The organism is Streptomyces sp. NPDC031497 (assembly GCF_055580905.1).
On the sequence record NZ_JBVIKO010000020.1, the window covers coordinates 117295 to 174236 of the forward strand.

Genomic DNA, 56942 nt, shown 5'->3' on the forward strand with positions numbered 1-56942 from the left:
ACGGTGGTGTGTCCCGGCGGCGTCAGGAAGTCGGGAAAGTAGGAGCTGATCGGCACGATTGCCGCCAGCAGCCGGACGTCCTGCTCAAGCCTGGCGGTGGCCAGGGCCTGGCAGGCGACGCGCTTCCACGGGCCGAAGAACGGGTCTGGGCTCACGAGCTGATGCAGGCTAAGGACCGTCTCCCACATGACGTCCGGCTGCGGGGCCAGACGTAATCGTCCGAGATCGGCGCTGCCAAAGTGAATACGAAGCACGGTTCCCCCACCGGTCGTATACGGCTGAGCATGATCGGGTGTGCCGGGAACGTTTGCAGCCCCCGCCGCCCGGTGTCACCGGCGCGCTGTTGCCTGAGCGCGCGGGCGCAGTCGCGATCGTGTTCTGTACGACGCCTGACCGCGCCCGAAGGTTGGAGCGACTCGCGGCCAATTTGTCTCAGGCGTCGGGGCGTCCGGGGAAAGAGACGGGTCGTCCGGGGCCGCGGCCTCCACCACGGCCAGGCCCGGCTCCACCGCGTATGCGTCGATGATCGTGCGGCACCGGCTTTCCCGCGACGAACGACTCCGGCTGATCCTCAGTGGTCGGGCGCTCCGCTGCGAGCCCGTGCGGACGCGCCGCCCCCCCCGGCCGCTGGCAAATCCGTTCCCGACAACGGCCGTACGGTCTGCCGCTCCCGTTCCGTGTCATCTGTTCCTGCACCGACGTGGCAGGTCGAGGACGTCGCATGCCCCGAGTGCGGTGCAGGACCTGGAACTCGCCGTACGACGTCCCGCCGGCACCCTGCCATGGCGCGCGTGACGCAGTTCAGGCTCCGATTCGGGTCTGACTGGTCGAGAGGACCGTCCATGCCCCTGTCCGAGTCCTGCGCTGAGTTGCTCTGCCTCTGTTCCTTACGCCGTCCCAGGCCGACGTGCCCGGTGCCCTGCCGGCGAGACCCGCCGCAGGCCCGGCCCGGGGATCTGGTCAACGACCGCAAATGGAACCAGACCTTCCCGCCAGCAACGGTCTCAATACGTGAACCCTGCTTCGCCGTGCCACGCCGGCCGCCCCGCGTCCGCATTCAGTAGGCAGCCATATGGTCACGATTAGTGAACCTCAGGGGTGCACATGCGGTGCGCGCCCGCCGGTGCGTGCTGGGCGTGTGGCGGGTGGTGGACCTGGTGTGATGCAGAACACGATGGAGATGCGAAGACCTGTTCGGGGCATCCCCCGTGCGAGTTAGGCCTGATCAGGAGGCTACCGAGGGTGACTAGCAGTGCTTGTTGAAGATTGCAGGATGCTGCGGGGTGGGACGCTCGTTGATTTTTTCCGCGTGTGCATGAGTGATCGGACGCGTGAATCACTTAGGTAGGTCTCAGGCCCAACGGGCCGTCGGCGCGCACGAGTTGGCGCCGGTCCCAGCCGACCCCGATGGAGAGGGAGAGCCTGCCCATGTGCCGTGCCGCCGGGAGGCCCGCGTGAGTCATGACGACGTCCCAGAAGACACCCCAGCCCCAGACCAGGGCATGAGTCTGTCGCAGGACATGTACCAGCCGCTGGACCTGCCGATCGACTTCGAGGCGTTCTACCTCGGACACCAGGAGCCGTTCCACGCCTACGCGGAAGTCCACTTCGGGACCCGCGAGCTGGCCGAAGAGGTCATCCACGAGGTGTTCCTCCAGATCCACGCCGGCTGGACGCAGCTGCTCAGCTCGGGCTCCCTGGAACAGGGCGCCTGGGCGATCATGCGGCGCGCCGTCCACGACCGCCTCGACCGCGAAGGCCGCGCACCCGCGTTCGTCATCAACGGGCCCATCACCCAGGCGCTGGCCCCGGCGCTCGCCACGGCCCGGGACAAGCTGCACAAGATGGAGTCGACCAGCGGCCTGTACGAGGCGATCGCGGAACTGCCCAACCGTCAGTTCGAGGTGATCGTGCTGCGCTACATCCTCGGCTATTCCACCGCCAGGGTCGCCTGGTACGTCGGCATCGACGAACGCACCGTCGGCCACCACCTGCGCCGTGGCAAGGACCGCCTGCGCCTCAAGCTCGGCCTGCCCGACGAACGCAAGAAGCCCCACCAGAAAGGGGAACGGTCGTGACCACTACTCTCGACGCCCTGCTGAACGAGGTCCGGCTGCCCGTCACGACACCGAGCCGGTTCGACGTCGCCGCAGGCCTGCGCAGGCTCGCCGCCGACGCCCGCCGCCGCACCCCGACCACGGACATCGCCCGTGCCGCACAGGCCGGCCAGCGGTTAGGGGTCGTGTGCCGGTGGGTGCTCAACGAGCCGGCCGTCGCCGACCACGTCGCCAAAATCGCCGAAGGCCCCGCCCGCGGACCGCTGACGGAGGAACAACTGGACGTCGACGGCGCCCTCGCCTTCGCCTGCCTGCTCTACCTCACCCGCCACCCCGAGTCCGCCCAGTTCTGGTGGCAGCTCGCCGCGGGCGCCGGCAGCCGCGCAGCCGCCTACTGCCTGCACCTGCACCACCTGGCCCTCGGCGAATCCAAGCGGGCCCGGCACTGGTTCCACCAGCTCACCCACTCCATGGCCGACACCGCACCACCCGACGCCGCATTCCTCGAAGGCCTCGAACTCTTCGCCCGCTACGTCCGCACCAACGGTTCCACCGCCCTGGCCCCCACCGGCCGCCTGGAGCACGAGATCGACCGGCTCGCCGCCCGCGCACCCGGCCGCTCCGTCATCGTCGCCCGGCCCGACCGGCAACTGGTCGACCAGCTGCAGCAGTTCGCCGCCGGCCGCTGACCCGGCCCCGAGCACCAGGAAGAGAAAAGAAGGAAGAGGAAAGAAGGAGGGGAGTCCCGTTCCGGCCACCGGTTCCGACGCCACCGGCCGGGCGGACTCCCCACCACGACGCCATACGAAAGGGACGCCTTCCATGCACCCTAGCCCTCGACCACCCCTGCCGGGCAAGAACCAGCGGGTCGCCCCGGCTCGCATCCTGCGCGGCACCCGCCGCACCGAATCCGACATCGTCGGGCTGGTGGTCTTCCTGCCCTGCCCCAACCCCTGCTGCGATCCGCGCCGGGAGATCACGCCGACGCATGTGTCTGCGCTCTCTGTTCGAGGGGCGAGCGATGCGGACGCGCTCCGACAGGCCGCCCGGCCGAGCAGCGTCAAGGCGATGCGGCTTCCTCGACCGTGACTCGTGGACGTGGCCGCGGGAACCTTCCGGCGGTCACGTCCACGGGCAGGCCCAGGCTGCGGCAAGCACCGGGTACCGGAGCCCGTTGCCGCCGAGCCGCGCCAGGCCGGGAGCGCCTGGTTCCGCGCATTCCACTTCCGCCCGCCTGGCAGGCGCCGGCCTGTCCGGTTGCCGGGCCGGTTCACCAGCGGTCACCCCCACGTGGCCTCGAACAACGGATGGGCCCGGTCCGCGTCCACACCCAACCCCAGGGCCTCGCACCGGCGTTCGCTCGTGATCACGGACCGAAGTGGCGCCTGTGCCCGGCATCCGGCGTATCGCACCGTGCCGCATGTCCGACACCCCACCCCGCTGCCGGCCGCCCCGTCCTTGGACGGCCGGCTCCGCCTCTGATCACCCCTTGGCGGCGGCGAGGGCGGCCAGCTCGCGGTTGACGGCGACTTGGTGTGCCTCAGCGTCCATACGCGCCTTCTTCGGGCTCCAACGACCTGCCATCACGAAGACGAAGGGCAGGAAGAGCACCTGGCCGCCGACGCAGATCCACCACCAGGTGCGCCATTCGCCGGGTCCGTCCTTCGACGCCTTCTGGACCGTGGCGCCGTACTCCTGCAGCAGCTTCAGCTGCGGCGCCGCCTTCTGGACGACGGCGAGGTTCTCCGCACCGACCTCCTTGGCGGCGCGGGCGCCCAACGCGGGCGGCACGGTGGCCGGGGTGTACTTGTTCAACTCGGCGAAGAGTTCCGGGTGCGCGTTGACGATGGCCAGCGCGGGCGCCGCCTGCGCCGAGGCGACCTTGACCTCGGCACCGTGCTCCACGAGCGGGGTCACGGAGGTGACCAGTACCGGGATGAAGGCCGCGGACACGGCGACCACGATGCGCACCGTCCAGCCCCACACCGCCAGGCCCGCCGCGGTCGCCGCCGGGTTGTGCTTCTCCACCGTCTCGGTGAAGCTCGCCATCCAGGGCGCGTAGGCGATGCCGCTGAAGACGCCGATGCCGACGAACAGCCAGGCGAAGGTGTAGTAGTCGGTCGTCAGGTGGGTGGCGCGGGTGGCGAAGATCGCGGTCACCACGACGGAGCCGACCGCGCCGACGATCATGAAGGGCTTGCGCACCTTCAGCCGGTCCGAGAGCAGGCCGACCAGGACCAGGGCGATGGCGTTCGCCCCCCAGTACCAGTTGGCCAGCGCGTTGGTGCGCTGCTCGCTGTAGCCGAAGACGGTCGAGAAGTAGACGACGAAGTTGCCGACCGCCGCGTAGTACAGCAGCAGGAACACGGCGATGGCGAAGGCCGAGCCCAGCACGTCCAGGCGCATCATCTGCCGCCACTCGCCGCGCCGTAGCGCCTCGGTGTCCAGTCCCTTGGCGCGCGCCTCGACCAGTGCCCGGTCCCGCAGTGTCACCATGATCTGGTCGCGCAGCGCCGGTGACAGCTCGCGCAGCGCGAAGACCGCGACGACGAAGACGACGAACCCGGCGATCGCCGAATAGCGAAGTTCGTCCTGCCAGGTGGCGCTGTCGAGGGTGTTGCTGGTGACGGTGGTGACGACCAGGGAGCCGATGACCGGGCCCATCGTCCAGTACCCCATCGCGGTGGCCCGGCCGAGCTGCGGGGAGAAGTCCCTGATCAGCGCGGGGGTGGCGACCAGCACGATGCCCTCGATGAAGCTGACGAGCGCGAAGAGCACCAGATAGGTGGACTTGTTCGCCGCGTTCGGCAACCCGAAGAAGACCAGCAGCGCGGCGATCAGCAGCCCGTAGACCACCAGATTCGCCCGGCCCCAGCGGTCCGCCAGACCGGCCACGAGCGAGGCGAAGGCCCCGATCGCGTTGCCGATCACCGAGACCCAGATGAAGTAGCGGTACGTCATACCGAAGTGCGTGATGATCGACGTCGCTACCGCGTACTGGATGTACAGCATGTAGTACAGGACGACAGTGGTGACGACCACGATCGCGAGGTAGGCCATACGGCGGCCGGTGGGCGGGTAGTCCGTCAGTTCGCGGCGGTACAGCGAGGCCAGTGGGCCGCGGTCGTCCGCGGAGGGTACATCGGGCGCGGGTCTGTCGGCGTCGGACGGTGTCGTAGCGGCGGACATACGGCTCCTCCCAGGGATACCCGGAACCAGGTGCCCGCGTCGGTGCGACGAGGGTGAGCGGCGGCCCGGCTCCGAGAGCGTGGCCAGAGGCTAGTACCGACTAGTCGGTACGCCTAGGGGTCTGCACAAGGTCATGCACCGGGTTCATCCCGGACCGCCGACGGTGCGAGTGCTGAGCCGCCGCCTCGTGAGTGTGGTGCGGTCGTGCGCCGCGGCCTTCAGTGCCCGCCCGCTCGGCCGGCGGTGGCGACCACGGTCGGCCCCGCGAGGTGCCGTTGCCGCTGCTCGGTGCTCGACTTCGACGAATGCGCGGTCTGTGCCGCGTGCAACTCCGGTGCCTTGAGCGCATGGGACGCCGACCGCGGCCCTGTCGGGACAGTCGAGGGCCGCATTCTGGAGTGCTCTGTGCGGCGGTGAGTGCGGTGCACTCCACGGAACGAGATCGTATGCAAGTAATCGACAATCACTTGCAGGATCTGAACTGATGGATGGAAAGAAGTGTCCGACGTCTTGTCCGGCCGTCCTGCCGCCCCCTAATGTCCCGGTACGCAGCGGCACGGCCCGTTCCCGCCGTGCTGCCGTGCGCCGAGCTGCCCTCGGTGACCTCCGCTCCCAGAGAAACGAGAATCCGATGGCGCGGTACACCAATCGCATGGCTGCGGAGCGGCTGAGGGACCGTGCGCGAAGACCGGCTCGGACCCTCGTGGCCCTGACCGCGGCCGCCGCCGGACTCGTGCTCGGGCTGGGCGCTCCGGCCCCGGCGGCGTCGGGGCACGGCGGCCGTGAGGGCACCCCGGTGGTGACCCGGGCCGGGCTCGATCCGGCCCTCGTCGCGGGGCGGGGCGCCACGGTGGACTTCGTCGAACAGGAGGCGGAGAACGCCGCGACGAACGGCACCGTCATCGGCCCCGACCGCACCGCCTACACGCTGCCCTCGGAGGCATCCGGCCGCACGGCGGTGCGCCTGAAGCCGGGCCAGTACGTCGAGTTCACCCTGCCGAGCGCGGCCAACGCGCTCACCGTGCGGTACAGCATCCCCGACGCGCCGGAAGGCGGCGGCATCACCGCGCCCCTCGATGTCTCCGTGGGCGGCGGCCGCCACACCACGATGACCCTCACCTCGCAGTACTCCTGGCTCTACAACCAGTACCCGTTCAGCAACGACCCCCAAGGCGACCTGCTGCACCCCGACTGGTGGATCACCGAATGCGGTTGCGTTCCCGCCGCCACCAGCCCGACGCCCACCATCGACAAGCCGTTCAGGCCAAGCCACTTCTACGACGAACAGAGACTGCTGCTCGGCAAGCGGTACGCGGCCGGCGACACCGTCCGCCTCACCGCACCCAAGAACAGCACCGCGGCCTGGACCGTGATCGACCTGCTCGACACGCAACTCGTGGGCGCGCCGCATGTCGAGAAGCACGCCGCGAACGTCATCGCGTTCGGGGCCGACCCCACCGGCCGGCGTGACGCGGGCGACGCCTTCGACCGGGCCATCGCCTCCGCCAGGAAACACCACCTCAAGGTGTACGTGCCGCCGGGTACGTACCAGGTGAACCGTCACATCACCGTGGACGACGTGACGATCGTCGGGGCGGGCAGCTGGTACACGATCGTCAAGGGGCATCAGGTCACCCTCGACACTCCCGCCCCCGACGGCTCGGTGCACACCGGTGTGGGCTTCTACGGCAAGGACGCCGCGGACGGCGGCAGCCACGACGTCCACCTGTCAGGCTTCGCCGTCGAGGGTGACGTACGCGAACGCATCGACACCGACCAGGTCAACGCCCTTGGCGGGGCGCTCAGCGATTCGACGATCGACGGCCTCTACCTCCACCACACCAAGGTCGGCATGTGGTTCGACGGCCCGATGACCCGTCTGCGTGTCACCCGCACCGTGATCGCCGACCAGATCGCCGACGGCCTCAACTTCCATACCGGCGTCACCGATTCGAGTGTCTCCGACACCTTCGTCCGCAACACCGGCGACGACGGTCTGGCCATGTGGTCGGAGAAGACGGGCGACGCGCGCAACGTCTTCGCCCACAACACCGTGCAGACCCCGGTCCTCGCCAACGGCATCGCCCTGTACGGCGGCACCGACAACACGGTCACCGGCAACCTCATAGCCGACCCCATCAGAGAGGGCAGCGCCATCCAGGTCGGCTCCCGGTTCGGCGCGCAGCCGTTCACCGGACAACTGAAGATCACGGACAACACCACGGTCCGTTCAGGGCCGTTCGAGCTCAACTGGAAGATCGGCCTGGGAGCCATCTGGTTCTACGCCCTGGAGCGGGACATCGACGCCGACATCCAGGTCACCGGTGACCATTTCCTCGACAACACCTACAACGCGATCATGCTGGTCTCCGACTTCCCGGTGAAGGACAAGTACGCGATCCGAGGCGTCCGTTTCCAGGACATCCGCGTGGACGGCACCGGTACCTCCGTACTCAGCGCCCGCTCCGCCGGATCTGCGTCCTTCGAGAACGTGGACGCCCGTAACGTCGGCGCGGTCGGCATCAACAACTGCGGATCCTTCAACTTTCCTCCCTCCGGCTCCGAGTTCACGGTGAACGACCTCGGCGGCAACGACGGAGGCGGCACGACCGGACCCTGGCTGGCGTCCTGGGAACTGCCGAACACCATCACCTGCGACGACCGACCCCCGGTGACCCCGCCACCGGCCCCGGCACCTTGGTGAGGCACGCCGGGCGAAGTGGTGGTCACGCCACCGCAGGGAGACGAACTGGCGGGAGGCCGACGGCGGCGCCGGGGGTCCTGGGAGACGACCCGGAGCAGGCCGCTGTGGAAGCCCGTAGCCGGGCCCGCTGCCGACGCGCGGTGAGTGGAAGTACGCGGTAGCTCCGGGCGGACAAGACGCGCGAAACCCTCGGGGCCGGTACCGGCCCCGAGGATCACGCCGCCGCGTACGGTTGGGCCGAGGAGCGCACTCTCCCCCTCGACGCTGCCGTGCGAGGGCGGTCAGTTCCGTCCGGCGCGTGGCAGGACCTGGACCGTGTCGCCGACGGCACGCTCGCCGGTGGCGTCGGACGTGACGTTGACGAGGCTGCCGTCGACGGCCATGGCGGTGGAGCCGCCGCCGTCCAGGTTGAGTGCCTGTACCGCGCCGAGTGAGCGCATGAACCGGGCGGCCTCGGCGAGCGTGAAGCCCTCGCTGACACCGGGCTGCCGGCCGTCGACGGTCACGAGGAGCAGCCGCCCGCGGCCGTCGATGCCGGCCAGGGTGCGCGGCTGGCGCACGTTGGACCAGGCGAACCCGAAGGAGAGGTCGAGCGGGTCGAGTGTGCCCTCGGTGGCCGCGTCGATGTGGATCCGGCCGTCCTCGACGAGTGTCGGGGCCGCGCTGACGACGCTGCCGTCGGGACCGAGCCGAACCTGCCTGCCCGAGGCGTCCCGGACCGTCTCCCGCAGCTCCAGCCGGCTGCCCGTTCCGGCGTGCTCGGCGAGCCAGGCGGCCGTGGCCCCGGTGCCCTGGAGGACCGAGCCGCCCGCGGGCACGGAGCCGCCCCGGTCACCACGGGAGACGACGACACCATGCCGGTCGAGGACCACCTGGACGCCGGCGCCGGTCGGCAGTGGTGCCCCGAACTCGGGGGTGAACTTCACCAGGTCGTCCGCGAGCGAGCAGGTGAGGTCCTGGCGGGGGAGTGCGGTGGGCACGGCGCTGGGGCGGCCGCAGTTGCGCACCTTGCCCGGGACCCGGTTGATGCCCTCCAGCGCGTGGACGGCGGAGCCGGAACGGACGGTCACGGTGGTGGACAGGTCCGCGACCCGGACATGCCGTCCACCGTCGGCGAGGATCAGCGCGGCACGGGAACCGGCCGCCATGGACTGCAACTCGCCGCGCACCGCGGACAGCCCGGCCGAGGTGCCCTGGACGCCGTCCGCGTCGGAGGTGACGAAGAATCCGCCGTTGACGCCGACCAGGGAGCCCAGACGGGCGGCCACCGTGGAGGTCTTCTCGCGGTCGGCGGCGTCGCCGCCGTCGCTCACCTCGATCGTGCCGTGCAGCCGGGCCGGGTCGACGACGGCGACGTGGATGCGTTCCGCGTCGGCGCGCCTGCGTCCGTCGTAGCCCGTCCACTCGACGGAGGTACGGAAACCGGCTGCCGAAACCGCCGAGGCCTGGGTCCCCGCCTCGGCCTGCGTGGCGTACCGGCCGACCCTGACCTGCCACCCCATCGTGCCGTGCGGCGTGTCTGTGTACTGGTCCCACGTCACCCGCTCGACGCGCGGCGCGAGCCCGGCGGCCCGCAACCGCTCGGCGGTGGTGTCGGCCCAACCGCGGTCACCCAGCGGGGCCCAGGTGGCGGCGCCCGTGAGGCGGTTGACGGCTGGAGCCTGGACGGTGACCGTCCACTCGCCGGTGGCCCGTGGGTCACTGAGCACCCCGGTACGGACCTCGACCCCGGGCGCCACGTACCGAGTGGTCCACGCGACGGCATCCGCGGCGGGGCCCCCGGCCCGCGTGCTCGCGCCGGCCGAGGGAACGAACGCGACCAGGGCCAGCACGGTCCCCAGCACGAAACCCCGTCCCGCCTTCCGGCGCACACCCCGTACCACACACTCGAACGTCCCGGCTCTGACAGACATGCCTCTCCTGACGTACGACTCGACTGGTGCGGCGCCACCGGTCATACCCGGCCCGCCCCGCCATCCCAGACCGACGCGAAGACCCCTGCGTGAAGCGGGGGACACCTGGTGGAAAAGCCTGTCTGACATCCGACACACCCTCATGTCCCGCCCTGTGAGCGCGCATCCGCCCCCGCGGCCTCCCCGTACCGTGCACGGCTGACTCGAAGTGGCGCCGCTCGCCGTGCGTACGTGGTGCCCGGGAAGACCCTGCCCCCAGATATGGACGGCGCGTTCATTTCGTGGTTATATGAACGAGTCGTTCATTTAGAAGCACCTGAAAGGGAGACCCTCATGACCACCCCCACCACCGACCGTGTCGCACTGGTCACCGGAGGCTCGGGCGGCATCGGCCGCATCGTGGCCGAGCGGCTCGCCGAGGACGGTTTCGCGGTCGCCGTGCAGTACGCGGGAAACAGGGCCAGGGCCGAGGACACCGTGGCCGCGATCACCGCCGCCGGCGGCAGGGCCCTGGCAGTGGGAGGCGATGTCGCCGACGAGAGTGCGATGAGCGCGGCCTTCGGCGCGGCCGAGTCGGCATTCGGCGGCATCGACGTGGTCGTGAACACCGCCGGCATCATGATCCTGGCACCGATCGCGACGTTCGACCTCGCCGACCTGGACCGGATGCACCGCACGAACATCCGCGGCACCTTCGTCGTCTCCCAGCAGGCGGCACGCAGGGTCCGTCCGGGTGGCGCGATCGTCAACATCTCGACCTCGGTGGTCCGCACCCAGCTACCGGGCTACGGCGCCTACGTCGCCAGCAAGGCAGCGGTCGAGGGCCTGACCCTCATCCTGGCCCGTGAGCTGCGCGGCCGGGACATCACCGTCAACGCCGTCGCGCCCGGCCCCACCGCCACACCGCTGTTCCTGGACGGCAAGGACGACGCCACCATCGCGAACTTCGCCAAGGCGACCCCGCTCGAACGGCTGGGCCGGCCCGAGGACATCGCCGACGTCGTCTCGTTCCTCGCCGGCCCCGCGCGCTGGGTCAACGGACAGGTCCTCTACGCCAACGGCGGACTCGCCTGACCCCTGCCGCACCCGCACCACCCGCCCCTCCACCGTCACCGCGGAAAGGAACTACGTCCATGTCCACCACCGGCAACGTCGTCGTCATCACCGGCGCCTCCAGCGGTTTCGGAGCACTCACCGCCCGTGCGCTGGCGGACGCCGGCCACACCGTCTACGCCGGCATGCGCCAGACCACCGGCCGCAACGCGCCCCAGGTCCAGGCCGCCGCCCTCTACGCCGACGAGCACCACGTCGACCTGCGGTCCATCGAGCTCGACGTGAATTCCCAGCTCTCGGTCGACACCGCCGTCGCACGGATCGAAGCCGAGCACGGCCACATCGACGTGCTGATCCACAACGCCGGCCACATGGTCACCGGGCCGGCCGAGGCTTTCACCCCCGACCAGCTCGCCGAGCTCTACGACGTGAACGTCCTGTCCACCCAGCGCGTCAACCGCGCCGTGCTGCCAGGCATGCGCCGACGCCGGCAAGGGCTGGTGCTCTGGGTGTCCAGCACCAGCGTCAAGGGCGGCACCCCGCCCTACCTCGCCCCCTACTTCGCGGCCAAGGCCGCCATGGATTCCCTCGCGGTGTCCTACGCCGGTGAACTCGCCCGCTGGGGCGTGGAGACCTCGATCGTCGTCCCCGGCTCGTTCACCAGCGGCACCAACCACTTCGCTCACTCCGGCCACCCCGACGACACCACCGTCGAGGCCGAGTACGAGAGCCGCTACCCCGGCCTGATGGACCAGGTGGCGAAAAGGCTCGCCGCCCTCGCCCCCGAGGACGCGCCCGCGTCGCTCGTCTCCGACGAGATCGTCCGCATCGTCGCCCTGCCCGCCGGACGGCGCCCCTACCGGGTGCACATCGACCCCGCCGACGACGGATCCGAGGAGGTCTCCGAGACCGCCGACCGTATCCGCCGCGACTTCCTCACCCGCATCGGCCTTGCCGACCTGCTCACCGTTCAGAGCTGAAAACCCCTGGCCCGGGACGGCGGGAGGGACGTCAGGCCCAGCGTCCCCGACCCACTCACGGAGGAGGCACCTACCATGAGCACCATCGAGATCCCCGCCGCCATCCAGACCTTCGTCGAGGCGACCGACCAAGGCGACGCCGAGGCGTTCGCCGCCGCCTTCACCCACGACGCCGAGCTCAACGACTGGGGTCGCGAGTACCACGGCCGCGACGGCGTGCGCGCCTGGGACCGGACTGACAACATCGGCGTACAGGCACACTTCGCGCTGGACGCGATCGAGCCCGGCACGTCATCCGACACCTATGTCGCCACCCTGACCGTGACCGGCAACGGCTACAACGGCACCGGCCCCATGACCTTCCGCCTGCGCGACGGGCTGATCGCGAGCCTGCGGATCGCTCCGTGACACCGCGCGCGACATGACACACGCGGACTCGACGCGGGCAGCGCCCATCCCACCTGGAAACCCACACGACACGACCCCCGGCAACCGAGCAGGAGCACACATGGCGAACGACGCGAACCGACCCGCTGCCGGGGAGGGCAACGCTCGTGGACGGGGGCGCCGGCCCGCGGACGAGGTCCGGGCAGACGTGCTGCGCACCGTCGGGGACCTGCTGCTCAGCGAAGGCGTCGGCGACCTCACCTTCGAACGTGTCGCCCGGGCATCGGGCGTCAGCAAGACCACCCTCTACAAATGGTGGCCCTCCAGAGGCGCCCTGTCCCTGGACGGCTACTTCCACGCCGTCGAGGACACGCTCGCCTTTCCCGACACCGGGGACATCCGCGCCGACCTGCTCGCCCAGCTCCGCGCCTTCGCCCAGGTCATGACCAAGACGCCGGGCGGTCGCATACTGGCCGAGCTCATCGGCGAGTCACAGACGGACCAGGACCTGGCCACCGCGTACCGGAAGCTGTACTCGTCGCAGCGGCGCCGGCTGGCGGGAGAACGCCTCCACCGAGCCCAGGAACTCGGCCAGATCCGCACCGACGTCGACGTGCAGATCCTCGTCGACCAGCTCTGGGGCGCCGTCTACCACCGGCTGCTCATCCCCGACGAACCCGTCACCGACGACTTCGTCACCGGGCTCGTGAACAACCTGCTGGACGGAGTCCGCCCGAAGTAGTCCGGTGATGAACCCGGTGACAGCAGCGGGAATGCGGTCCGCCGTCGTTCGTACGGCGGCGGACCGCACCCCTTTCATGGATGGCGGGGGACCGCACCCTTTTCACGGCCGGCGCAGGACACCCGGCGCGGCGCGGGGAGGCGTTCGCCGGTTCCGGGCGGGTGTCAGGCGCACCCGGCCGGGGTGGCCCGCGAGGCGTCGGAGATCAGCGCCTGTTGGGCCGTCCTGAGCCGCTGGACGTCGGGCTTGACGACCCTGCGGTCATACGTCAGCAGGCCGTTGAGCTCACCCTCGACGTCCGAGATCTGGGTGTACACCGCGCCGTTGCCCCCCTTGCAGGCCAGCGCGTGGACCTCGGCGAGCTTGGCCAGGTAGTCATCGGTGTAGGCCGCCGGGTCGACGTCGACGTACGACTGCTGCACGGACCAGGCGTGTCCCGGTACGGCCAGGCCGAGTCCGCCGTACTCGCCGCTGACCAGGGCACGTCGGCCGTCGGGATGGGGCGGCAGGGCCGGACTGGGATAGCCGTGCTCGTCCATGATGTCGCCGGTGCCGCCGTCCTCACCGAGGTTGAGCCCGGACATGGAGTTGACCAGCCGGGTCGGGTCCCAGGACTTGGCCTGGTCGGCGATGCGGGCCATGTCGTACTGTCCCCAGCCCTCGTTGAAGGTGACCCACATGACGACCGACGGGCTGCTGTAGTGCTCGTCGATCATCTGCTTCATCTCGCGCTCGTACTCGGCGCGCGCCTGCGCGGACGGGTTCACCCCGGCCGTCATCGCGGGCATGTCCTGCCACACCATCAGGCCGAGCCGGTCGGCCCAGTAGAACCAGCGGTCGGGCTCGACCTTGATGTGCTTGCGCACCGCGTTGAAGCCCATGCTCTTGTGCATCTTCAGGTCGTAGGCGAGCGCCTCGTCCGTCGGGGCGGTGTACAGGCCGTCCGGCCAGAAGCCCTGGTCGAGGGTCGCCATCATGAAGACCGGCTTGCCGTTGAGGAGGGTGCGCGGGACACCGTTGACCTTCTCGACCTTGACCGACCGCATCCCGAAGTAGCTGCCGACACGATCGGCTCCGACGCTCACCTTCAGGTCGTAGAGGAACGGGTCGTCGGGCGACCACAGACGCGGGTTCCGGATGCGCAGGGTCAGAGGTGTGCCGCTGCGTCCGGAGACGGTGCCCACCTTGCGCTTGCCCTGGTAGGCGGTTGCCGTGACCGGCAGGCCGTCGCGGACGCCCTGCGGCTCGACGGTGAGTGTGCCGGCGTCGACGTCCGGGGTGAGCTTGAGCTGGTCGACGTGGTCGGCGGCCACCGGTTCCATCCACACCGTCTGCCAGATACCGGAGGTCGGCGTGTACCAGATGCCGCTCGGGTCCAGGCGCTGCTTGCCGACCGGCGGGTTCTCACCGTCGGCCGCGTCGGTGGGGTCGTAGACGCCGACGATCAGCTCCTGGGTGCGGCCGGGCTTCAGCGCGTCGGTGACGTCGGCGCTGAACTTGTCGTATCCGCCCTGGTGTTCGGCGACCTTGGTGCCGTTGACATACACTTCCGCCCGCCAGTCGACCGCGCCGAAGTTCAGCTGCAGCCTCTTGCCGGAGCCGATCTTCCAGCCGGCCGGGACGGTGAAGGTACGCCGGTACCACATGCGGTCCTCGTGCCGTTCCAGCCCGGACAGCTGCGACTCGACGGGGTACGGGACGAGGATCTTCTCGCCGAGCCGCTTGCCCACCGGCGGCTGTTCTCCCGCCGTGGCCGCCGCGAACTGCCAGGTGCCGTTGAGGTTCTGCCAGGCCTTGCGCGTGAGTTGCGGCCTCGGGTACTCCGGATGGGCGTTGCCCGGCCCGACCTTGTCGGCCCACTTGGTGCGCAACTCGTACGTCGACCCGTTGGCACCGCTGCTCCAGAAAGAGCTGACAACGTTGCCATCCGTGCCGGTCAGGCCGCCTTGACCGTCGTAGCGCACGTCGGCGAGACCCGACGCGGTGCCGGTCTTGTTGCCGACGACGGGCTCCTTCAGCGTGATCAGCAGCTTCCGGGGGTCGGCGGAGTCCAGCCGGGCATCGCCCAGGGGCCAGGCGGCGCCCCCGATCACGGCGTCGAGGTGCTCGCCGAGACCGGCCGGCGGTGCGCTGAGCGGCTGTGCGAACTCGAGGGCGAGGGTACGGCCGCTCGCCAGGACGGCGGTGGAGACGGCTCCGTCGTAGTCGTAGCCGTCGGGCAGGCGGAACGCGGACTGCGGTACGGCGGTCTTGGTGCCGCCGGGCGGGGTCCAGCGCAGGTGGAGGTTGGAGCCGCCGTAGTGCTCGAAGTACTCGACCTTGATGTCGTAGGCCTTGCCCGCCGTCAACTCGACCGGCTGGCCCGTCTGTTCGCGGTCCCAGTCGTCGACCCAGTGGTCGATGACCAGTTGCCCGTCGACCCACAGCCGGAAGCCGTTGTCGCCGATGATCGAGAAGGTGGTGGGGCCGGTCTTCTCCGGGACGATCTTGCCGGTCCAGCGGACGCTGACGTCGTCCGACTGGCCGGTGGCGAAGTCCAGACGCGGCTCCAGGGTGTCGAAGTCGAGGTTCGGGTCGAACCCGGTGGCTTTGAGCTCGTGGAAGTCGAAGGCGCCGGGGGCGGACTGCGTGTAGTACTCGCCCTTGAGGCCGTGGACTTCGACGGGATCGTCGGCCGCGGTGGCAGCGGGTGCCGCGGTGAGGCAGGCAAGGCCCAGTGCAGCGGCGAGCAGCAGGGCGAGGCGTTGTCCTAGAGGTCTGATGCGCACGAATCCTCCTTGGGTGAGGAAGGGTGGCGGCTCGTTGCTTCAGTCTGTACAACGTTGGAAGGAACGGCAGTTGGCATGAGAGCACGGCTCTCGGCCTCTGTCCAGGGGCATGACAGTCCCCGGGATACGGGGCACGTATCGACGCTGAGGAGATCCCTTGCGGGTCAGCCTGAGGGACGTGGCGGAACGCGCGGGCGTTTCGATCAAGACCGTGTCCAACGTTGTGAACAACTATCCGCACGTCACCCCGGCCATGCGTACCAGGGTGCAGGCGGCGATCGACGAGCTGGGCTACCGGCCCAATCTGACCGCGCGACATCTGCGCAAGGGCCGGACGGGGATCATCGCGCTCGCCGTTCCCGAGCTCGGCAACCCGTACTTCGCGGAGCTGGCCGGCGCCGTGATCGACGCGGCCGCGGAGCACGAGTTCACCGTCCTGCTCGACCACACGCGGGGCGAGCGCGAACAGGAGATCCTGGTGAGCCGAGGCTTCCGGGGCGGTGTGATCGACGGGCTCATCCTCAGCCCACTGACCCTGGAGGCCGAGGATCTGCGGGGCCGGTCCGCAGACGTACCGCTGGTGCTGCTCGGCGAGCGCGAGTACGGCCTGCCCTTCGACCACATCGCGATCGACAACGTGGCGGCGGCCCGGTGCGCGGTGCGTCATCTGCTGGGCCGCGGCCGGACCCGGATCGCCTACCTCGGCGTGCGCACCGACTCCGTGAACCAGCCCGCCCACCTGCGACTGGACGGCTGGCGCGCGGAGTTGGCGGCGGCCGGGGTGCCCGCGCCGGACAGCCTGGTGGTGCCGGTCGGCGGCTGGGACCGGGACGACGGGGCGCGTGCGATGGCCGAGTTGCTGGACTCCGGCGTGCGTCCGGACGCCGTCTTCGCCTTCAACGACCTGATCGCGATCGGGGCGATGCGGGTGCTGCACGAGCGGGGTCTGCGGGTGCCCTGGGACGTGGCGGTGGTGGGTTTCGACGACATCGCGGAGGGTCGTTTCGGTGCTGTCACCCTGACGACGGTGTCGCCGGACAAGCAGGCCATCGCGAGGATGGCCGTGGCCTCGCTGCTGCGCAGCCTGTCGGGCCGCGAGGAGCCCGGCGGGCGCGAACTGACCGCGAAGTTCGAGCTGGTGGAGCGGGAGAGCACCTTGGGCCGACGGTGACGAGATTTCGGACGGAAGGCTTTACACGCCTCTTCCAACGATGTAAAAACCTCCCCTGAACGACGAGCACGCCGAGTTGACGCAAGAGCAAGCCTCCCCGAGAGCGCTCTCAGCTCCGGGGCCGTGCCGTTTGGGGACACTCATGAAGCCCACCGCACTTGCCCGTCGCACCTCCGCTCGAACACTTCTCGCCGCCGGCCTTGTCACGAGCCTCGCGCTCGCGACCGGATGCACCAAGTCCGAGGACGACTCGGGCACGAAGCCCTCCACCTCGAAGCAGGACGACGCCGGCCAGGTGGTCGCCTCGCCCGGCACCGCCACCGGCCCGACCTGCACCATCGACGCCTACGGCGGACAGAAACTCGACCTGAAGAACGCCACAGTCGGCTTCTCCCAGTCCGAGAAGGAGGCCAACCCCTTCCGGATCGCGGAGACCGCCTCCATCAAGGCCGAAGCCCGGGCCCAGGGCGTCAAACTGCTCACCGCCAACGCCCAGTCGCAGTTCTCCAAGCAGATCAGCGATGTCCAGGACCTCATCGCCAAAGGCGCGAACCTGCTGGTCATCGCCCCGCTCAACTCCGACGGCTGGGAGCCGGTGCTGCGCGCCGCGGCCGCCAGGCACATCCCGATCGTGACCATCGACCGCAAGATCAACGCGGCGGCCTGCAAGGACTATGTCAGCTTCATCGGCTCAGACTTCGTCGAGCAGGGCAAACGGGCCGCGGACCAGATGATCCAGGCGACCGGCGGCAAGGGCGAGATCGCCATCCTCCTCGGCGCGGCCGGAAACAACGTGACCACCGAGCGCACCGCGGGCTTCGAGGACCGCATCAAGGAGAAGGCACCCGGCCTGAAGGTCGTGTTCCGCCAGACCGGCGAATTCGCCCGCGAGAAGGGCCAGTCGGTCACCGAGAACCTCATCCAGTCCAAGCCCGGCATCACCGGGATCTACGCCGAGAACGACGAGATGGGTCTCGGCGCCGTCAACGCCCTCAAGGGCGCGGGCAAGAAGGCCGGCGATGTCAAGATCGTGACCATCGACGGAACCCGCAACGCCGTACAGAGCATCGTGGACGGCTGGATCTACGCGGTGATCGAGTCCAACCCGCGCTTCGGGCCGCTCGCCTTCCAGACCCTCGACACCTTCACCAAGGGCGAGAAGGTCGGGCAGGACATCGTTATCAAGGACAGCGCCTACGACAAGAGCAACGCGCATTCGGACCTCGGCAAGGCCTACTGACGTGCTCTCGGTGACCCAGCTGTCCAAGACCTTCCCCGGCGTGCGCGCGCTGTCCGACGTGGATTTCACCGCGCGCGCCGGACAGGTGCACGCGCTCGTCGGCGAGAACGGCGCGGGCAAGTCGACGCTCATCAAGGTGCTCACCGGGGTCTACCGGCCCGACCACGGAGAGGTGACGTACGACGGAGAACCCGTCCGCTTCACCACACCGCTCCAGGCCCAGCAGGCCGGCATCTCCACCATCTACCAGGAGGTCAACCTCGTCCCGCTGATGAGCGTGGCCCGCAACCTGTTCCTCGGCCGCGAACCACTGGGCCGGCTGGGCCTGATCGACTTCCGGCGCATGCACCGCGAGGCCGACGAGGCACTGCGCGGACTCGGCATCCGGGTCGACGTGCACCGGCCGCTGCGCGAACTCGGCGTCGGCGCCCAGCAGATGGTCGCACTCGCCCGCGCCGTCGCCGTGGACGCCCGCGTCGTCATCATGGACGAGCCGACCTCCTCCCTCGAACCACGCGAGGTGCGGACCCTGTTCGAGGTGATCCGCATGCTGCGCGAGCGCGGCGTCGCGGTGATCTACGTCAGCCACCGCCTGGACGAACTGTACGAACTCTGCGACACGATCACCGTCCTGCGCGACGGACGCGCCGTGCACACCGGCCCGCTCGTCGAGCTCGACCGGCTGCGGCTGGTGGCCATGATGCTCGGCCGGGAGATCGGCGAGGTGCGCGCGGAGGGCATGACCAAATTCTCCGGCTCGCACGACACCGAAACCGAACCCGTGCTCACCGCCACCGAGTTGACGGTACGTCACAGTCTGCGGAACGTGTCGCTGGCGGTACGGCCCGGCGAGGTCGTGGGCCTGGGCGGGCTGCTCGGCTCCGGCCGCAGTGAGACCGCGAAGGCCATCGCCGGGGCCCTGCCCACCGACACCGGCCGGGTCGCCGTCGCCGGCGTCCCGGTACGGGCGGGCTCGACCGCCGCCGCGATCCGCGCCGGCATCAGCCTGCTGCCGGAGGACCGCAAGAGCGAGGGCATCCTGCCGGGCCTGTCGGTCCGCGAGAACATCGCGCTCGCCGCACTGCCCGGGCTGTCCCGCTTCGGCCTCGTCGACGACGCCCGCGTCGACCGGATCGTGGACACGTTCATGAAACGGCTCCGGATCAAAGCCGCGGGAGCGCACCAGAAGGTCGGCGAACTCTCCGGCGGCAACCAGCAGAAGGTTCTGCTGGCCCGCTGGCTGGCCCTGCACCCCAAGGTCCTGCTCCTGGACGAGCCGACCCGCGGCATCGACGTCGGCGCCAAGGCCGAGGTACAGGCACTCATCGACGAACTCGCCGACGACGGCCTCGCCGTACTGCTGATCTCCTCCGACACCGAGGAACTGATCGAGGGCAGCGACCGCGTGGTGGTCCTCAAGGACGGCGTCGTGGTCCGCGAGCTGACCGGTGACGCCGTCACCGAGGGCGAGCTGATGCGCGCCATCGCCGCCGTACCCGCTGGAGAAAGCGATGACTGAACTCACCCTCGCGCGCGGCACGCTGGACCGTACCCGGCTGCTGCGCCTGCTCCAGGACTACGGCGTGTACACCGGCGTCCTGGTACTCCTGCTGTTCAACTTCGCCTTCACCCCCCACTTCGCCTCCGCGGAGAACTTCCGCACCCAGGCCGTCCAGCTCGCCCCCGTCCTGATCGTCGCCCTGGGCATGGCGCTGGCGATCGGCACCGAGGGCGTCGATCTGTCGGTGGGCTCGGTGATGGCCCTGGCCACCTCCCTGCTCTCGCTCTACCTCGGCTACGGACCCTGGATCGCCACGCTGATCGCGGTGATCGCGGGCGCCGTGGTCGGCGTCGCGAACGGCGCGCTGATCGCGTTCGTCGGCGTCCAGCCCATCGTCGCCACCCTCGCCCTGATGGTCGCCGGACGCGGACTGGCCCTGGTCCTGCTGCCCCAGCTCAAGGACGTACGCGACCCGGGGCTTGCGGCACTCGGCTCCGGCGACGTGCTCGGCGTGCCCTACCTGGTCCTCATCGCCGCGGCGCTCGCGGTGCTGGTCGCGTTCGTGATGCGCCGCACCACCTTCGGACGGCAGGTCCTGGCCATCGGCGACAGCCGCCCGGCGGCCCGGCTCGCAGGACTCCCGGTACGCCGGGTCCTGGTCGTGGTCTACGTCTGCTCCGGCGCCCTCGCCGCGATCGCGGGCGTGCTGGCCACCGCCCGCCTCGCCGCCAGCGACCCCACCTCCCTCGGCACCCTGATGGAACTGTCCGCCATCACCGCCGTGGTCGTCGGCGGCACCCCGCTCAGCGGCGGACGGGTCCGCATCGGCGGCACCGTCGCGGGTGCCGCGCTCATCCAGCTGCTCACCACCACCCTCATCAAGCACGATCTGCCGCCGTCGTGGACCCAGATCGCCCAGGCCGTGGTGATCGTCCTCGCCGTCTACGCGGCCCGGGAACGAGGCAGGCGATGACCACGCAGACCGAAGAGGCCGGAATGCCGACCGACACCGTGAGCCGCAAGGGCGCCGGCACCGGGTACACGAGCCGCTCCGAGCGGCTGAGCGGGCTCGCGCAGCAACACGGCGCCCTGGTCACCCTCGTGATCGCCATGGTCGTGGCGTCGCTGAGCTTCGACACCTTCCTGACGGGCGACAACCTGGAGAACATGGCGCTGTCCTCGGCGTTCCTCGCCGTGGTCGCCCTCGGCATGACGTTCGTGATCGTCACCGGCGGCATCGACCTGTCGGTGGGCTCGCTGTTCGCCCTCGGCGGCGTCCTCGCCGCCTGGGGCTCTCGGTACGGCACGGCGGTGGCCCTGCTGCTGCCGCTCGCCGTCTGCGGACTGATCGGTCTGGTCAACGGAGTGCTGATCGCACGGGTCCGGCTCGCGCCGTTCATCGTCACCCTGGCGGCGATGCTGGGCGCCCGGGGCATCCTGCTGGCCATCACCGACGAGGGCTCGAAGACGTATCTCGTCGACAAGGACTCCTTCTTCGCCACCCTCGGACAGGGCTCCCTGGGCGGCATCGGAGTGCCCGTGTGGATCACCGCGGTGCTGTTCGTGCTCGGCGCGGTCGTGCTGCGCCGGACCAGATTCGGGCAGTACGTCTACGCGGTCGGCGGCAACGAGGACGCGGGAGCCCTGATGGGCGCGCCGGTGGCCCGTACGAAGATCTCCGTCTACACGCTCTCGGGCCTGTGCGCCGGGCTCGCCGGCGCGCTCAACGCGGCCTGGCTGCTGTCCGGCGTGACCATTCTCGGCAGCGGCATGGAGCTGGAGGCCATCTCCGCCGTGGTCATCGGCGGCACCCTGCTCAGCGGCGGTTTCGGCTTCATCAGCGGCTCCCTCGTCGGGGTGCTGTTGCTGAAGGTCATCCAGAACGTGATCAACCAGATCGGCTCGCTCGACTCCGCCTACCAGCAGGTGGTCAGCGGGGCGTTCCTGGCCGTGGTGGTGGTCGCCCAGACATGGCTTGGCCGCAGACGGAGAGTGCTGTGAGCCCCTCCTTGCCGAGATCCCGCCGCAGACCGCACCGCCCCGTCGTCGTCGGACGGTGGCCATCGCGGCGCGGGGCTCTGCCTGGTCACCCTGGGCGTGGGGGCGGCGGACACCGGGAGCGGGCCGGCCCACTCCTCCGCAGTGACGGTGCAGGACGCCCGCTTCGAGGTCCTGTCACCGACATCGGTTCAAGGGCGGACGACCCTCTCGAAGAGCAGCCGTGACGGTGGCAGGCAGGCTCAGCGCAGCACGACGTCGAACACCATGTGGAAGAACGCGTCGACGGGGGCGGAGGACTTGTCGGCGCGGGCCGCGATCAGGGCACCTTCCCAGGCGCTGAGGACGAAGAGCGCGGTCGCCGACACGTCGAGCGAGGCACTGACTTCGCCCGATTCCTGGGCCTCGGCAAGCACGCGCTCGATGTGCGAGGCCCACTGCTGGAAGCCGCGCTGGACCGCCGAGCGGATCTCCTCCGAGTGGTCGGCCACCTCGGCGCCGAAATTGCCGACCAGGCATCCGCGGACGAAGCCGCTGTCCACCGTGTCCGAGCCCATGAACTCGAAGTGCGTCCGGAGCCGTTCCAGCGGAGGACGCCCGGCCGTGTCGAGCATGTCGAAGCGCAGACCGGCGGCATAGCGGTTGAGCGCCTCCAGGGCGCAGTCCTCCTTGCTGGCGAAGTGGTTGTAGAAAGAGCCCTTGGGGGCGCCGGCGGCCGAGGTGATGTCGCTGATGCCGGTGGCGTTGAAGCCCCGAGTGCGGAACTGCTCCAGGGCCGCCTGCGCGATCTCCTCACGCTTCGATGCGCGTGCCAATCTGATCACCTCTCCTTCAATATGTCCGGTCGTCTTGGCCACTGTCAAGCCCGGATCGCGGGGCCGCGCACCTTGTCCGGACGGGCTTGACGCCGGTTAAGACGACTGGTCATATTGAAGGGAACGCCGTCACACTGAGCCCGCCGGCCCGTGCCGGCCGGGCGGTACCAAGGAGCCTCACTATGTCCACCACCTACCGAGCCTTCGAGGCCACCGGAGTCCACAGCCTCCGGCTGGTCGAGCGCGAGCTGGTCGACCCGGCGCCCGGACACGTCCGGCTCCGGGTGGAGACCTGCGGCGTCTGCCACAGCGACGTCCTTGCCGTGGAGGGCCTGCGTGCCGACCCGTCGAGTCCGATCGTGCCCGGCCACGAGATCGTCGGCGTGATCGACGCCGTGGGGCCGGGCGTCACCGCCTGGCACCCCGGCGACCGCGTCGGAGTCGGCTTCCTGAACGGACACTGCGGGGAGTGCGAGCCGTGCCGCCGGGGCGACTTCGTCAACTGCCTCGACCAGGGGCAGACCGGCACGAACATCGACGGGGGTTACGCCGAAGTGACCTACGCGCGTGCCAGCGGACTGGTCCGCATTCCCGACGGCATGTCCGCGGCCGAGGCCGCCCCGCTGCTGTGCGCTGGACTGACCACCTTCTCCGCGCTCCAGCAGGACTCCGTCCGGGCGGGCAGCCTGGTGGCCGTGCAGGGGATCGGCGGGCTGGGACACCTCGCCCTCCAGTACGCGCGCAGCCTCGGCTACCGCGTCGCCGCCGTCGCCCGCGGCAAGGACAAGGAGCCGCTCGCCCGTGAACTGGGTGCTCACGAGTACATCGACAGCTCGGAGACGGACCCCGGCGCGGCGCTGGCCGACCTGGGCGGCGCCTCGCTCGTCGTCGCCACGGCGTCGAGCGGTGCGTCCATGAACCCGCTGCTGCGCGGTCTGGCCCCCGGTGGGAAGCTCGTCGTCGTGGGTGCCGCGCCCGATCCGCTGTCGGTGGCCACCGCTGACCTGATCTTCGGCACCCGGAGCATCGTCGGCAGCCTGACCGGTTCGTCGATCGAGAACGAGGACAACCTCGGCTTCAGCCTGGCCCACGGCATCCGCCCCACCATCGAGACGATGCCCTTCGAGCGGGCCATGGACGCCTACGAGCGGATGCTCTCCGGGAAGGCGCGGTTCCGTGTCGTCCTCGACGTCGCCGCCTGATCGTCCTCGCCGTCACCGCCGGACCGGGCTCACCACCTTGTACGTGGGCCGCACGGTCACGGCGGTCCGGCTCCGCGAGCGGTCACCGAGGCCGTCGGCCACACCGTGCCGGGGGCCGCGCGGGTCGGTCCCGGAGTGGACGCCCACCGTCAGCAGACGCGGGTCCGGCAACGGGCCCGGTGCTGAGACCCACCGTCAGCGGCGCCGTGTCCCGAGAACCGCACGGCGCGAGACCCGTACGTCCGGGCAGCCGCGGGTGAGGTCTCTGGCGAGCCGCCCCCGGAGTGTCGCCGTTGCCGTTGCCGTTGCCGTTGCCGTTGCCGTTGCCGTCGCCGTCGCCGTCGCTGGCGACTCGGCGCCTACGGCCACGTCGGGGGACAGGTCCGCACCATCCCGGCGGGCACCACCGAACGCCAAGTCCCTTTCAACCTCACCCGGCGACCACCCGCGGCACCCGGCGGCGGCTTTCCCTCGCACGAGCGCGCCGCGCTTGCCCGCGGCAAGCCAACACGGAGGCCCTCCGTGGGGAGGGCGTCCCGTTCCCTCGGTGTGTCCCGTCCGCTACGCCCGACTACAGGTCCAGCAGCGCCTGCTCGACGGCCTCCGTCAGAGCCGGGTGGATGTACAGGACGTCGTGCCCGATCCGGTCCACCGTCAGTCCCAGGGACATGGCCTGGATCAGGGGCTGGATGAGCGTCGCGGCCTGGGGCCCGATGATGTGCGCGCCCAGGAGCATGCGATCGGCAGGACTCGCGAGGAGTTTGACGAAACTGGTGGTGTCCTCCAGGGCCCATCCGTAGGCGGTCTGGGCGTAGTCGCGAACGCTCACCAGGCAGTCGATGCCGCGCCGCCGCGCCTCCTGTTCCGTGAGACCGATACTGGCGATCTGCGGGCTGGTGAACACCGCGTGCGGTGCCACCCTGTTCGGCAGCGTCCGCACGTCCTGCGGATGGAGGATGTTGTGCCGCACCACCCGCGACTCGGCGTTCGCCACGTGCTTGAGCTGGAAGTGGTTCACCACGTCACCGAGTGCCCACACCCCGGGCACGGACGTGCGGTAGGCGTCGTCGGTGACGATGTGACCGTGTTCGTCCAGCTCCAGTCCGCCGTCGACGGCCCGCAGCCGGTCGGTGTTGGGTCTGCGGCCGACGCACACCAGCAGCATGTCGGCCTCGACCGCGTGCTCACCGTCCGGAGACGCCACCACCGCCGCCACGCCGTCCCCCTTCGGCACGACCGAGGTGACCTCGGCGCCGAGCAGTACGCGGCGCCGCTGTGAGGCGAGCTCGGTGAAGCGCTGCGAGACCTGCTCGTCCTCCGCCATGAGCAGGCGTGGCCCGCGCTGCACGATCGTGATGTCCACGCCGAACGATGTGAACACGTGGCCGAACTCGGCCGCGATGAAGCCGCCGCCGAGTACCAGCATGGAAGCGGGCAGGGCGTCGATCCTCATGATCGTGTCCGAGGTGTGGAAGGCGACGGTGTCGAGGCCGGGGACGTCCGGCACCACCGGCCGCGACCCGACCGCGACGACGAACGTCTCGGCGGTGATCCGCTCCGTCCCGACCTCCAGCACCTTCGGAGCGACGAATCGGGCCGCCTCGGTGAACACGTCGACGCCCTGGTGTCTGCGGTATTCCACCGCACTCTCGTGCAGCGGATCGATGCGGTCGAACACGCGGTCCCGGACGGACTTCCAGTCGACGTGCGAGACGCTCGCGTGGACGCCGAGGCGCCGTGCCGTCCGCGCGCCCTCGGCGGCGTCCGCGGCGACGACGAACATCTTGCTCGGTATGCACCCCCTGTTCAGACATGTGCCGCCGAAACGGTCCGGTTCGACGATGGCGGTCCGCAGGCGGTCGAATTCCTCGGACAGCAGCATGTTGCCGCTGCCTGCCCCCAGGATGACGAGATCGTAGTGCCGCATGTCTTCCACCTTCCGTGGGCGGGACACCGGCCTCGAGGCGCGTGGCTGTGAGAGTGCGGGAGTGCGGTTCTACTGATCACAATTCTGTCCGCATGCGCCGCTTTCCACCACTGCCGGAGGTGAGGGCGGCTCGGCCCGCGGCCGGTGCGTCCGGCCGGCATTGCGAGGGGGTGACCGCGCTGGGCGACGGTGGCGGCGCTCGTCCGAGGAGGACGACGACGGCGAGCACCGCAAGGTCCGTGCGCGGGTGGAACATGTCGGGTCCGGCATCCCGCTTCAATGACAGGCACCTACTAGGTACCATCACGGGTATGCCATCCCTGAACGTGTCCTTCACAGAAGAGGAACTCGAAGGTGTGCGGGCCGCGGCCGCCGCCGAGGGCAAGAGCCTCAAGCAGTACCTGCACGACCTCGGAATCCGCGAGATGCAGCGCAAGCGATTCGTCGCCGGCGCCACCGAATGGGCGGAGCGGCTGCGCGGCGAGTTCGACGAGGCTTTCCCCGACGAAGTGCCGCCCGCCGAACGCGACAACGGGACCGCTGCCGCCTGATGCCGCCCCTCTACATCGACGTTTCCTGGCTGCTGGACGTCCAGGAGAACGCGCTCGGCCACGACGACCTGACCGTGGCGGACTACTCCGCGCTGGTCGCCGCCGTCGCCCGCCACAAGACCCGGATGCCCACCCTCGCGACCTCCGACCCGGACACGGCCTGGCGCGCCGCGGCCCTGCTGCACACCATCGTGCGCCTGGAGCCGCTCCCGCACCGCAACAGCCTGTACGCCGCATTCATCGCCGCCCAGTACATGGCGCAGGCAGGCGAAGGCATCGATCCCCCCTACGGCGCCCTGTCCGACCTGGTCCGCAAGGTACGAGACACCCGAATCAGCGTCCAGGACGTCGCCGACCAGCTCCGGAGCTGGAGGCTTTAGCACCCGCTCCGGTGCGGAATCGACCTTCCCCTCCAGGGGAAACGGCTGTGACCGTTCAGGACGATGCGGTCGAATCGGAGCACGTCGACCGGGCGGCCATGGTTTCACCCGTCCCCACGGCAGTGCCGGTGGTGTACCCGAGGTGATTCCGCGGTCACGGCTGTGAATACCCCCGGGGGCGCCTCAGTCCGCGGACCCGCTGCCGACCGGGATACCCAGCCGGTGGGCCACGGTGGTCAGGGCCGACCCCAGGGGGAGCGCGACCCGGGTGACGGCGTGCGGGTCGCCCCGGGTCGGGTCCTGGTTGACGATGAGCACCGGCTTTCCCTCCTGGTGTGCCTGGCGGACGAACCGGAGCCCGGACATCACCGTCAGCGAGGAGCCCAGAACCAGCAGTGAGGACGCCTCACGGACCAGCCGTCGGCAGTGCTCGACGCGCTGCGGCGGAACCGCCTCGCCGAAGAACACCACGTCCGGTTTGAGGACGCCGCCGCAGTGGGCGCAGGGCACGATGCGGAAATCCCCGACCTGCGCGTCGGTGAGGTCGGCGTCACCATCCGGGTTGATCCCGGCGGCCACCGGGTCGAAGCCCGGGTTCTCGGCCTCCAACCGCCGTGCGAGTTCACGGCGCGGGATGAAGTCGCCGCAGGAGAGACAGACGACACGGTCGAGGCTGCCGTGGAGTTCCACGACGCCCTCGCTGCCGGCGGCCTGGTGCAGTCCGTCGACGTTCTGGGTGATCACAGCCGAGACGTGGGCGTGCCGTGCGAAAGCGGCGACGGCCAGGTGCCCGGCATTGGGGAGGGCTCGACCGAAGGTGCGCCAGCCGAGGTGGCTGCGCGCCCAGTAGCGGCGCCGCGCGTGGGCGCTGCCGGTGAAGTCCTGGTAGGTCATCGGGGTGTGCCGGCTCAGGCTCCCGCCCTTGCCCCGGTAGTCCGGGATGCCTGATTCCGTGGAGATGCCCGCGCCGCTGAGCACCAGCACACCGCCGGTGCTCAGCGCGTCGACGACCGGCTCCAGGTCGGTGGTGCCCGGCGGCAGATCCACGGCAGGGGTCCAGCTCAGGGTGGGGCGCATGCGCATGCCGCCAGGGTACGGAGTCGGCGGCGGCTCCGGGCCGACGTACGCGTTCTGCCCCAGTGACACCTGGCGGAGAATCCGGCTCCTTGCCGGCACCGACGTCCGCGCCGACGTGACAGCGGCCGCCCGCCGCTACGAGTCCGATGCGCATGCCAGCACATGGGCTCTGCTGATGCTGCCCTGGACGATCCGGTGCTGGGCCGTCGACCCGTAGCCGTCGCAGCAGTGACCTACGGCTACCTGCGCGCCCGTACCGACTCCGCCGTCCTCGCCACCGTCATTGAGGCGACCGTTGAAGACACAAGATCAGGGAAGATCAGGGTGGCGTGGTGTGCGGAGACTCTCTCAGAGCGCCGCGTCAGCAGCATCTGCTGGTGAGCCAGAAGCAGGTGCCGGCTCCCAGACCGAACGCGAGGTGGGCGCTCAGGTCTTCAGTCAATGTCTTCGGGCTGTATTTCCAGATCGGCTTGTAGAGCCCGGCCTGAGGGAGGACCAGATACGCACTGGCCCACACAGTCGCGCCGAAGGGAATGCCGAGCAACGGGTGCGGGCGCCGGGCCGATCCGGCAACAATCCCGTACAGCGCTCCCCAGGCGGACCCGTAGGACCAGTGCATCAAGGTGCTCATGAGCCAAGCCCACCGGTCAGGGATCTCGCGCTGTGTGAACCCCTCCAACAGCCGCTTCGCCACCTTGCCCGGATCCGGCGCCTCTTCCCAGCCTTCGACCGGCGCGAATTCCCAGTCCTTGGGACTTTCGGTGCCTCCTGCGTGTCGATATCGCAGATAGCGCGCGGCATCCATGCACACCGTCCCCGCGACGCCGGCGGCGACGCCGTTGACGGCGGCGGCCAGCGGCGTGAGGGACCGTCGTCGTGGACGTCCTGCTCTCGTGGTGCCCATCACTTCAACCACCTCGGGCAACTGCCAGTGCCTAGGGCCCGCGCTGTCGCCCTTTGGGTTCCAGGAAGTACAGAATCCCACCGGTCACCTTCGCCCGCACCCCAGGACCGCGTCACCGCGGCGCCCTTGCCGACCGGTGGCGGCCACGGTCGCGTGCCTCACGAGGCGGGTCTTCCTCGTCCTCCACATCGGCGAGACATACACCGGCCGGCTGTTCCCGGCACACCTCCACATGGTCGGCGCCTCGCGTCACGGACGGACCGGGTGCTGACCCGGTGACATTGCCCGGGGTCGACGAAGGCCAGGGTCGTAACGCCTTCCTCGCACCTTGAACCCTGCCGCGGGCCCGACAAGCCCGCGCGGCGGGTGTATCCACCGCCGGACGCGTGAGTGCGGCTGGTGGACAGGAGGGCCGGAGCCCACGGGCAACGGCTCTGCGAAGCGAGCCGCGTAGGGTTCGGGCAGGTCCACGCCTGTGGAGCGCAGACTTCAGGCGGTAGTCACAGTCGTCTGTCGCCTGCCGTTCGATGCGGAAGGCGTCGTCGATGGCCACGGGTGCCGGCTCGGCTGCGGGCCCGCCTTCGGCGACGCGGCGCCCGCCGGCGACGTCCAAGCGCCGACCACCAGGACCTGCTGACGCCGGCTCACCCGCGATGCGGGCACGGCACGCCTACGGCCGGCTCGCGGCGGGGTTCGGTGTCGGCCTCGTCACCGCCTACGGAGAAGGGCTACCAGGCTGCCGGTGGGACCCTCCGCGAATTCGTGTCGCGCTTTGAGGCGGCTGATCCCGCACATGTCGGCGTCACAGGGCGTCCAGACTCGCTGGGCCTGCGACGCACTTCCCGGTCTTGTTTACCACGTAGATGACGTCCCGGGTGCCGACAGCCCCCTCTGCTTTGCCGGGCTCGGGGTCGATGACTGGGCAGACCGACTCCACTCCCCGGACGACCACCTTGTACGTCACAGGCCATGCGTGTTCTTCGGTCCACCCGAAGTACGTACCGCCGCCCCCGCCCGGAGTTCGGTCGGGATCTCCCTCGACCACAACACCGCGCTCTCCGCATGCCGGACAACCGAGCACGTGAGCATCCCAGGCCGACTCATTGACCAACCGAACCGGCAGTCCTTCATCGCCGGAACCTCCGCACCCCGTAACGAAGATGGCACTGACGGCCAGCGCGGCCGGCAGCGCGATACGTGGTCCTTTCACGCTCCGGCAGGACACTGTGGTGCGGCTGCCTGGTCTCAAAGGTCCCACGCTCGGACTCCCCCATGATCACGGTTCGAGGTTGGATCATCGCAGGTCACAGGCCGATGAGCAACGGTCGGAGAGTGTCTGCTGGTTCTGCGGCCGGCGGGCGGGGGGAACGCTGACCGGCGGCCCCTGGACGTAGATGTCCGGCAGTGCCGCAAGCAGCCATGCCGCCGCCGTACCGCCCCTGCGTCCCACGCCGGTGGCCCCACTCCGGACTTGCCCTGCAGGCGAGCGCAGACAGGGCTGACCGCCGTCGGCCTCCTGCCCACTCGCCCCACTTGCGTGACCTCGGCCGGACCACTCCTGGGTGAGGAGCTCCTCGTGGCCGCATGTCAGAGCCCGCATGTCGGAGCCCGCATGTCAGAGATGGCCTGGCTGTCTCGTCTCAGGCTGTGAAGAGAGGTTCTGAGAGGAACCCGCCCCCGTCGACAAGGAGCAGATGATGAGCGAGGAGAGCACGCACCAGGAGGTCGCGCTGATCACCGGGGCGAACAAGGGGATCGGCCGCGGCGTTGCCGGGCAACTCGCCGGGCTGGGTTTGGCGGTCGTGATCGGGGCCAGAGACCCGCTGCGCGGCGAGGAGGCCGCTGCGGCGGTGCGCGCGGCCGGCGGCGATGCGCGTGCGGTCACCTTGGACGTCACTGACCAGGCCACCGTCCAAGCGGCCGCGAAGGCAGCTTGAGGAGTGCTTCGGCCATCTCGACGTACTGATCAACAACGCCGGAATCACCGGCTCCGGACAGGTGTCGCCCGAAGACGCCCACGATCAGGTCCCCAGCTCCGTCGATCTGGACATGGTTCGGGCGGTGTTCGAGACCAACGTCTTCGGGGTGATCCAAGTGACCAATGCCATGCTGCCGTTGTTGCGGCGGTCAACGGCGCCACGCGTCGTCAACGTCAGCAGTCACGCCGCGTCGCTGACTCTCACCAGCGATCCGGACGGCCCCTTCACGGAACTGCTGCCGTCCGCCGCGTATTCGCCGTCCAAGACCGCGCTGACAGCCCTGACCGTGCAGTACGCCAATGAGCTGCGGAGCGAGGGCATCCGGGTCAACGCGGTCGCTCCCGGGTTCGTCGACACGGACAGCAACAACCACACCGGGTTCCTCACGGTCACGCAGGGCGCCGCATCCGTGGTGCGCCTGGCCATGCTCGGCGCGGACGGACCGACCGGAGGGTTCTTCAGTGAGGAGGGTCCGGTTCCCTGGTGATGGTGGCCCCGGACAGCTGCGCGGTATCGGTCCGGCCACCTCACCGCACGATCGGAACTGGGGCCCTTGTCCGGTCCTGTTCAGCGAGAGGACGCGGGTGCAGGGGCTGTGGGTTCCATCGTCGAACGTGCGAGTGGAGTTGGAACAAGTCCGTACATCAGGCCCGGTCAAGGTGCATACGAACAAGGAGAATCCGGCGTGACGAAGACAGAGGAGTTCCAGGAGCTGCGGCCGCTGATGTTCTCGATCGCCTACCGGATCCTGGGCAGTGTGAGCGAGGCAGAGGACGCGGTCCAGGAGACATGGCTGCGCTACCAGGCCGCTTCCACCCGGCCTGGGTCGCCCAGGGCGTTCCTGTCGACAGTGGTCACCCGGATCTCGATCGACGTGCTGCGCTCGGCCCGCGTCCGGCGGGAGGAGTATGTCGGACCGTGGCTCCCTGAACCGCTGCTGACCGACCCGTACGAGGATCCGGTGCGGTCGGCGGAGCTGGCGGACTCGGTGTCGATGGCGGCCCTGCTCCTGCTGGAGCGGCTCACCCCGCTGGAGCGCGCGGTCTTCGTACTGAGGGAGGTGTTCGCCTTCGGCTTCCCGGAGATCGCATCGGCCGTGGGACGGTCGGAAGCGGCGTGCCACCAGCTCGCGGTGCGGGCACGCCGTCACATGGACGCGGGCCGGGTCCGGTTCGAGGCGGACCGGAAGGAACGCGAGAAACTCGCGGAACGCTTCTTCGACGCCTTCCGCGAAGGAGACGTCGACGGGCTGACCGAGCTGCTGGCCGCCGACGTTCACATGATCGGCGACAGCGGCGGCAGGGCCCCGCAGTTCAAGCCCGTCATCCTTGGTGCCGAGAACGTGCTCCGGGCGCTGGCGTCGTTTGTCCCGCTGGTGATCAGGAGCGGTGGCGTTGTCGAGCCGCAGCAGGTGAACGGCCAGCCGGGCGCGATCTTCCGCGACCGAGATGGCCGGGTTCTCAGTACGTGGTCACTTGACGTACTCGGTGGGCAGATCCAGACGATCCGCACGGTGAACAACCCCGACAAGCTCGGGCACGTCGGCCCTGTGGCGGACGCCTGGGAGGCCCTCCGCGAGGCGAACCAGGCACACCGGCCAGGGGATTGACCGAGGAGTGGACCGCGCTCCAGGGCTGGGTTGCCCGGGCTGCTGCGTGACCGCGAGCGACTGCCGGCCACCGTCGACGCCGACGGCTGGGCGAGGCCGAGGCCCTACCCTCCGACGCTGCGCATCAGACGCCTCCTTCGCCTGATGCGCAGCGCGAAGGACTCTGTCGACGAGTTCTCTGACGGAGACCGGTGAGTTGCGATGCAAGGTGGCTCCGCACAGCCGTCGCTGAACTGCATACCGCAGACGCCGTCCAGCCGGGCCGGGTTTGCCAGCGCCGACTCACCGAGAACCGCGCGGTCGAGTCTGTGACAGGAGACCCGCGCGTGCGCAGCCATCGTGGCGCTGGTTTGCGCACCTGTGGCCCAGGGCGTTTCTCCGCACTGTCAGGTTGGGCCGACGGTCAGGGCACGATGTAGTCGGCGGCGCGAAACAGTTCGTACCATTCCGCACGGGTCAGTGGTACGTCCGATCCGAGGGCGGCGTCCGCGACGCGCTGCGGTGTGGTCGTGCCGATGACCACCTGCATCCGGGCAGGGTGGCGGGTGATCCAGGCCGTCGCGATGGCAAGGGACGGCACACCGTACTTCGCCGCGAGGCGGTCGATGACGGCGTTGAGCTCGGGGTAGCGCTCCGAGCCGAGGAACGGGCCGTCGAAGAACCCGGCCTGGAACGGTGACCAGGCCTGCACGGTGATGTCGTGCAGTCGGCAGTAGTCCAGGAGCCCGTCGTCACGGCTGACCGACTGGTCCAGGCCCTGCATGTTGGCCGCGACGCCTTGCGCGACGAGCGGGGCGTGCGTGATCGACAGCTGGAGCTGGTTCGCCACCAGCGGCTGACTGACGTGGCGGCGCAGCAGATCGATCTGCCGGGGGGTGTGGTTCGAGACGCCGAAGGCCCGTACCTTGCCGGCCGTGGCGAGGTCGTCGAAGGCACGCGCGACTTCTTCGGGTTCGACCAGGGCGTCGGGACGGTGCAGCAGCAGGATGTCGAGGTAGTCGGTGCCGAGAGCCTTGAGCGAACCGTCCACCGACTCCACGATGTGTTCGTAGGAGAAGTCGAAGTAAGGGCCTTCGCGGACGATGCCGGCCTTCGACTGGATGATCCATTTTTCACGCTGCGAGGAACTCAGCCGCATCGCCTCGGCGAAACGGCGCTCGCAGCCGTGCAGCTCGCTGCCGTACACGTCGGCGTGATCGAGGAACGTGATGCCGGCGTCCAGGGCGGTGGCGAGGAGTTCGCGCACCTCGGCGTCGCTCTTGTCCTGGATGCGCATCAGGCCCAGCACGATGTTCGGGACGACCATGTCGGTGCCGGGCAGTTTGAACGTCTTCACGATCGGGTCCTTGTCCGTAAGGGGGTATTCGGTGCCGGTACCGGGTGCCTCAGGCCGCCGACAGGCGGGAAATCTGCTCGGGGGTGAGCTCGACGTCGGTGGCGGCCGCTGAGTCACGGATGCTCTCGGGGCGAGAGGACCCCGGAATCGGGATCACCACGGGCGCGAGGGCAAGCTCCCAGGCCAGGGTCACGCGGTAGACGCTGACGCCCACCTCGTCCGCGACCTCGCGGAAAGCGGCCTGGTGCGCGGAGAGTTCGGGGGCGTTCGCTATGCCGCCCAGTGGGCTCCAGGGCAGGAACGCGATCCCTAGTCCGGCGCAGTGTTCCAGCTCGCGCAGACTGGAGCGGAACCTGGGCGAGAACTGGTTCTGGACCGAGTCGAGGCGACCGCCCAGGATCTCGTTCGCCTCGTCGATCTGCTCCACGGTCGCGTTCGAGATGCCCGCCATGACGATCACGCCCTCGTCGAGCAGGTCACGGATCGCACCGATCGACTCGGCGTACGGGACGCGCGGGTCGGGGCGGTGGAACTGGTAGAGGCCGATCGCCTCGACGCCCAGGCGCCTGGCCGACTCCTTGGCGGCCTGCTTGAGATGGGCCGGATCGCCGTTCACGGTCCAGCTGCCGTCGCCGGGCCGCAGGTGACCGCCCTTCGTCGCGACGAGCACGTCGTCCGCTCCCCGGCCATACGTGCGCAGAGCCCGGGCGATGAGCTCCTCGTTGTGTCCGACCTCGTCGGCATCGCGGTGATACGCGTCCGCTGTGTCGATGAGCGTGACACCGGCGTCGAGCGCGGCGTGGATCGTCGCGATCGATCTGTCAGCGTCGGGGCGGCCCTCGATGGACATCGGCATGCCGCCGAGCCCGATCGCCGAAACCGTCTGTCCGCCGAGCGTGCGTTGCTTCATCGGTCGTCCCCTCCGTGTGTGGAAGACAGGTGGTCGAGGTCTTCTCGTACGGAAGGCCTGCCTGGCCGAGCCTAGGAATCGATGATTCAGAGGTCCAACAGTTGTTGGTCATGGCATTGAGAAATGAAACCGATAAATATCTCTGCGGCAGATCCGATATGTGCTCGCGCCTGCCGCCGGGCGCGCATGACGGCGTGGCGGCCTGGTGCGCGGCGTTCCGTGCGCGGGCACCCCGCCGCCGGCCCGGGATGGCCGCGCGCGGTTGTGGGCCGGTCAGCTGTTGACGTTGAGGACGGGGTGGAAGCCGGAGGCGTGGCCGGTGGCGGCGGGGTGGTAGGACTCCCATGGCCGTGATCGGATCATGCCGGGCCCGTCGGCGGACAGAGCCGGTGCCGGTCACGGGCCGGTCCTCATCAAGCTGCAGCCCGGCGCGCACTCGTCGCGTCGGGCTGCAGCGGGCGGTCTTCCCTGTCAGGCCGGCAGGTGGAACTGCTGGTTGGTGCCGCCGGCGCAGGTCCAGATCTGCAGCCGGGCTCCGTTGGCCGTCGACTTGTCGGTGACATCGAGGCACTTGCCGGAGGCGGGGTTCACCAGGGTGTCGCCACTGCTCCGCTGCCAGACCTGAGCACCGGTGCCGTTGCAGTCGTACAACTGGACCTTCGTGCCGTTGGCGGTGCCGGCGGCGCTGAGGTCCATGCACTTGCCGAGGGTGCGGATGGTGTTGTCGGAACCCACGGTCCACTGCTGGGCCGTGGTGCCGTTGCAGTCATACATCTGAACGGCGGTGCCGTTGGCGCTGTTTGCCGCCGCGACGTCCACGCACTTGCCGCCGAGGCCGGTGATCTGGCCGGTGGAGCCGGTGGGTGGCGGAGTGGTCGTACCGCCGGTCACGGTGTTGAGGACGCTGGAGAACTGCCAGGCGCTCTGCGGGGTACCGCTACAGGTGTCGGAGAGCTGGCCGTTGGTGGCGCACGCCTTGTCGCGGCCGAGGGCCCAGAAGGCGAGTTCCTGGATGCCCTTGGACTTGGCGAAGTTGGCGAGCGTGGTGGCGTTGCCGGTGGTGAAGATCTCGCTGACGTCGTCGTTGACCCCGATCATCGGGGTGTTGCCCTCCATCGCCCACAGTTGGGCGTCGGACTTCTCCGGCCAGATGGCGCCGAGCTGGGTGCGCAGGGCGGTGGCGGCGTCGGTGGCCGCCTTGCCCATGTCCCGGGTGCCGTCGTAGTAGTCCATCGTCATGATGTTGACGAGATTGACGTTGAGCGCGTTGCTCTTGGCGTTGGACAGCAACTTCGTGCCGTTGCCGTCCAGGCCGTTCGGCATGGACGGCAGGGTGTACTGGACGTCCAACTTGCGTCCGGCGGCGGCGTACTCCTGCTGGAGCTGGGCGAGGGCCTTGTTCCGGCGGTCGTTGGCGGCGGTGTCGGCGATCGCGCTGCCCTCGATGTCGAAGTCGACCCGAGTGAGGTTGAGGGCGTCGATGACCTTCTTGTACTGGGCCTTGAGCGAGGCCACGGTGGTGCAGGCCTGGGCCTCCTCGGTGCCGGAGGCGCCGCCGAAGGAGGCGATGACGTCGCCGCCCGCTGCGCGCAGGGAGTTGATCGCTGAAGTCCAGCCGGCGTCGGTGACGGGGGTGTCGCCGTTGAACATGGCGTTGCAGCCGCCGCCGTCGATGACGAAGGCGAGCGTGAAGTACTTCAGGCCTGTGGCGTTGCGGGCGTTGGTCATGGCCGTGGGCGAATTCCACGTCTCGACGTACGGCGCGGCGTAGTGGGCGGGGAAGCCAGGGCCGGGGTTGGTCGCGGCGCTCGCGGAGCCGCCGGTGGCGACGAGGGCGGCGGCAGCCGTCGCGAGGACGGCGGGAACGGCGGTGAGGGCTCTGACGGCGGATCTGATCACAGGACGGCTCCTGTCATGAACGCGGGACGCGCGAGGTGGGGGTACCGAGACAGAGCATTCGGGAGGCGTGGCAGCAGTTCACATACGTGAACGATGGTTCCTCTGCTGAACCATCGATGGTTGAAGACGGTATGGACTAGACCAGCTACGCGTCAATACCCCGTGCATCGACAGCAGTTCGGATGGCCGCCTCTGGGGCCTGCCCCGGCGGAGGCCTTCCCGCCCCGTCGGCGCACGGCCCGGGCCGGCCCGATTCTCGTGGTGATGTGGCCGGGCACCCGCGTCGTGCGGCGCGGGGGCAGGCGGTCGCCCAGGGCGCTGTGTGCGGCAAGGTCACCGGGGGAGTAGGCGATGCCGACGTCCGGGGCGGACCTTGTTGATCAGCTTCCAGCGTTGCCTGTCGGATTCTCGGCGGGTTTGGGCGTCGAGGAAGGGCGCGAGTCCGTCGGGGAGGTTCCGTCATGTCGCGATGCCGGCCAGACTCACGAAGCCCCCGACGGCTGTGATCAACACGGCAGCAGCCAGGGCCGCTCCGGATGCGTAAGTCAGAAAGCCAGTGACGGCGTTGGTGAGGCCCAGCAGGGCGGAGACGTCGGACAAGGCGGTCGCGGCACGGACCGGTTGGCGGTGGAAACTCCAGGTTCAATTGGGCGGGGCGCTGGGGGCGTCTCGTAGAACAGGCCGCGTATCCTCCGCCGCGTGCCTCGCCATTCGAAGGAGCCCCGTCGGCCGGCCGCCAACGGGTGCGTGTACATGTGGGCGACGCGCCACGGCCACCGAGGGGATGTCGGCGGTCGCCCCGTGGACTGCCGCCAAACAGAGCGACGGGGCGAGCCTTACGCGGTGGCCTTGGTGCGGCGCAGCGGGGCGCCCGCCTGGTGGAGACTGCGCAGCGCCTGCCGGTAGGAGGTGGCCAGACCGGTCTCCAGGTAGTCGACGCCCAGTTCCTCGCAGTAGCGACGGACGATGACCTGTGCCTTGCGCAGGTTGGGCGTCGGCATGCTCGGGAAGAGATGGTGCTCGATCTGGTAGTTCAGGCCGCCCAGCACGATGTCGGTGAGTCGGCCGCCGTGCACGTTGCGGGAGGTGAGGACCTGGCGGCGCAGGAAGTCCGGGCGGTCCGCGCCGGTGAGGATCGGCATGCCCTTGTGGTTGGGGGCGAAGACCGAGCCCAGGTACAGCCCGAAGAGGCCTTGGTGGACGGCGATGAAGGCGACCGCCATTCCGGGCGGCAGCACCAGGAACACCACGGTCAGGTAGCAGGCGAAGTGCCCGAAGAGCAGGATCGCCTCCACGAGCCGGTTCCTGAGTGAGCGCGTCCTCAGCGCCCGGACACTTGCGACGTGCAGGTTGAGGCTCTCCAGGGTGAGGAGGGGGAAGAACAGGAAGGCCTGCGAACGGCCGATCAGCCGGGGCAGTCCGCTGGCCTCGCCGGCCTGGGCCCGCGTCCAGACCAGGAGGTCGGGGACGATGTCGGGGTCGAGCTGTTCGTGGTTGGGGTTGGCGTGGTGGCGGGTGTGCTTCTCCTGCCACCAGCCGAACCCCATGCCGATCGCGGCGTTCGCGGCGACGCGGCCGGCCGACTCGCTGGTCCTGCGCAGCCGGAACACCTGGCGGTGGGCGATGTCGTGGGTCACCAGAGCGACCTGACCGAAGGTCAGGGCGAGCACCCCCGCGACCGCCAGGGTCCACCAGCTGGCGCCGATCAGGATGAAGGCGGCCCAGCCGCCCGCGTACACGGCGGCCACGGCGCCGATACGGGCGGTGTAGTAGCCGGGACGGCGGCCCATCAGGCCGCTGTCGGCGATCGTCCTCGACAGCCGGGCGAAGTCACTCCCGGCGCTCCGAGCGGGTGAGACAGGGGATGCGTTGATCACAGACGCGACCCTTTCGGTGGCTGCCCGGACCTTGCGCTCCGGAATTCACTCCACGCAGCCGTCGGCGGGGTCACGGCCGGGACACCTCCGCGGGGAGGCTGCCCTTGAAGCCTGCGAGAGACTTGACGTCGCTTCGGGTACCCCCGAATCGCTCTCCCGCACGTACATCGGCGCTCGCGGAGGGGCGACGAGCTGTCAGGGGCGGTCCGCGGTGCCTTGGGCGGGGGCGCGTTGGTCCGGGCGCGGTGCCCCATGACGGCCTGCCGCCCTTGCGAGGCCAGGACCCAGCGCACCCGCCGGGACGAGTTTCGCCCCGCCTCCGCCGCCACCGGGGCCTTTGGTGCATTACCGGGAGATCGAGTTGCAGCCGCCTCCTCCGCCGCCGCCGAACCAGCCGTCTGCGCCCCCGATGCCCCCGCCCTGGCCGCCGTCCGGTCGCTCGCCACCAGGCTGTCCGGTGTCTCCATCGTCTCCGCCGGTGGCCTCGGGGACAGGGACCTCACCAACTCCGGTACCTGCACGACAGCTTGCGAACGTGCGGCTGCATGCTGATCTCTCGCAGGAAAGGTTGAGCGGCTTGACCTTCCGGCGAGCGAGAGCCGCTCCGCCTGCCCCAGTACTGTGGTTTCGCATGACCGACACCGAGATCGAGATCACCGCGGACCTGGTCCGCGACCTGCTGCAGGAGCAACATCCAGACCTTGCAGGGCTGGCCATCCGCGAGGTGGCGGGCGGCTGGGGCAACCACATGTGGCGTCTCGGGGACGAGTTGGCCGTGCGCATGCAGCGCATGGACCCCACCCCGGAGCTCCAGCTCAAGGAGCGGCGGTGGCTACCCGTGCTGGCTCCGCGTCTGCCGCTCCCGGTGCCGACTCCGGTGCGGTTCGGTGAACCGTCCGAGCGCTTCCCCAAGCACTGGACCGTGATGACGTGGGTTCCCGGCGAGCCGCTGGACCACGACTCGATCACCCGCGGCGACCACGCGGCCGACACCCTGGCGGGCTTCCTCAGGGCGCTCCACGTGGAGGCCCCCGCTGACGCGCCGATCAGTGAGGACCGCGGCGACCACCCCAAGAAGTGCACGGACGGCTTCGACCACTTCTTCCATGCCGTTGTCCCCGACGACCTCGCCGACGACGTCCGGGCCGTCTGGGACGACGCCGTCTTGGCGCCCGAGTGGGAGGGTCCGCCCCTCTGGGTGCATGGCGACCTGCATCCGGCGAACGTCGTCGTCTCGGACGGGACGCTCTCGGGCATCGTCGACTTCGGTGCCATGTTCGCCGGAGATCCGGCGTGGGACCTCGCCGCCGCATGGGTACTGCTGCCCGCGGGCACCGCCTCACGGTTCTTCGACGTGTACGCGCACGCGGACCAGGCGACGATCCGGCGCGCCCGAGGGCTGGCCGCTCTGAAGAGCCTGTTCCTCATGTTGATGGGCCAGAACGGAGACCGGGGCCTTCCTGGCGGCAAGCCGACATGGGGACCTGCAGGCCGGGCAGCGCTCGATCGTGTTCTTCAGGGCCGGGACTAGTCCCCCCTGGCCGTGATCCTGCTCGCTATCGAACGTCGTACCAGGCCGCCCAGTCGATACGGCGGGTTCCCAACGCGAGTGCAGGCTCACAAACTTCGGCCCGTCAAACTCGCAAACCATTGGGCACGACCAGGCCCCCCGACCATCTCCTTCCCAGTGAACACTCTCAAACAACCCTGCTCCGTCACGGTCACGACGGCCTCCTGGGTGGCTTGTCCTGGGCCTCGATTTCCGAGGCGAGTTCAGGCGGGCGAGGGCCTGATCGTGGATTGTGCGGATGATCGAGGAGACGTCGCCCGAGCGGTTGGTGCGGTCCACGAGGCAGAGGCACACGGCCCCGAAGAAGCCGAAGGGCGCGGGCGGGAGATGGTCCTTTGCGACGAAGGCGGGTGGATCTGATCGGTCGGCAGCGGGTTGTGAGCAGATCGGTGCAGTGCTTCTTGAGCTGCTTCTCGTGATGCTGTGCGGGTGGGGTGGCTACGCGTGCCGTGGTGCAGTCGGACAGGTGCGGGCCGGGTCAGCTGACTGGCCCGTGCTCCATCGCTGCCTCCGTAGGCGAACGGCTGCTGAAGGGCGAGGCTGGCCGCGTCGGCGGCGGTCGACGTTGCGGTTCGCCGGCGGTGACGTGTCTGGCCGGCGCGAGATCTGGCAGCGGTTCCGATGCCGGGTTCGGATCCGGTTCGGCGCTTCACCCGAAGGGCTCGCCAGCGTCACCTTCCGGGGCTGCAGCTCATGGTGTCCACGGGGCGTCTTCACGGGTTCGAGTCGCCGGAGGAACAGCGACTGCTGCTCGAGCTGGACTTTCCGCAGGTGGCGCAGGTGCTGTCGCAGCCGTTCCGGCTGGATTTCGAGCACACCGGGGGACGTGCTGCGCACACCCTGACTTCCTGGCGAGTTCGCCGGACGGCGGCCGGTGGCTGTTGGACGCCCGTCCGCGTCGCCTGTCCAGGGAGGACGACGCGGTGAGGTTCGCGGCCGCCGAAGGGGCGGCTGCCGCCTGCGGCTGGCGCCACACGGTCGTGACGGGGTGGTGCTGGACGCCCTGTCGGTGCCGGAAGGCCGGCCGACGGCGCTCGGCCGATCAGGGGGCAGCATGAGGCAGACAAGCACCGATCGCCCAATCGAGTGAACGCGTCACCGGACGCGCCCCGTCCGCCGCCGTGCCCACCCCCGCCGCCACCGCCGCCCCCGGCTCGCACGGGTGGGGCACCGAGAACGGCTGGGCGTCGGCGCGGCCCGGCCGTGGCTGTGCCCGCGGCGGGCTACCAGATCAGGCACCAGTAGTCGCCGTAGTGCCCGATGCCGATACGCCGGCCCTGCGGCACGAGGTTCGGGTTCGGCTGTCCCACGGCCGACAGCGAGCAGACCGGGTCGCCGACCGCCTTGGCGGCCGCCATCCGCTTGGCGGCGGCCACCGCCTCCGACGACGTGACCCAGGTGGTCGTTCCCGGTCCGTTGCCGGTGGTCGTCGGGGCCGGAGGCATGGGCACCGGTGTCCGCGAAGGCTGCGAGGTGACCGGGGGAGGGCTCGGCCGCGTCGTCGTGGGGGACGGCGTCGGCCGGGGCGGCGTCGGCCGGGGTGGGGTCGGCCAGGGCGGCGTCGGCTGAGGCGGCGTCGGCCGGGGTGAGGTCGGCAAGGGTGGGGTCGGTCGGGGCGGCGTCACGGACGGTCTGGGCGTCGGTGTGTGGGGAGGTGCCGGCTTCGTGGTCGGCGTGTGCACCGGCGGCGGGGGAGGAGCCGGGGTCGTCCGGTGGGGCGCCGGCCGGGTGGCGGTCGGCACCGGCCGTACGGTCCGGGTCGGCCTGGGCGCGGGAGTGTGTGTCGGCCTCGGCGTCGCCGAGGCCGGTGAACTCAGGGCCGACGGCCGCGGCGAAGGGGACAAGGACGGACTCGGCGTCGACGGCGACACCGTCACAGACGACGACACCGTCACCGAGGGCGACGGCGTCGCGTGGGGGGCGCTGCCGCCGCCGTCGGACGACACCAGCGCCCAGGCCGCCAAACCGGCCCCCAGGGCGACCACGGCCGCCCCGCCCGCTATCCACGGAGTCCGCCGCGATGGTTGCCGGTGCCGGTTCATGGTTCTCACTGTCTGTCCGATCGCCGACGGCCTCAAGCCGGAGCCCGAGCCGCCGCCCCGCCGTTCTTTGCCGGAAGCCTCGGCCGCAGCCCGGTCCCGACATGCGCAGGGTGCGCCGACGGTCACATGGGCGCGGGAACCGAGGACTCTCCAGCGGACCCCTGGAGGGAACCACGGACCCGGGGGAGCTCGTGTCCTGGTGCAGAGGGAAGGGAAACGCGGCGCGGTACGGAGGAAGAAAAGGAGGAACCATGCAGATCATCGAAGTGACCGGGTACGCCGTCCGCTCTGCCGTGATCAGCATGAGGCGGACAGGGACGCCGCTTGAGTTCGTGATCTTCCCGATGCTGCATGTGGCATCGCCGACGTTCTACTCCCAGGTCCGCCTCCGACTGAGGGAATGCGACCTCATAGTTGTCGAGGGAATCCGGGGCAGATCGGCCGGAGTGAGCGCCCTCACGCTCGCCTACCGGTTCGCCCCGCGCCGACGGCGCAACGGCCTGCAGGAGCAGCGCGATGAACTGGTGCTCCCCGAAGGCGTACCGGTGATCAACCCGGACGTGACCGCGGCCGAGGCGATCGCGGACCTGAAGGCACTGCCGTGGTGGATGTACACACTGCTCATGCTCGCGGCCCCTGTGATGGGCCTGGTGTTCGCGCTGCGCGGTCCGCGCGCCTTCCTCGACGAAGACGAGGCGGTCGAGGACCTGCCGTCGACACTGCGGGCGGAGATGATGGCCGACAGCCCTGTGGAGCACGCGATGACGGACCGGCGCGACCGGCGACTGCTCGACGCGCTCGGCGAGATCTACTCGGAACGCGGCGACGAACCGATCCGGGTGGCCGTCGTCTACGGAGCCGGCCACGTCCCGGCGATCGTCTCAGGACTGTGGAACCACTACGGGTACCGGCCGCGCGAAGCGGAGTGGCTCACCGTCCTTGTCCCGGAGTAGACCACCACGAGCACCCGCTCGGACCCACACCGCAGGACGGCGGCGCCGTGGCAGCCGGTCGACCGACAGGCAGGCCAAGAGCAACGCTCCTGCACCCCAGGCCCCGGCGGTGGTCCGCGGGTGCGGCTGACCACCGCTCGTGTCGTGCTGGACGGGGCGAGGGATGCGGTGGCCCGGTCCCCTGCCGGTGCCGTATTCGAGTTCGTGACGCCTTCGCCGTCCTGGGCAGTCCGGCCGGCCTCGCCGCCGAAGCGACCGTGTACGCCCAACTGCTCCAGACTCTGGCCCGCGGGGACGACCTCATCCTCGTGAAGCAGCTCCGGAACGGGGCCCAGGGACTGTGCCGCCGCTGAGACGGCCGTACTCGGCGTCACGTCCGGGCCGCGTGCGGCTCAGAGCTCCCGGCGCGTGCGGCCCGGAGGCGACCGCGTATGGCGGGTGTGTTCCGGCCGGGGCCGGATCGCCTCAGACGGCTGCACTTCGATCCCGAGGAGCCCGGCGTGGCCGGCAGCCGCTCCGATGGCGAGGAGATGGCCGAGTGGTGGTCGTGAACGCCGCGTTGGAAGGGAGATGTTCCCGGTCGATGGATCTGCCGTTCGGGTGAGCCGGCGTCGAGTGCAGCGAAACAGGTCCGTATTGTCCTGCCTTCGGCCTGTGATGCCCGTACACGGCGTACAGTTTTCCCATGTCCCGGCCTCGGCAGTTTGACGACGAGGAGGTTGTTCGGGCTGCTCGCGACCAGTTCTGGTCCCACGGTTACGACCGAACCTCCATCGACGATCTGAGCGCTGTCACGGGCTTGGGACGCGGAAGTCTGTACGGGGCCTTCGGAGACAAACACGCCCTGTTCCTGCAGGCTCTGGACAGCTACAACGCTGACGCGATCGGAGCCTGGCGTTCGGCTCTGCGCGGCCCGGGACCGGCCCTCCCGCAGCTGGAACGCTTTGTGTGCGGCATCGCCGAAGCGATCAGCGGGGACGTGGAGCGGCGGGGCTGCATGATGGCCAGGAGCGCCACGGAACTCGCCGCAGTCGACAAGACCGTCGCCGAGCGGATTGCTGCCACTGTCCGCGGAATGCACAGCGAGCTGTCGGACTGCCTTGCCCGGGCCCAGGATGAGGGCGCGTTGGACGCCGAAGCGGACACGGACGGGCTCGCACGCCTTCTCCTTGCCGTGCTGCGGGGACTGGAGGCCCTGGGCAGGGCGGGAGCGGCAGCGGAGGTTGTCATCGGGGCTGCCGAGCAGGCCTTGGCCCTTCTTCCCCGCGTGTCCACGAACGAGCCGGCGCCGGCTCGGCGGGAGGACCGTTCAGCGCCGTGACGCGGTCCCGACCTGGACGGTCCTTGGGTATTTCAGTGCGATGGCCGCACGCCTTGGAGGTTGCGCCCCGCCGGGCGTCGCGGACGTCGCCCACTAACAGGACGATCAGCTGCAGGGCAGGGGTGTCCAGCAGGGGCAGATGAGAGGACGGTGCCGACCTTGCCGGGTCGTTGCGCGTGCTGCACGGCCGCGGCCAGGTCGCCGAGACCGTAGGTGGCATCTGGCCCTTGGCCGCCATCGCGATCTTCTTCGCGGCGGCGACGTCGGATGTCTGCCTGCCGAGGGAGGTGTCGGTATCCAGCGGCCGATGCTCCTGCCGCGCAGTGTCTGCGAGTTGTTCACCTGGACGCGCGGGGGCTCATGGTGCGACCAGGTCGTGACTGTCCCCTATCAGCTCCCGAATCAGTTCGTCCGGGACATCACCGGCCAACGAAATGTTGACCCAGTATCGCTTGTTCAGCTTGTACGCCGGGTGCACTGCCTCGAAGCGGTTCTGCAACTCGGCGACCCGCTCCGGATCGGCCTTGACGGTCACCTGATCGTCCGGGAACTCATGGCCGCTGAGGATGGCGAACACCTTGTTGTTCGCCACTGTCTTGAACACCACGCGGTCAGGGGCGAACGGACGTGACTCGCTGACTCCGGCGAAGGAGAGCGCCAGTTCTCGGACGTCGTCCACGTTCATGGCTACCTCGCTTCCATAACTGAAGTCGCAGGACTCCCGCCCTTGATAGCAGCGGCTACCAGGGGCGAATGAGGACGGTGCCGACCTTGCCGGGCTGCACCGCGTGCTTCACGGCGGTGGCCAGCTCGCCGAGGTCGTACGTGGCGGCCACGTCGAACTGGTCCTTGAACGCCAGCGCGATCAGCGTCGCGGCGACCACGTCCGACGCCCGCCTCTCGGCGGATGCCTCCAACAGCCACCGGCCCAGGTTCGCGCCCCGCACCGTCAACGACTGGTAGAGCAGCGTCGACGCATGCACCGAGATCGGCTCCTCGGCCAGTTCCCCGTAAATGACCAGCCTGCCGCCCGGCGCCAACAGGTCCAGAAGGCTCTCCGTCAGCTTTCCGCCGACAGGGTCGAAGGCCACACTGAGCGGGCGGCCGCCGGCTGCCTTGCGGACCTCGTCGGCCCAGCCCGGATTCTCTGTCGCCACGACCGGGACGTCCGGGAAACGCTTGCGCAACTCGGCGGCACCGCGGTCACTGCGGACGACGTTGACCAGGCCCACGTTGTGGTACTGCATTACGCCCGTTACCAGCCGCCCGACCGACGATCCAGCGGCGGCCTGCACCAGATAACCGTCGTACCCCAAGGCCGGGTGCTGCTCCGCCTCACGGCGCAGCATCACCGCGGTGAGCGGGTTCGTCAGCATCTGCGCGGCGACCTCGTCCGACAGCTCGTCAGGCACGGGGACGACAGTCTCGGCGTCCGCCAGGATCCACTGTGACCATCCCCCCGGCAGGGGAAAGACTGTTACGCGGCCACCGACCTCGACGCCCGGAGCCACGCGTGTATCCGGGCCGATGGCCTCCACCAAGCCGGTCCCTTCCACGCCGACCGGCACCGGCCCCGCAGCCGTCGCGGGGAAGGCATCGAGGCCCAGGAGATCACCAGGGTGGACCGGGAAGGCCGTGGCACGGATGAGGACCTGACCGTGCACGGGTGCTTCCGGTTCGGGCTCCTCGATGACGGTCAGGACGTCGGCGGGTGTCCCGCTACGGGTCCAGACGACACGACGGTTCATGATTCTCCTCCTGTCCGCTGGGGTGTATGAGGCTCGGCCGGGGCGTCAGCCGACGTCCATGAGCAGCAGGTGCTTCGCGCTGAGCGGGCCGTCGAGCTGCATCAGCCGGCCTCCCTCCCGTAGACCGCCGAGGTCCAGGGAGGCGAACCCGAATTCGTCGAGCAAGCCGGCCACGGCCGTCTTCGCGTCGGCGTCGTCGCCCGCGTAGAAGACCACCTGGCGGCCTTCCTCGTGCTGGGGGTCCGCGGCGATGAACGCGGCGAACAGGCTGTTGAACGCCTTCACGATCCGGGCTCCGGGCAGGCGCTCGGCGACCCATTCGCTGCCCGTGAGGTCACCGACGTCGTACCGGCCCCGCCAGGGGTTGGCCGCGGCGAACTGATTCGTCGTGTCGACGACCGTCTTCCCGGACCAGTCGGTAAGGCTGGTCAGGTCGGGCACGGCGGAGAACGGCACCGCGAGGAAGACAAGGTCCGGCTGCGCAGCCTCCTCGGCTGTCACGGCGTGGGCCTTCGGCCCCAACTGCTCCACGACCGCCTTGAGTGTCTCCGGGCCCCGGCTGTTGCCGATGAGTACCTCATGTCCGTGACGGACGGCCTTGTCGGCGACGGCCCGGCCGATCTCTCCCGCGCCGAGAATGCCGATAGTGCTCTGTGCGGCCATGCTGCCCATCCTTGATCGTGTGTCGGGGGTCGCGCCGGCGCTCCGGCAGCGGCTGTGTGATCGGCTCCGGCCGCTTCCTGCCGGGATGGTCCCGGCCTCGGCGGCAGGTGCGGTGGCACCTATGCGCGATGCGGGTTGAAGTCCAGGAGGACCTTGCCCTTCTCCCGGAAATACGCGAGTGCCTCGGGAAAATCCGCTGCCATGTAGACAGGCGCGGAAGGCAGGACGAGTCTTCCCTCGGCGACCAGCCGCGCGGACTCGGCGTTCAGAGCCGGAAGCCGGGGGAGAAATTCGGCCTGGTACATCCAGAATTCCGTCGTGGTGATGTTCTTCGTCCTCAGCACGTCAGGATCGGGCGTGAACGGCTGGCCGCTCAGATACCCGTAGATCGCCAGCAGGGCGCCGTCGGTCAGTACGTCCAGCAACAGTGCCGTCGCCGCACCGCTGACACCGTCGAGGCCGAGTAGTACCGGATCGGAGCCGATGGCTTCCCGCACGCGTGCCCCGGCGTCCGCCGAGTCGACAACCACGATGTCGGCGCCGAGATCACGGAGTTCGCTCACGAGTTCCGCGCGGCGCACGATGTTGATCGTGCGCAGCCCTCGTTCCTTGGCGAACACGATGACAGACCGGCCTACCCCGCTGTTGGCCGCGTTCTGCACCACCCAGGAACCGGCCGGAAGGTCACGCAGGCCGACCAGGAGCCCCGCGCTGACGGGATTGATGGCGAGCATCGCCGCCTGTTCAAGACTGATGGACTTGTCCACGACGGTCAGGTCCGCCGCCTCGGCCACCACCCGCTCGGACCAGGAAAAGACGCCGAAGGGAAGCAGGACCCTATCGCCGGGGCTGACCTCCGTGACGCCGGGCCCTACGGACACGACCGTCCCGACGCCCTCGTTTCCGATGGCCGTCGGCAACTCAGGGCGTACGGGGTAGATGCCTTGCGCCAGGAGAAGGTCGTGGTGGTCGAGCGGGGCGTACTCGACCTGGATCAGCGCCTGTCCTGCGGTGGGAGCCGGGGGCTCCGGCACGTCCACCACTTTCAGGCCTTTCTCCGGCTCCCCGAACTGAGTGAGGTGAATGGCGAGCATGGGACACGACTCCTCGCTTCGTCGTTTCGTCGGAATTCGAGACATCGTTTTGGATGCCGACGGCCCGGTCCCCGAGGGGTTCCACGGCGGTGTCCAGCTAGGTTCTGCTTCGGCCCGTGAGGTGCACGGTGGAGCCTTCGGCGACGAACCGACGGGCTATGGCCGGACCGATCCCGGTCGAGCAGTCACCCATGCTGATCTTGCCAGCAACCTGTCCCAGGATGTCCGCTTCTTCCATGATGTAGCTCACCGGGAGACCTGTAGAGAGCACAGCACGCCGACACGCGGCAACCCATGCCCGTACACCTTGTGAGGCCCTCGCCGACGAAGGAATCCTCCGCCACGCCACCTCACGGACCGCACGGTTCAGCGAGATTTGTACCTACTAGTAAAGAACTCGAACCGGGGCACTGCAACCGGAGAGGCACTCGCCCTGCCCGGTCTCGCAGCTGGCTGAACAGATACTTTGGCCCTGTACTTCTTCTGCCTCCTTCTGCCGCATCACCGCCCAGCAGATTCCATGGGCGCCACAGCCGCCGCGTGCACGCTCTGAGAACCCGATCGAGCGCAGTCCGCGGTCTTCGGCGAAGCACTGACGGATCGGCCGCGCCCGCTGCTTCCCGCCTTGTACACCACCCACGGGCCGGTACCACGCGGGCTGGAGCTCCCGTACCTGTGGGGGAGCGACGGACACTTTGGGAAGGAGCTCCCGTTGGGCGGGTCGGCCGAGCCCCGACTGGGCCGCCGCCAGACCGATCACCACGAGGAACATCGCAACGGCTGCAGCCGCAGTGATCGCCAGGCCCGGGTCCCCCGACGGCGGGACCGCGGTACTCCTCCTCCTCACCTTCACTCCTCCTCATCTTCGTGACGAGCAACATGGACGATGTGCGGCGGCCCTGGACGAGTGGATCCGATGTGACGGTGGTCGCCGCCCGGCCGGAGCCTCATGAGCGCGCGACTGGAGAACTGGCCAGGCCGCTCCGTCCGGCGAGGGCGAGCAGGGCCTGCCGACCTGCGCTCAGGTGCCGCAGTCGGGTGCCTAGACCACGGTGGTGTTCCCGCAGGCGGGCGGAGAGGAACCGGAGGGCGTGGACACGTCCAGCCCGGACGGGTAAACGAGCATGTGAAGCCTCTGGGAGAGACTGAATTCTTGGTCGAAAACCCATTTACCAGGATCTTCACCCCTGTGTCAGGTCAACTGGCAAACTGCCGAAGCAGGCTGGAAGTCCTCGTTGACCACCGGTCCGGAGTCCAGCCAAGGTGAGGCCAAAAGCCGCAACGGAGATGATCTTGAGGCTGTGGCGGTCAACTGGTACAGGTCCCAGTCGCGTGCGCAAGTGGAACTCGGAGGCCGTGTGGATCTACCTGGACTCCACAGCCTGATGCCGGGGCGGCCCCGGCGACTGTCAGTCTCCGGAGGGAAGGGGCTCTGCTGCCGTGCGAGCCGGTTCGGGTGTGTGCGGCGTCGAGTGGGCGGTGCTGGCGGGGGCCAGGGGCACCGGAGCCCGTTCGCCGCCCAGCCAGGACAGGTTGACGGCCACGGCGGCCATGGAGGCTACGACGATCAGTGCGCCGGCTGTGGCGAGCGCAACTCGTCGGCGGCGGATCCGGAAGCCGCCGACGACGGCCGCGTCGACAACGCTGGGTAGCGTAGGCTCCGGATCGGCGCTGAGGACTGCCTGGAAGGCGGCGTGCAGAGCGTCGTTCTCGTGCTCATTCATGGCCGGTTTCACCTCCTGGTCCCTTCACTGTCAAAGCCTTCGACGATCTCGCGCAGCCGGGCGAGCCCGCGGGCGCTCTGGCTCTTTACCGTTCCCGGACTCACCCGCAGTGCGTGCGCGGTCTGCTCAACGGACCAGTCCTCCCAGAATCGCAGGACCAGCACGGCTCGGTAGCGGGGCGCCAGCTCCATCAAGGCTTCTTGCATCATCAATCGCAACTCCGGTGCGCCGGACACGCCCGAGGGAAGATCGGGTGGCTCGCTCACCGGCTCCTCACGCCAGCCTCGCTTGCGCCACTGGTCGATGAAGGTGCGGGTGAGGATGGTGCGAGCGTAGGCATCCGCATTGCCGTCCCGGCTGACCCGTCCCCAGGCCGCGTACAACTTCATCAAAGTCGTCTGGGTCAGGTCCTGTGCCTGGTGCCAGTCCCCGCAGAGCAGGTAGGCGCTGCGTCGGAGCTGCGCCTGCCGCGCCTCGGCAAATTCCCGGAACTCTCGTTCCCGGGCCGTGTTCCTCACTCTTTGCCGGCCTCTCCCTTGCGCACCACTCCATCTGTCATACATACGGGGAGTGGCCCTCTGGGGTTGCACGGTGCGGGCAGGAGAATTTTCCCGCCGCACCGTGCAACCTGACCGCCGCCCGACTCCGTACCTCTCTCCCGAAAGGGCTTCCACGCACAGGTGGGAGTCCGGCGATCCGAGGAAGAGGCACACCGTTGTCGAAGCACCGCAAGTTCTCGCATAACCGCCGCGCTATGTTCAGCGTGGCCGCCGGAACCGTTCTGGCCGCCGCGGGGATGGTCAGCGTCGCCAGCGCCGCGACCCCGGCCACTCACGCGAACCCGGTCCCGGCCACTCAGGCGGACCCGGTTGCGGCCACTCAGGCGGACCCGGTTGCGGCCACTCACGCGAACCCGGTCCCGGCCACTCAGGCGGACCCGGTTGCGGCCACCCACGCGGACCCGGTTGCGGCCACCCACGCGAATCCGGTTGCGGCCACTCAGGCGAACCCCGTTGCGGCCACCCACGCAAACCCGGTCCACGCCAAGTCTGTCGCCGAACCCCTCTCGTCGGTGAGCGCGGCCGAGCGGGCGAACGCGGTGGGCTGAGCCCCACCCCGAGGAGTACGCACGCCTCCCCGAGAGCCTCGGGCTTTTGCCCGGTGCGGGAGGCGTGCTGCTCCGCACGACCCGCCGTGGACCTCGTTGCCCCTCGGAGGGGTAGCAAGGTGCCCTGGATGAAGATCGGTCGCCCTTGCGGCGTGTCCCGGGAACGGTCCCTCTCTGACATCCCCGTTGCGGCTTTTGGCTTTATCTTGGCTGGACCCCGGTCTGGCCTATGCGAATCTCGACATCATGAGTCAGCCGGTTGTCTTGACGGGCGCGCTGCTGCGTCCGTGGGGCCGACCGCTGAGCTCGGCGTCGAGCGTCTCCTGAGCCACGCGCATGGACTCGGCGTATACGGGGTGCAGCCTCTTCCACATGCAGTCCTCGGAGACGTCCTCAACGCGGCTGACCACCCACCAGATGTTGCCGAAGGGGTCCCTGATACGCCCTCCGCGCTGTCCGAAGGCGTCGTCGGCCAGGGAAGTGACGACGTGGCCGCCATCTGCGACAGCTTGTGAGAACGCCTCCTCCGCGCCGGCGACGAACACACGTAGCAGGCTCGGCATGGTGGGCCAGTCCGTGCGTCGGTCGAAGGCCAACACCACGGTGTCGCCGACGCGGATCTCACCGTGACCGACCACGCCGTCCTCGGTCGACACCCGCCCGAGCTCCTCACCCCCGAACGCCTGGGCTACGAAGTCGAGGAAAGCCCCCGTGCCGTCGGTGACGACCCAGGGCGCAACGGTGGTGTAGCCCTCCGGCGTGGCGCTGGTCTGCTCGATCATCGCGGTTCTTTCGCTGATGTTGATTGCCAGCGGCGACGGTAGGCAGCAAATAGGTCTGTGTTTCTGTCCTAGACATCGGCGCACTTGGGTTGCAACCGGTCCTACGTCAAGTGCACACAGCCCGGCCCGCGGTGTGAGGGCGACAGCCGGTGAGCCGGCGGCCCACGGCCTGGTTCAGGGCGTTGCCCGTCGAAGTCACGGTGGAACGGGACGACCAGCCATAGTGCGTCTCCCGTACCGCGCGGGCTCTCCCTGCCGGGCCGTAGGCCTCTGGGCCCTTGGTAGAGCCCGCAGGGGCGCCTGCGGGCTACCGGCACCTGTCTCACATCTGTTGTGTCTGACGCCCCTCGAGTTCTCTCTTGGCGGCAAGTGCCTTCGCCAGCACCCTGGCCCGGTAGGGATTCGCGGCGCCCAGGGCAGACGCCACCGCCACCGCCTCGTCCAACAGAGCCAGCCGCTGCTCGGGCAGCTCCCGCACCAGCGGCGACGCGCTGGCCTCCACCAGTACGTACGCCAGCTTCGACCCGTACACCTCCGGCTCGACCTGCGTCAGCAGGCGGTAGATCCGCAACCCCTCGGTGCCGCGCACCACCCGCCTGTTGGCACTGAGCAACTGGACCCTCGCCCGCATGACCATGTCCTGATCCATCGATCCCCTCCGTTCCTCCACCCCCCGTCTGGACCCGTCCCACGGCGAGACAGCACGACGAACGCGTCGACACCCGAGAACGGATGCCGACACGGACGTCGGAGAGTGGATGACGACGAGTCTGCGGGCAGGCCACCACGCCGGACAAGCCTGAACGGACGTGCGCTCCGTCCTACCGCAAACCACGTCCGAGCAGGCATGATGGACCTGACACTCACTCAGGCCCCCGGCTCCCCCAGTGCGATCACCGAGTGATGAACAGGTATCTGTAGGCGGCAAGCAGCAGGGAAGGGCAGCGGCGGTGTCGGTATTGCGCCGCTGCCAGGTCGTCAGGCGGGCACGGACGAAGGCTTCGTGGCCCAGGGCTCATCGGCGCTGGCCCCTGCGGAGGCCGGCTCGTGGCAGGGGCGGGTGCGTGCGTACACCGTCGCTGCCGTGCAGGGTGACGGGGATAGTTCTGGTGCCGCAGGCGCTGCAGTGAGGGGGACGAGGGCGTGGCGGACGTGCTCATGGCGGCTCCCTGGCAGTGGGCTCGGTAATCCGATGCCGCAGGCGCCATCCAGTGCACGGTCTTGGGGGTGATCCCGGTGCCGTCGACGGCTTGCCGTGCGCGGTCCTGACCGTCCCGGCGGCTGGAGCACTCCCGGCGGCATGATCGTGCCGGAGGACCGCACCCGCACACCCGGTTCGTCTTCCGGCTGTGCGCCGAGCCGAAGGCCACGACCCTACCGGGCTGCCCTTGGGGGAGAGGGCCGAAAGAGGGGGAGCTGCCCCCGAGGTCGCCGCGCAACCGTGCCGGGCGCGGAGGCCGGGCTCGACGATCCCGCATCCCGGCGCCCTTTCCCCGGCTGGTGCGACCGGTCGCGGCTGCATAGCGTGATCACATGACCACAGAAACGGACCGGTCCGCTCCCGACGACCGGCGGTGGAAAGCGCTCGCGGTCTGTCTGACCGCGGGATTCATCTCGCTGCTCGACGTCTCGATCGTGAACGTGGCGCTGCCTTCCATGGAGTTCGGGCTCGGCGCCTCCGCAGCCACCCAGTCCTGGGTGGTGTCCGGGTACGCACTCGCCTTCGGGCTCGCCCTGGCACCGGCGGGACGACTGGGTGACGTGCGGGGCCGCCGCCAGGCGCTGTTGTTCGGCCTCGCCTTGTTCACGGCCGCATCGGTGGCGTGCGGCCTCGCCACCGGCCCCACCTGGCTGGTGGTGTGCCGGCTGATCCAGGGTGCGGCCGCCGGCGTGGTCGCACCGCAGACCTCGGGGCTGATCCAGCAGATGTTCCAGGGTGCCGAGCGGGCCCGGGCGTTCGGCTTCCACGGCAGCGTCGTCGCCGTGTCCACCGCGGTGGGCCCGCTGGCGGGCGGACTGCTGATCCACGCGTTCGGCACGGCCGACGGGTGGCGCTGGGTGTTCTTCGTCAATGTGCCGATCGGTGTGGCGGCCCTCGTGGCGGGGAACCGGCTGCTGCCCCGTCTCCCGGTACCGAACGACAGACGGGAGAAGTTCGACCCGTTCGGCGTACTGCTGCTCGGTGCGGGCGTACTCGCCCTGCTGCTGCCCCTGGTACAGGAGCAGCAGTGGCAGGGCCGGGCCAAGTGGCTGCTGATTCCGGTGGCCGCACTGCTGCTCGGGGCCTTCTGGGTGTGGGAGAGGACCCAGGGACGCCTGGGGAAGGCACCGCTGGTCGACCTCGGGCTTTTCTCTCTGCGCTCCTTCACGCTCGGCGCTCTCATCAGCCTCATGTTCTTCGCCGGGTTGACCACCATCTTCTTCGTCCTGTCGCTGTTCCTGCAGAACACCGCGGGATACAGCGCGCTCGCCGCGGGTGTGACGATCCTGCCGTTCGCGGCCGCCTCGGCGGTCGGCGCGGCCGTAGGGGGCCGGCTGGTGATGCGCCACGGCCGCAGCCTGGTCGTCATCGGCCTGAGCGGGGTGGCTCTCGGGCTGCTAGGTGTCGTCGTCGCCGTTCAACTGGTGCCCGGGGACGGCGTGGGCTGGGCCATGGCGCTGCCGCTGGTCATCGGCGGGATCGGGTCCGGACTCACGGTCTCACCCAACACGACCCTCACACTCATGCTTGTGCCGGTTCGACGTGCCGGTACAGCGGGAGGGGTGCTGCAGACCGGCCAGCGCATCGGCTCGGCCACCGGCATCGCCGTGGTCGGAGCTGTCTATTTCGCCCATGTCGCCAACCACGGCCGCTCCACGACAGCCCTTCAGCTCGGGCTGCTCACCGCCATGGCGATCGTCCTCGTGGCCCTGGTCCTGGCGGTGGCCGACCTGCGGGAGCGCCGGGCGCATCCCGGACGCGACGACCTCGCGGCGGCGGTGCCGCGGGGCCTCGGGGAGAGCGGGGCCGGCGAGAAGGTGGGGCGCGGGGCCTGACACCGGGCGGGACCGGAGAAGTGCACGGCCCAAGGGACAGGCTCCCCGACCCCGAAGAAGCGCCCTGGCCGCAGGATGACGGATGGGAGGGGCGCCGAGCGTCACACCTTCGACGTGCGAGGCCGCCGACGCGCTTCGAACAGGACCATGGAAATCTTCACCGCGGTCGAAATGGTCAAGGCCTGCAGGAAGGGCATACCCATGAGCCACAGTGCCACCATCATGGCGGTGAGGACCAGGAACACCGGCAGCAGCATGGTGTCCTTGACCGCAGAACGCAGAAATCGCCGGAGCGTTCGGGGCTGGTCCGCCGTATCGATTGCGCTGACGCGGATATCTTCCTCGTCTACCTGAGGCATTTTGTGTCCTTCCCGCGAACTCGTTTCCGTAAGCGAGCCTAGATACGGCCGCATCGGGCTGCCACCGCTGCTGGTCCGACACCGCCGTTACGCGGTTGGTGATGTGAGCCTGCACGCCCGACCGGAGGCATGTTCGGTACGTCGGGTTCGTCGCCGTACTCCGCGGTGTGGGCGCCGGTGCCTTCCCGACTGCCGCGTCACCGTGAACCCTGACGGTGCACCCGGTCGAGTCGATCCGGGCGGCGGTGAACGCGGCCCGTGCTGGTGACACGGTCTTGGTGCAGGCCGGCGCGCACCGCGAGAGCGCCACCGTCAAGACCTCCGGGCTGACACCGCGCGGTGTCTGTCCCCGCAGGCTGATCGTGCCTCCTGAGAAGAAGGCTGCCCAGGGCACCGTCGCTCTGTGTTCCCTGGCCATCGACCGCCTGACCGTGCAGCGGGCCAGGGCCGAGAAGAATGGCAGATCGGTGACGAGAACAAGTGACGAGAACAAGTACTGCGTCAAGACGCGGCGACGAGAACTGGATCACCGGCAACGCCCCCGCCGACCTGGTCCATCAGAACGCCGTGAAGGGGAGCAATCTCTTCCGCGGCAACTTTTGCCGAGTCTCGATGCCGGCGGGGACTGTGCGGCGGTGACCCCCCGCGTCGGCCGTGCGGCTCGGTGAGACGAGCCGACGGCCAACGTCCGTCCGAGTACCGAGCGAGCCGGGCAGCGATTCTGGTGGTACTCACGCACGCGGTACGAGGACGGCCCACCGGGCGTGCTCAGGCCGACGAGAGGGCGGGCAGGAGGCGCAGGGCGTTCCCGCGGTTGATGTGACCGCGCTCCTGTTCGCCGAGGGCGGGATCGCTGTCCAGAGCGGGAGTTGTCACATCGGCGACCACCCGGGTGGGGGTCGGCGGCCAGTCGCTTCCGTAGAGGATGCGGGAGGAGCCCGCGGCGGCCAGCAGAGTGGGGGTGGCCGACGGGGACATGGGCGCGGCCGTGTCGTAGTAGAAGCGGTGCAGGTAGTCGCGGACGCGGCTGGGATCGACGGCGGGGACGAGCTGGCGCCCGAAGACCTCGATCCGACTCGCGATGTAGGGGAGGTACCCGCCGCCGTGCGGGAGGATGAACGTGAGCCGCGGGAAACGGTCCAGAGTGCCGTTCATGATCAGGCTCAGTGCGGCGCGGGTCGTGTCCATGAGGAAGTCGCACACGAACGGCGGTACGCCCTCGGGGGCGCCGGAGGTGTTCACCTGCATGGGGTGCGTGCTGATCACAGCGGCGCGTTCGTCGAGTTCCGCCATGATCGGATCGAGCCCGGGGTCGCCCAGATACGTGCTGCCCGTGCTGGTGCGCGCACTGACGCCCACCGCGCCGAGCTGGTCCATCCCCTGGGTGACGGACCAGCGGGAGAGGTCGGCGTCGTCGAGGAAGACGGGTGTGAAGAAGGCGAAGCGGCCGGAGTGCCGGACGGTGAGTTCGCCCGCGGCCTCGAGGGCGACACGCGTGCTCTCCTTGCGTGCCGCCGCGTCCTGGAAGCGTCCCAGCATGGCGACGGTGAGGATGCTGGTGCGCGTGCCGGTCAGATCCATCAGGTCCAGGGCGGCGGCCTCGTCCCAGCGGGTCCACGGCGGCAGCCCGTCACGGTCCGCGATCCCGTTCTTCTCGGCCCACCGCACCCATTCGGGGGCGGTGTAGTGGTGGTGGACGTCTATTCGTTCGTGCCGGGCGTCGTCGGTGCTCGGCACGGTACGCAGGCCTATGTCGCCCGGAGCCTGCGGGGCGGCGGTCTCGGCGGCTTGAGGCATGGAGGGCTCCCTGTGGTGGGACGGTTCGAGGGCGTCGGAGAGCGGGATCAGCGGCTGAGGAGGCCGTGCAGAACGTGCGTCAGCTCGTCCTCGGGGTTCGCGGGCAGGTCGTCGGAGCGCCAGGCGACCATTCCGTCGGGGCGTACGAGCACCGCACCCTGCGGAGTGACGCCGTGCGTGGCGGCCCAGTCCTCGGCACCGGCGGCCAGGGCGGGCGAGGTGTCGACGTCGAAGTCCGGGCCGGCTCCGGCGCGGTAGGACACCAGGGGGACGCCGAGCTTGGCCGCCGCGGCCTCGGCGGCCGACGGCCACGGCCCGTCCGCAAGGCCGCAGAGGAGGACGAAGCACCGCTCGTACAGGTCGATGGTCGACTTGGTGTCCCCGTTGTGCACGACGGTCATGTGCGGGGCCCGGGTGCCGGGGTCCGCCCGCAGACGAAGCTCCTGCGGGATGGTCGGCGCGTCGGTGTCGGCGCCGCACACGGCCGTGGAGACATAGCGGTAACCGAGGGACACGGTCATCAGGTCCGTGCTCTGGCCCGCACCCTGCGCGGCGCTGTAACCGGGATGCTGCTCG

At 69.5% G+C, this 56942-nt stretch carries 49 protein-coding genes and 2 pseudogenes (2 of these 51 only partly in view); 24 read left to right on the forward strand and 27 right to left on the reverse strand.

Annotation, left to right across the window (positions count from 1 at the left end):
• On the reverse strand, positions 1-155 hold the start of the coding sequence (locus ACZ5K7_RS34045; RefSeq protein WP_468919501.1) for an ArsR/SmtB family transcription factor. Its footprint begins 730 nt before the window's first position; 155 of the gene's 885 nt are visible here — the first part of the coding sequence; the start codon lies at positions 153-155; the stop codon falls past the left edge of the window.
• A 1347-nt stretch (positions 156-1502) separates the two neighbouring features.
• Between ACZ5K7_RS34045 and ACZ5K7_RS34050 the strand changes: the two genes are divergently transcribed.
• Together ACZ5K7_RS34050 and ACZ5K7_RS34055 are read left to right on the forward strand one after the other, a co-directional pair.
• Positions 1503-2078 (forward strand): RNA polymerase sigma factor, encoded by a 576-nt coding sequence (locus ACZ5K7_RS34050; protein WP_351710880.1) that lies wholly within the window; start codon positions 1503-1505, stop codon positions 2076-2078.
• On the forward strand, positions 2075-2746 hold the full coding sequence (locus ACZ5K7_RS34055; protein WP_351710882.1) for a hypothetical protein: 672 nt from the start codon (positions 2075-2077) through the stop codon (positions 2744-2746). The genes ACZ5K7_RS34050 and ACZ5K7_RS34055 overlap by 4 nt, the downstream gene beginning before the upstream one ends.
• A gap of 793 nt (positions 2747-3539) precedes the next feature.
• On the opposite strand, the gene ACZ5K7_RS34060 is transcribed toward ACZ5K7_RS34055, so the two are convergent.
• Positions 3540-5246 (reverse strand): MFS transporter, encoded by a 1707-nt coding sequence (locus ACZ5K7_RS34060; protein ID WP_468919505.1) that lies wholly within the window; start codon positions 5244-5246, stop codon positions 3540-3542.
• Positions 5247-5898: 652 nt separating this feature from the next.
• Between ACZ5K7_RS34060 and ACZ5K7_RS34065 the strand changes: the two genes are divergently transcribed.
• A complete protein-coding gene (locus ACZ5K7_RS34065; protein WP_351710886.1) occupies positions 5899-7950 on the forward strand; it encodes a glycosyl hydrolase family 28-related protein in 2052 nt (683 codons plus the stop codon).
• Positions 7951-8231: 281 nt separating this feature from the next.
• On the opposite strand, the gene ACZ5K7_RS34070 is transcribed toward ACZ5K7_RS34065, so the two are convergent.
• Complete coding sequence (locus ACZ5K7_RS34070; RefSeq protein WP_468919508.1) at positions 8232-9863, reverse strand: phosphodiester glycosidase family protein; 1632 nt, start codon at positions 9861-9863, stop codon at positions 8232-8234.
• A 333-nt stretch (positions 9864-10196) separates the two neighbouring features.
• Here ACZ5K7_RS34070 and ACZ5K7_RS34075 point away from each other — a divergent pair, with 333 nt between their 5' ends.
• From ACZ5K7_RS34075 to ACZ5K7_RS34090, 4 genes are all read left to right on the forward strand, one after another.
• On the forward strand, positions 10197-10937 hold the full coding sequence (locus tag ACZ5K7_RS34075) for an SDR family oxidoreductase (RefSeq protein ID WP_468919511.1): 741 nt from the start codon (positions 10197-10199) through the stop codon (positions 10935-10937).
• Between the two features lie 59 nt (positions 10938-10996).
• Positions 10997-11896, forward strand: coding sequence for an SDR family oxidoreductase (locus ACZ5K7_RS34080; RefSeq protein ID WP_468919514.1), 900 nt, complete (start codon positions 10997-10999; stop codon positions 11894-11896).
• 75 nt (positions 11897-11971) lie between these two features.
• A complete protein-coding gene (locus tag ACZ5K7_RS34085) occupies positions 11972-12304 on the forward strand; it encodes a nuclear transport factor 2 family protein (RefSeq protein ID WP_351710894.1) in 333 nt (110 codons plus the stop codon).
• Positions 12305-12404: 100 nt separating this feature from the next.
• On the forward strand, positions 12405-13025 hold the full coding sequence (locus tag ACZ5K7_RS34090) for a TetR/AcrR family transcriptional regulator (protein ID WP_351710896.1): 621 nt from the start codon (positions 12405-12407) through the stop codon (positions 13023-13025).
• A 164-nt stretch (positions 13026-13189) separates the two neighbouring features.
• Here the strand turns inward: ACZ5K7_RS34090 and ACZ5K7_RS34095 are convergent, their stop codons facing one another.
• Positions 13190-15793: a PA14 domain-containing protein gene (locus tag ACZ5K7_RS34095; protein ID WP_468919519.1), complete on the reverse strand. Its 2604-nt coding sequence runs from the start codon at positions 15791-15793 to the stop codon at positions 13190-13192.
• A 157-nt stretch (positions 15794-15950) separates the two neighbouring features.
• On the opposite strand from ACZ5K7_RS34095, the gene ACZ5K7_RS34100 reads away from it, so the two are divergent.
• From ACZ5K7_RS34100 to ACZ5K7_RS34120, 5 genes are all read left to right on the forward strand, one after another.
• Positions 15951-16964: a LacI family DNA-binding transcriptional regulator gene (locus ACZ5K7_RS34100; RefSeq protein ID WP_468919522.1), complete on the forward strand. Its 1014-nt coding sequence runs from the start codon at positions 15951-15953 to the stop codon at positions 16962-16964.
• A gap of 142 nt (positions 16965-17106) precedes the next feature.
• Positions 17107-18204, forward strand: coding sequence for an ABC transporter substrate-binding protein (locus tag ACZ5K7_RS34105; protein ID WP_468919525.1), 1098 nt, complete (start codon positions 17107-17109; stop codon positions 18202-18204).
• A gap of 1 nt (position 18205) precedes the next feature.
• Positions 18206-19723, forward strand: coding sequence for a sugar ABC transporter ATP-binding protein (locus ACZ5K7_RS34110; protein WP_468919528.1), 1518 nt, complete (start codon positions 18206-18208; stop codon positions 19721-19723).
• The gene (locus tag ACZ5K7_RS34115; protein ID WP_468919531.1) at positions 19716-20678 is read left to right on the forward strand and encodes an ABC transporter permease; all 963 of its coding nucleotides are present in this window, start codon (positions 19716-19718) and stop codon (positions 20676-20678) included. The genes ACZ5K7_RS34110 and ACZ5K7_RS34115 overlap by 8 nt, the downstream gene beginning before the upstream one ends.
• Before the next feature lie 23 nt (positions 20679-20701).
• Positions 20702-21706, forward strand: a complete 1005-nt coding sequence (locus tag ACZ5K7_RS34120; protein WP_468919738.1) for an ABC transporter permease — start codon at positions 20702-20704, stop codon at positions 21704-21706.
• A 239-nt stretch (positions 21707-21945) separates the two neighbouring features.
• Here the strand turns inward: ACZ5K7_RS34120 and ACZ5K7_RS34125 are convergent, their stop codons facing one another.
• A complete protein-coding gene (locus tag ACZ5K7_RS34125) occupies positions 21946-22518 on the reverse strand; it encodes a TetR/AcrR family transcriptional regulator (RefSeq protein ID WP_468919534.1) in 573 nt (190 codons plus the stop codon).
• 182 nt (positions 22519-22700) lie between these two features.
• Here ACZ5K7_RS34125 and ACZ5K7_RS34130 point away from each other — a divergent pair, with 182 nt between their 5' ends.
• Positions 22701-23720, forward strand: a complete 1020-nt coding sequence (locus tag ACZ5K7_RS34130) for an alcohol dehydrogenase (protein WP_468919537.1) — start codon at positions 22701-22703, stop codon at positions 23718-23720.
• Positions 23721-24291: 571 nt separating this feature from the next.
• On the opposite strand, the gene ACZ5K7_RS34135 is transcribed toward ACZ5K7_RS34130, so the two are convergent.
• Complete coding sequence (locus ACZ5K7_RS34135) at positions 24292-25647, reverse strand: mycothione reductase (protein ID WP_351710912.1); 1356 nt, start codon at positions 25645-25647, stop codon at positions 24292-24294.
• Positions 25648-25958: 311 nt separating this feature from the next.
• Here ACZ5K7_RS34135 and ACZ5K7_RS34140 point away from each other — a divergent pair, with 311 nt between their 5' ends.
• Both ACZ5K7_RS34140 and ACZ5K7_RS34145 read left to right on the forward strand, forming a co-directional pair.
• Entirely contained in the window at positions 25959-26198 is a 240-nt protein-coding gene (locus tag ACZ5K7_RS34140) for a hypothetical protein (protein WP_351710914.1), read from the forward strand.
• On the forward strand, positions 26198-26578 hold the full coding sequence (locus ACZ5K7_RS34145) for a toxin Doc (protein ID WP_351710916.1): 381 nt from the start codon (positions 26198-26200) through the stop codon (positions 26576-26578). The genes ACZ5K7_RS34140 and ACZ5K7_RS34145 overlap by 1 nt, the downstream gene beginning before the upstream one ends.
• A 183-nt stretch (positions 26579-26761) precedes the next feature.
• On the opposite strand, the gene ACZ5K7_RS34150 is transcribed toward ACZ5K7_RS34145, so the two are convergent.
• A complete protein-coding gene (locus ACZ5K7_RS34150; protein WP_468919542.1) occupies positions 26762-27661 on the reverse strand; it encodes an NAD-dependent protein deacetylase in 900 nt (299 codons plus the stop codon).
• Between ACZ5K7_RS34150 and ACZ5K7_RS34155 the strand changes: the two genes are divergently transcribed.
• A complete protein-coding gene (locus ACZ5K7_RS34155; protein ID WP_468919545.1) occupies positions 27654-27872 on the forward strand; it encodes a hypothetical protein in 219 nt (72 codons plus the stop codon). The genes ACZ5K7_RS34150 and ACZ5K7_RS34155 overlap by 8 nt on opposite strands.
• Before the next feature lie 144 nt (positions 27873-28016).
• On the opposite strand, the gene ACZ5K7_RS34160 is transcribed toward ACZ5K7_RS34155, so the two are convergent.
• Complete coding sequence (locus ACZ5K7_RS34160) at positions 28017-28559, reverse strand: hypothetical protein (protein WP_468919548.1); 543 nt, start codon at positions 28557-28559, stop codon at positions 28017-28019.
• Between the two features lie 802 nt (positions 28560-29361).
• Entirely contained in the window at positions 29362-29523 is a 162-nt protein-coding gene (locus ACZ5K7_RS34165; protein ID WP_468919551.1) for a hypothetical protein, read from the reverse strand.
• Between the two features lie 733 nt (positions 29524-30256).
• On the opposite strand from ACZ5K7_RS34165, the pseudogene ACZ5K7_RS34170 reads away from it, so the two are divergent.
• Both ACZ5K7_RS34170 and ACZ5K7_RS34175 read left to right on the forward strand, forming a co-directional pair.
• Positions 30257-31025, forward strand: a pseudogene (locus ACZ5K7_RS34170) (SDR family NAD(P)-dependent oxidoreductase).
• A gap of 198 nt (positions 31026-31223) precedes the next feature.
• The gene (locus ACZ5K7_RS34175) at positions 31224-32147 is read left to right on the forward strand and encodes an RNA polymerase sigma-70 factor (protein WP_468919554.1); all 924 of its coding nucleotides are present in this window, start codon (positions 31224-31226) and stop codon (positions 32145-32147) included.
• Between the two features lie 403 nt (positions 32148-32550).
• Here ACZ5K7_RS34175 and ACZ5K7_RS34180 read toward each other — a convergent pair whose 3' ends face one another.
• The 4 genes from ACZ5K7_RS34180 to ACZ5K7_RS34195 all read right to left on the reverse strand — a co-directional run bounded on the left by ACZ5K7_RS34180 (position 32551) and on the right by ACZ5K7_RS34195 (position 38169).
• Positions 32551-33483 carry an aldo/keto reductase gene (locus tag ACZ5K7_RS34180; protein ID WP_468919557.1) on the reverse strand — a complete coding sequence of 311 codons (933 nt, stop codon included), beginning with the start codon at positions 33481-33483 and terminating at the stop codon, positions 32551-32553.
• A gap of 49 nt (positions 33484-33532) precedes the next feature.
• Complete coding sequence (locus ACZ5K7_RS34185) at positions 33533-34393, reverse strand: aldo/keto reductase (RefSeq protein ID WP_468919560.1); 861 nt, start codon at positions 34391-34393, stop codon at positions 33533-33535.
• Positions 34394-34864: 471 nt separating this feature from the next.
• On the reverse strand, positions 34865-36292 hold the full coding sequence (locus tag ACZ5K7_RS34190) for an RICIN domain-containing protein (RefSeq protein WP_468919563.1): 1428 nt from the start codon (positions 36290-36292) through the stop codon (positions 34865-34867).
• An 836-nt stretch (positions 36293-37128) separates the two neighbouring features.
• Entirely contained in the window at positions 37129-38169 is a 1041-nt protein-coding gene (locus ACZ5K7_RS34195; protein ID WP_468919566.1) for a fatty acid desaturase family protein, read from the reverse strand.
• Positions 38170-38800: 631 nt separating this feature from the next.
• Here ACZ5K7_RS34195 and ACZ5K7_RS34200 point away from each other — a divergent pair.
• On the forward strand, positions 38801-39700 hold the full coding sequence (locus tag ACZ5K7_RS34200; protein ID WP_468919569.1) for an aminoglycoside phosphotransferase family protein: 900 nt from the start codon (positions 38801-38803) through the stop codon (positions 39698-39700).
• A gap of 1262 nt (positions 39701-40962) precedes the next feature.
• On the opposite strand, the gene ACZ5K7_RS34205 is transcribed toward ACZ5K7_RS34200, so the two are convergent.
• On the reverse strand, positions 40963-41184 hold the full coding sequence (locus ACZ5K7_RS34205) for a hypothetical protein (protein WP_468919571.1): 222 nt from the start codon (positions 41182-41184) through the stop codon (positions 40963-40965).
• On the opposite strand from ACZ5K7_RS34205, the gene ACZ5K7_RS34210 reads away from it, so the two are divergent.
• The 3 genes from ACZ5K7_RS34210 (at position 41183) to ACZ5K7_RS34220 (ending at position 44055) form a co-directional block, all read left to right on the forward strand.
• A complete protein-coding gene (locus ACZ5K7_RS34210) occupies positions 41183-41308 on the forward strand; it encodes a hypothetical protein (RefSeq protein ID WP_468919574.1) in 126 nt (41 codons plus the stop codon). The genes ACZ5K7_RS34205 and ACZ5K7_RS34210 overlap by 2 nt on opposite strands.
• Positions 41309-42032: 724 nt before the next feature.
• Positions 42033-42734: a hypothetical protein gene (locus ACZ5K7_RS34215; protein ID WP_468919576.1), complete on the forward strand. Its 702-nt coding sequence runs from the start codon at positions 42033-42035 to the stop codon at positions 42732-42734.
• A gap of 685 nt (positions 42735-43419) precedes the next feature.
• A complete protein-coding gene (locus ACZ5K7_RS34220) occupies positions 43420-44055 on the forward strand; it encodes a TetR/AcrR family transcriptional regulator (RefSeq protein ID WP_468919579.1) in 636 nt (211 codons plus the stop codon).
• Between the two features lie 358 nt (positions 44056-44413).
• Here ACZ5K7_RS34220 and ACZ5K7_RS34225 read toward each other — a convergent pair whose 3' ends face one another.
• The 8 genes and pseudogenes from ACZ5K7_RS34225 to ACZ5K7_RS34260 all read right to left on the reverse strand — a co-directional run bounded on the left by ACZ5K7_RS34225 (position 44414) and on the right by ACZ5K7_RS34260 (position 49802).
• Positions 44414-44740, reverse strand: coding sequence for an MmcQ/YjbR family DNA-binding protein (locus ACZ5K7_RS34225; protein WP_351713669.1), 327 nt, complete (start codon positions 44738-44740; stop codon positions 44414-44416).
• Between the two features lie 55 nt (positions 44741-44795).
• Positions 44796-45803 carry a zinc-binding dehydrogenase gene (locus ACZ5K7_RS34230; RefSeq protein WP_468919582.1) on the reverse strand — a complete coding sequence of 336 codons (1008 nt, stop codon included), beginning with the start codon at positions 45801-45803 and terminating at the stop codon, positions 44796-44798.
• 45 nt (positions 45804-45848) lie between these two features.
• Positions 45849-46589: an NADPH-dependent F420 reductase gene (locus ACZ5K7_RS34235; protein ID WP_468919741.1), complete on the reverse strand. Its 741-nt coding sequence runs from the start codon at positions 46587-46589 to the stop codon at positions 45849-45851.
• Positions 46586-47560, reverse strand: coding sequence for a zinc-dependent alcohol dehydrogenase family protein (locus tag ACZ5K7_RS34240; protein ID WP_468919585.1), 975 nt, complete (start codon positions 47558-47560; stop codon positions 46586-46588). The genes ACZ5K7_RS34235 and ACZ5K7_RS34240 overlap by 4 nt, the downstream gene beginning before the upstream one ends.
• A 97-nt stretch (positions 47561-47657) precedes the next feature.
• Complete coding sequence (locus tag ACZ5K7_RS34245) at positions 47658-47810, reverse strand: hypothetical protein (RefSeq protein ID WP_468919588.1); 153 nt, start codon at positions 47808-47810, stop codon at positions 47658-47660.
• Between the two features lie 739 nt (positions 47811-48549).
• Positions 48550-48686, reverse strand: a pseudogene (locus tag ACZ5K7_RS34250) (IS5/IS1182 family transposase); the annotation flags it as partial.
• A 283-nt stretch (positions 48687-48969) separates the two neighbouring features.
• Positions 48970-49284 (reverse strand): hypothetical protein, encoded by a 315-nt coding sequence (locus ACZ5K7_RS34255; protein WP_468919590.1) that lies wholly within the window; start codon positions 49282-49284, stop codon positions 48970-48972.
• Between the two features lie 8 nt (positions 49285-49292).
• Positions 49293-49802: a SigE family RNA polymerase sigma factor gene (locus ACZ5K7_RS34260; RefSeq protein WP_351713677.1), complete on the reverse strand. Its 510-nt coding sequence runs from the start codon at positions 49800-49802 to the stop codon at positions 49293-49295.
• A 197-nt stretch (positions 49803-49999) separates the two neighbouring features.
• On the opposite strand from ACZ5K7_RS34260, the gene ACZ5K7_RS34265 reads away from it, so the two are divergent.
• Positions 50000-50392: a hypothetical protein gene (locus ACZ5K7_RS34265; protein WP_468919593.1), complete on the forward strand. Its 393-nt coding sequence runs from the start codon at positions 50000-50002 to the stop codon at positions 50390-50392.
• A 251-nt stretch (positions 50393-50643) separates the two neighbouring features.
• Here the strand turns inward: ACZ5K7_RS34265 and ACZ5K7_RS34270 are convergent, their stop codons facing one another.
• Together ACZ5K7_RS34270 and ACZ5K7_RS34275 are read right to left on the reverse strand one after the other, a co-directional pair.
• Positions 50644-51174, reverse strand: a complete 531-nt coding sequence (locus tag ACZ5K7_RS34270; RefSeq protein WP_468919596.1) for a VOC family protein — start codon at positions 51172-51174, stop codon at positions 50644-50646.
• 322 nt (positions 51175-51496) lie between these two features.
• Entirely contained in the window at positions 51497-51823 is a 327-nt protein-coding gene (locus ACZ5K7_RS34275) for a hypothetical protein (protein ID WP_351713681.1), read from the reverse strand.
• 884 nt (positions 51824-52707) lie between these two features.
• Here ACZ5K7_RS34275 and ACZ5K7_RS34280 point away from each other — a divergent pair.
• Complete coding sequence (locus ACZ5K7_RS34280; RefSeq protein ID WP_468919598.1) at positions 52708-54210, forward strand: MFS transporter; 1503 nt, start codon at positions 52708-52710, stop codon at positions 54208-54210.
• A gap of 101 nt (positions 54211-54311) precedes the next feature.
• Here the strand turns inward: ACZ5K7_RS34280 and ACZ5K7_RS34285 are convergent, their stop codons facing one another.
• The 3 genes from ACZ5K7_RS34285 to ACZ5K7_RS34295 form a co-directional block, all read right to left on the reverse strand.
• The gene (locus ACZ5K7_RS34285) at positions 54312-54569 is read right to left on the reverse strand and encodes a hypothetical protein (protein WP_468919601.1); all 258 of its coding nucleotides are present in this window, start codon (positions 54567-54569) and stop codon (positions 54312-54314) included.
• Positions 54570-55337: 768 nt separating this feature from the next.
• The gene (locus ACZ5K7_RS34290) at positions 55338-56366 is read right to left on the reverse strand and encodes an amidohydrolase family protein (protein WP_468919604.1); all 1029 of its coding nucleotides are present in this window, start codon (positions 56364-56366) and stop codon (positions 55338-55340) included.
• 47 nt (positions 56367-56413) lie between these two features.
• A protein-coding gene (locus ACZ5K7_RS34295; RefSeq protein ID WP_468919607.1) for an FAD-dependent oxidoreductase crosses the window boundary here: on the reverse strand, positions 56414-56942 show its final stretch. The gene runs 1112 nt beyond the window's last position; the window shows 529 of its 1641 coding nt (coding positions 1113-1641); the start codon falls outside the window, past its right edge — the gene reads right to left on this strand; it ends in the stop codon at positions 56414-56416.

What these genes read in the sequence shown, in the direction of transcription:
- ACZ5K7_RS34080 (WP_468919514.1), top strand. Translation starts at nt 10,997, where the DNA reads ATGTCCACCACCGGCAACGTCGTCGTCATCACCGGCGCCTCCAGCGGT.
- ACZ5K7_RS34290 (WP_468919604.1), bottom strand. Translation starts at nt 56,366, where the DNA reads ATGCCTCAAGCCGCCGAGACCGCCGCCCCGCAGGCTCCGGGCGACATA.
- ACZ5K7_RS34070 (WP_468919508.1), bottom strand. Translation starts at nt 9,863, where the DNA reads ATGTCTGTCAGAGCCGGGACGTTCGAGTGTGTGGTACGGGGTGTGCGC.
- ACZ5K7_RS34280 (WP_468919598.1), top strand. Translation starts at nt 52,708, where the DNA reads ATGACCACAGAAACGGACCGGTCCGCTCCCGACGACCGGCGGTGGAAA.
- ACZ5K7_RS34205 (WP_468919571.1), bottom strand. Translation starts at nt 41,184, where the DNA reads ATGCCTCCGGCCCCGACGACCACCGGCAACGGACCGGGAACGACCACC.
- ACZ5K7_RS34255 (WP_468919590.1), bottom strand. Translation starts at nt 49,284, where the DNA reads ATGAATGAGCACGAGAACGACGCTCTGCACGCCGCCTTCCAGGCAGTC.
- ACZ5K7_RS34200 (WP_468919569.1), top strand. Translation starts at nt 38,801, where the DNA reads ATGACCGACACCGAGATCGAGATCACCGCGGACCTGGTCCGCGACCTG.
- ACZ5K7_RS34210 (WP_468919574.1), top strand. Translation starts at nt 41,183, where the DNA reads ATGGGCACCGGTGTCCGCGAAGGCTGCGAGGTGACCGGGGGAGGGCTC.
- ACZ5K7_RS34085 (WP_351710894.1), top strand. Translation starts at nt 11,972, where the DNA reads ATGAGCACCATCGAGATCCCCGCCGCCATCCAGACCTTCGTCGAGGCG.
- ACZ5K7_RS34230 (WP_468919582.1), bottom strand. Translation starts at nt 45,803, where the DNA reads ATGAACCGTCGTGTCGTCTGGACCCGTAGCGGGACACCCGCCGACGTC.
- ACZ5K7_RS34185 (WP_468919560.1), bottom strand. Translation starts at nt 34,393, where the DNA reads ATGAAGCAACGCACGCTCGGCGGACAGACGGTTTCGGCGATCGGGCTC.
- ACZ5K7_RS34105 (WP_468919525.1), top strand. Translation starts at nt 17,107, where the DNA reads ATGAAGCCCACCGCACTTGCCCGTCGCACCTCCGCTCGAACACTTCTC.
- ACZ5K7_RS34160 (WP_468919548.1), bottom strand. Translation starts at nt 28,559, where the DNA reads ATGGGCACCACGAGAGCAGGACGTCCACGACGACGGTCCCTCACGCCG.
- ACZ5K7_RS34120 (WP_468919738.1), top strand. Translation starts at nt 20,702, where the DNA reads ATGCCGACCGACACCGTGAGCCGCAAGGGCGCCGGCACCGGGTACACG.
- ACZ5K7_RS34135 (WP_351710912.1), bottom strand. Translation starts at nt 25,647, where the DNA reads ATGCGGCACTACGATCTCGTCATCCTGGGGGCAGGCAGCGGCAACATG.
- ACZ5K7_RS34050 (WP_351710880.1), top strand. Translation starts at nt 1,503, where the DNA reads ATGAGTCTGTCGCAGGACATGTACCAGCCGCTGGACCTGCCGATCGAC.
- ACZ5K7_RS34275 (WP_351713681.1), bottom strand. Translation starts at nt 51,823, where the DNA reads ATGGATCAGGACATGGTCATGCGGGCGAGGGTCCAGTTGCTCAGTGCC.
- ACZ5K7_RS34115 (WP_468919531.1), top strand. Translation starts at nt 19,716, where the DNA reads ATGACTGAACTCACCCTCGCGCGCGGCACGCTGGACCGTACCCGGCTG.
- ACZ5K7_RS34090 (WP_351710896.1), top strand. Translation starts at nt 12,405, where the DNA reads ATGGCGAACGACGCGAACCGACCCGCTGCCGGGGAGGGCAACGCTCGT.
- ACZ5K7_RS34150 (WP_468919542.1), bottom strand. Translation starts at nt 27,661, where the DNA reads ATGCGCATGCGCCCCACCCTGAGCTGGACCCCTGCCGTGGATCTGCCG.
- ACZ5K7_RS34215 (WP_468919576.1), top strand. Translation starts at nt 42,033, where the DNA reads ATGCAGATCATCGAAGTGACCGGGTACGCCGTCCGCTCTGCCGTGATC.
- ACZ5K7_RS34155 (WP_468919545.1), top strand. Translation starts at nt 27,654, where the DNA reads ATGCGCATGCCGCCAGGGTACGGAGTCGGCGGCGGCTCCGGGCCGACG.
- ACZ5K7_RS34270 (WP_468919596.1), bottom strand. Translation starts at nt 51,174, where the DNA reads ATGATCGAGCAGACCAGCGCCACGCCGGAGGGCTACACCACCGTTGCG.
- ACZ5K7_RS34065 (WP_351710886.1), top strand. Translation starts at nt 5,899, where the DNA reads ATGGCTGCGGAGCGGCTGAGGGACCGTGCGCGAAGACCGGCTCGGACC.
- ACZ5K7_RS34060 (WP_468919505.1), bottom strand. Translation starts at nt 5,246, where the DNA reads ATGTCCGCCGCTACGACACCGTCCGACGCCGACAGACCCGCGCCCGAT.
- ACZ5K7_RS34145 (WP_351710916.1), top strand. Translation starts at nt 26,198, where the DNA reads ATGCCGCCCCTCTACATCGACGTTTCCTGGCTGCTGGACGTCCAGGAG.
- ACZ5K7_RS34130 (WP_468919537.1), top strand. Translation starts at nt 22,701, where the DNA reads ATGTCCACCACCTACCGAGCCTTCGAGGCCACCGGAGTCCACAGCCTC.
- ACZ5K7_RS34220 (WP_468919579.1), top strand. Translation starts at nt 43,420, where the DNA reads ATGTCCCGGCCTCGGCAGTTTGACGACGAGGAGGTTGTTCGGGCTGCT.
- ACZ5K7_RS34285 (WP_468919601.1), bottom strand. Translation starts at nt 54,569, where the DNA reads ATGCCTCAGGTAGACGAGGAAGATATCCGCGTCAGCGCAATCGATACG.
- ACZ5K7_RS34240 (WP_468919585.1), bottom strand. Translation starts at nt 47,560, where the DNA reads ATGCTCGCCATTCACCTCACTCAGTTCGGGGAGCCGGAGAAAGGCCTG.
- ACZ5K7_RS34140 (WP_351710914.1), top strand. Translation starts at nt 25,959, where the DNA reads ATGCCATCCCTGAACGTGTCCTTCACAGAAGAGGAACTCGAAGGTGTG.
- ACZ5K7_RS34075 (WP_468919511.1), top strand. Translation starts at nt 10,197, where the DNA reads ATGACCACCCCCACCACCGACCGTGTCGCACTGGTCACCGGAGGCTCG.
- ACZ5K7_RS34225 (WP_351713669.1), bottom strand. Translation starts at nt 44,740, where the DNA reads ATGAACGTGGACGACGTCCGAGAACTGGCGCTCTCCTTCGCCGGAGTC.